General features: G+C 42.5%; 71 protein-coding genes, 1 rRNA gene and 2 other annotated features (1 of these 74 cut by a window edge). Of the genes, 70 read left to right on the top strand and 2 right to left on the bottom strand.

The window, feature by feature from the left end; genetic code table 11:
* The 68 genes from radA to salA form a co-directional block, all read left to right on the top strand.
* Positions 1-1,331: the 3' portion of a DNA repair protein RadA gene (radA, locus tag AC0DBE_RS20695; protein ID WP_014112330.1), read on the top strand. It extends 46 nt beyond the left edge of the window; the window shows 1,331 of its 1,377 coding nt (coding positions 47-1,377); its start codon lies off the left edge, out of view; it ends in the stop codon at positions 1,329-1,331.
* A 3-nt stretch (positions 1,332-1,334) separates the two neighbouring features.
* Entirely contained in the window at positions 1,335-2,417 is a 1,083-nt protein-coding gene (disA, locus tag AC0DBE_RS20690) for a DNA integrity scanning diadenylate cyclase DisA (protein ID WP_014112331.1), read from the top strand.
* Positions 2,418-2,531: 114 nt separating this feature from the next.
* Positions 2,532-3,632, top strand: a complete 1,101-nt coding sequence (locus tag AC0DBE_RS20685) for a PIN/TRAM domain-containing protein (RefSeq protein ID WP_014112332.1) — start codon at positions 2,532-2,534, stop codon at positions 3,630-3,632.
* A 13-nt stretch (positions 3,633-3,645) separates the two neighbouring features.
* Positions 3,646-4,344, top strand: a complete 699-nt coding sequence (gene ispD / locus AC0DBE_RS20680; protein ID WP_014112333.1) for a 2-C-methyl-D-erythritol 4-phosphate cytidylyltransferase — start codon at positions 3,646-3,648, stop codon at positions 4,342-4,344.
* Positions 4,337-4,813, top strand: a complete 477-nt coding sequence (gene ispF / locus AC0DBE_RS20675; RefSeq protein WP_072182890.1) for a 2-C-methyl-D-erythritol 2,4-cyclodiphosphate synthase — start codon at positions 4,337-4,339, stop codon at positions 4,811-4,813. The genes ispD and ispF overlap by 8 nt, the downstream gene beginning before the upstream one ends.
* Positions 4,814-4,903: 90 nt before the next feature.
* Complete coding sequence (gene gltX / locus AC0DBE_RS20670; RefSeq protein WP_061188090.1) at positions 4,904-6,355, top strand: glutamate--tRNA ligase; 1,452 nt, start codon at positions 4,904-4,906, stop codon at positions 6,353-6,355.
* Between the two features lie 2 nt (positions 6,356-6,357).
* Positions 6,358-6,588, top strand: a binding site (T-box leader).
* 70 nt (positions 6,589-6,658) lie between these two features.
* Complete coding sequence (cysE, locus tag AC0DBE_RS20665) at positions 6,659-7,312, top strand: serine O-acetyltransferase (RefSeq protein ID WP_014112338.1); 654 nt, start codon at positions 6,659-6,661, stop codon at positions 7,310-7,312.
* On the top strand, positions 7,309-8,709 hold the full coding sequence (cysS, locus tag AC0DBE_RS20660) for a cysteine--tRNA ligase (RefSeq protein ID WP_014112339.1): 1,401 nt from the start codon (positions 7,309-7,311) through the stop codon (positions 8,707-8,709). The genes cysE and cysS overlap by 4 nt, the downstream gene beginning before the upstream one ends.
* A 3-nt stretch (positions 8,710-8,712) precedes the next feature.
* Positions 8,713-9,144, top strand: a complete 432-nt coding sequence (locus tag AC0DBE_RS20655; RefSeq protein WP_003242030.1) for a mini-ribonuclease 3 — start codon at positions 8,713-8,715, stop codon at positions 9,142-9,144.
* A complete protein-coding gene (gene rlmB, locus AC0DBE_RS20650) occupies positions 9,128-9,877 on the top strand; it encodes a 23S rRNA (guanosine(2251)-2'-O)-methyltransferase RlmB (protein ID WP_003225755.1) in 750 nt (249 codons plus the stop codon). Before AC0DBE_RS20655 ends, rlmB begins: the two co-directional genes overlap by 17 nt.
* Positions 9,878-9,883: 6 nt before the next feature.
* Positions 9,884-10,396, top strand: coding sequence for a ribosome-dependent mRNA decay endonuclease Rae1/YacP (gene rae1 / locus AC0DBE_RS20645; protein ID WP_003225756.1), 513 nt, complete (start codon positions 9,884-9,886; stop codon positions 10,394-10,396).
* A 62-nt stretch (positions 10,397-10,458) separates the two neighbouring features.
* Positions 10,459-11,115, top strand: coding sequence for an RNA polymerase sporulation sigma factor SigH (sigH, locus tag AC0DBE_RS20640; RefSeq protein ID WP_003225758.1), 657 nt, complete (start codon positions 10,459-10,461; stop codon positions 11,113-11,115).
* Positions 11,116-11,207: 92 nt separating this feature from the next.
* The gene (gene rpmG, locus AC0DBE_RS20635; RefSeq protein ID WP_003156421.1) at positions 11,208-11,357 is read left to right on the top strand and encodes a 50S ribosomal protein L33; all 150 of its coding nucleotides are present in this window, start codon (positions 11,208-11,210) and stop codon (positions 11,355-11,357) included.
* 33 nt (positions 11,358-11,390) lie between these two features.
* Positions 11,391-11,570, top strand: a complete 180-nt coding sequence (secE, locus tag AC0DBE_RS20630) for a preprotein translocase subunit SecE (protein WP_072182892.1) — start codon at positions 11,391-11,393, stop codon at positions 11,568-11,570.
* A gap of 179 nt (positions 11,571-11,749) precedes the next feature.
* Positions 11,750-12,283 (top strand): transcription termination/antitermination protein NusG, encoded by a 534-nt coding sequence (gene nusG, locus AC0DBE_RS20625; protein WP_003225764.1) that lies wholly within the window; start codon positions 11,750-11,752, stop codon positions 12,281-12,283.
* Between the two features lie 167 nt (positions 12,284-12,450).
* A complete protein-coding gene (rplK, locus tag AC0DBE_RS20620) occupies positions 12,451-12,876 on the top strand; it encodes a 50S ribosomal protein L11 (protein ID WP_003156430.1) in 426 nt (141 codons plus the stop codon).
* Positions 12,877-12,970: 94 nt separating this feature from the next.
* Entirely contained in the window at positions 12,971-13,669 is a 699-nt protein-coding gene (rplA, locus tag AC0DBE_RS20615) for a 50S ribosomal protein L1 (protein WP_003235040.1), read from the top strand.
* A 45-nt stretch (positions 13,670-13,714) separates the two neighbouring features.
* Positions 13,715-13,855 (top strand) — a sequence feature (ribosomal protein L10 leader region).
* A 65-nt stretch (positions 13,856-13,920) separates the two neighbouring features.
* The gene (gene rplJ, locus AC0DBE_RS20610; protein ID WP_003242020.1) at positions 13,921-14,421 is read left to right on the top strand and encodes a 50S ribosomal protein L10; all 501 of its coding nucleotides are present in this window, start codon (positions 13,921-13,923) and stop codon (positions 14,419-14,421) included.
* Positions 14,422-14,466: 45 nt separating this feature from the next.
* Entirely contained in the window at positions 14,467-14,838 is a 372-nt protein-coding gene (rplL, locus tag AC0DBE_RS20605; protein WP_003156436.1) for a 50S ribosomal protein L7/L12, read from the top strand.
* A gap of 89 nt (positions 14,839-14,927) precedes the next feature.
* Positions 14,928-15,533: a class I SAM-dependent methyltransferase gene (locus AC0DBE_RS20600; RefSeq protein ID WP_472963593.1), complete on the top strand. Its 606-nt coding sequence runs from the start codon at positions 14,928-14,930 to the stop codon at positions 15,531-15,533.
* A 246-nt stretch (positions 15,534-15,779) separates the two neighbouring features.
* Complete coding sequence (rpoB, locus tag AC0DBE_RS20595) at positions 15,780-19,361, top strand: DNA-directed RNA polymerase subunit beta (protein ID WP_014112342.1); 3,582 nt, start codon at positions 15,780-15,782, stop codon at positions 19,359-19,361.
* A 62-nt stretch (positions 19,362-19,423) separates the two neighbouring features.
* Positions 19,424-23,023, top strand: a complete 3,600-nt coding sequence (rpoC, locus tag AC0DBE_RS20590; RefSeq protein WP_014112343.1) for a DNA-directed RNA polymerase subunit beta' — start codon at positions 19,424-19,426, stop codon at positions 23,021-23,023.
* A gap of 175 nt (positions 23,024-23,198) precedes the next feature.
* Positions 23,199-23,447: a 50S ribosomal protein L7ae-like protein gene (locus tag AC0DBE_RS20585; protein ID WP_472963590.1), complete on the top strand. Its 249-nt coding sequence runs from the start codon at positions 23,199-23,201 to the stop codon at positions 23,445-23,447.
* A gap of 113 nt (positions 23,448-23,560) precedes the next feature.
* Positions 23,561-23,977 (top strand): 30S ribosomal protein S12, encoded by a 417-nt coding sequence (gene rpsL, locus AC0DBE_RS20580; RefSeq protein WP_003225781.1) that lies wholly within the window; start codon positions 23,561-23,563, stop codon positions 23,975-23,977.
* A 41-nt stretch (positions 23,978-24,018) separates the two neighbouring features.
* Positions 24,019-24,489 (top strand): 30S ribosomal protein S7, encoded by a 471-nt coding sequence (rpsG, locus tag AC0DBE_RS20575; RefSeq protein ID WP_003225784.1) that lies wholly within the window; start codon positions 24,019-24,021, stop codon positions 24,487-24,489.
* A gap of 52 nt (positions 24,490-24,541) precedes the next feature.
* Positions 24,542-26,620, top strand: a complete 2,079-nt coding sequence (fusA, locus tag AC0DBE_RS20570; RefSeq protein WP_041520830.1) for an elongation factor G — start codon at positions 24,542-24,544, stop codon at positions 26,618-26,620.
* Between the two features lie 119 nt (positions 26,621-26,739).
* Complete coding sequence (tuf, locus tag AC0DBE_RS20565; RefSeq protein WP_003225787.1) at positions 26,740-27,930, top strand: elongation factor Tu; 1,191 nt, start codon at positions 26,740-26,742, stop codon at positions 27,928-27,930.
* Between the two features lie 100 nt (positions 27,931-28,030).
* Positions 28,031-28,987 (top strand): alpha/beta fold hydrolase, encoded by a 957-nt coding sequence (locus AC0DBE_RS20560; RefSeq protein ID WP_014112345.1) that lies wholly within the window; start codon positions 28,031-28,033, stop codon positions 28,985-28,987.
* A gap of 237 nt (positions 28,988-29,224) precedes the next feature.
* Positions 29,225-29,533, top strand: coding sequence for a 30S ribosomal protein S10 (gene rpsJ / locus AC0DBE_RS20555; protein ID WP_003156464.1), 309 nt, complete (start codon positions 29,225-29,227; stop codon positions 29,531-29,533).
* A 39-nt stretch (positions 29,534-29,572) separates the two neighbouring features.
* Positions 29,573-30,202, top strand: a complete 630-nt coding sequence (rplC, locus tag AC0DBE_RS20550; protein WP_003225791.1) for a 50S ribosomal protein L3 — start codon at positions 29,573-29,575, stop codon at positions 30,200-30,202.
* A gap of 27 nt (positions 30,203-30,229) precedes the next feature.
* Positions 30,230-30,853 (top strand): 50S ribosomal protein L4, encoded by a 624-nt coding sequence (gene rplD / locus AC0DBE_RS20545; RefSeq protein WP_003225792.1) that lies wholly within the window; start codon positions 30,230-30,232, stop codon positions 30,851-30,853.
* Positions 30,853-31,140: a 50S ribosomal protein L23 gene (gene rplW, locus AC0DBE_RS20540; protein WP_003225793.1), complete on the top strand. Its 288-nt coding sequence runs from the start codon at positions 30,853-30,855 to the stop codon at positions 31,138-31,140. The genes rplD and rplW overlap by 1 nt, the downstream gene beginning before the upstream one ends.
* A 31-nt stretch (positions 31,141-31,171) precedes the next feature.
* Positions 31,172-32,005, top strand: a complete 834-nt coding sequence (rplB, locus tag AC0DBE_RS20535) for a 50S ribosomal protein L2 (RefSeq protein WP_003225795.1) — start codon at positions 31,172-31,174, stop codon at positions 32,003-32,005.
* 57 nt (positions 32,006-32,062) lie between these two features.
* A complete protein-coding gene (gene rpsS / locus AC0DBE_RS20530; RefSeq protein ID WP_003156472.1) occupies positions 32,063-32,341 on the top strand; it encodes a 30S ribosomal protein S19 in 279 nt (92 codons plus the stop codon).
* Between the two features lie 16 nt (positions 32,342-32,357).
* Positions 32,358-32,699, top strand: a complete 342-nt coding sequence (rplV, locus tag AC0DBE_RS20525; RefSeq protein ID WP_003156475.1) for a 50S ribosomal protein L22 — start codon at positions 32,358-32,360, stop codon at positions 32,697-32,699.
* A 3-nt stretch (positions 32,700-32,702) separates the two neighbouring features.
* On the top strand, positions 32,703-33,359 hold the full coding sequence (gene rpsC / locus AC0DBE_RS20520) for a 30S ribosomal protein S3 (RefSeq protein ID WP_003242001.1): 657 nt from the start codon (positions 32,703-32,705) through the stop codon (positions 33,357-33,359).
* Position 33,360: 1 nt separating this feature from the next.
* Positions 33,361-33,795: a 50S ribosomal protein L16 gene (gene rplP / locus AC0DBE_RS20515; RefSeq protein WP_003225801.1), complete on the top strand. Its 435-nt coding sequence runs from the start codon at positions 33,361-33,363 to the stop codon at positions 33,793-33,795.
* Entirely contained in the window at positions 33,785-33,985 is a 201-nt protein-coding gene (gene rpmC / locus AC0DBE_RS20510; RefSeq protein ID WP_003156482.1) for a 50S ribosomal protein L29, read from the top strand. Before rplP ends, rpmC begins: the two co-directional genes overlap by 11 nt.
* 22 nt (positions 33,986-34,007) lie before the next feature.
* Positions 34,008-34,271, top strand: coding sequence for a 30S ribosomal protein S17 (rpsQ, locus tag AC0DBE_RS20505; RefSeq protein ID WP_003225804.1), 264 nt, complete (start codon positions 34,008-34,010; stop codon positions 34,269-34,271).
* A 40-nt stretch (positions 34,272-34,311) separates the two neighbouring features.
* Positions 34,312-34,680 carry a 50S ribosomal protein L14 gene (rplN, locus tag AC0DBE_RS20500; RefSeq protein ID WP_003225805.1) on the top strand — a complete coding sequence of 123 codons (369 nt, stop codon included), beginning with the start codon at positions 34,312-34,314 and terminating at the stop codon, positions 34,678-34,680.
* A gap of 36 nt (positions 34,681-34,716) precedes the next feature.
* Positions 34,717-35,028, top strand: a complete 312-nt coding sequence (gene rplX, locus AC0DBE_RS20495) for a 50S ribosomal protein L24 (RefSeq protein WP_003156486.1) — start codon at positions 34,717-34,719, stop codon at positions 35,026-35,028.
* Positions 35,029-35,054: 26 nt separating this feature from the next.
* Positions 35,055-35,594, top strand: a complete 540-nt coding sequence (gene rplE, locus AC0DBE_RS20490; RefSeq protein WP_003225809.1) for a 50S ribosomal protein L5 — start codon at positions 35,055-35,057, stop codon at positions 35,592-35,594.
* 22 nt (positions 35,595-35,616) lie between these two features.
* Positions 35,617-35,802: a 30S ribosomal protein S14 gene (rpsN, locus tag AC0DBE_RS20485; RefSeq protein WP_003156488.1), complete on the top strand. Its 186-nt coding sequence runs from the start codon at positions 35,617-35,619 to the stop codon at positions 35,800-35,802.
* A 31-nt stretch (positions 35,803-35,833) separates the two neighbouring features.
* A complete protein-coding gene (gene rpsH, locus AC0DBE_RS20480) occupies positions 35,834-36,232 on the top strand; it encodes a 30S ribosomal protein S8 (protein ID WP_003241998.1) in 399 nt (132 codons plus the stop codon).
* 29 nt (positions 36,233-36,261) lie between these two features.
* Positions 36,262-36,801, top strand: a complete 540-nt coding sequence (rplF, locus tag AC0DBE_RS20475; RefSeq protein WP_003225814.1) for a 50S ribosomal protein L6 — start codon at positions 36,262-36,264, stop codon at positions 36,799-36,801.
* A gap of 32 nt (positions 36,802-36,833) precedes the next feature.
* Positions 36,834-37,196 carry a 50S ribosomal protein L18 gene (rplR, locus tag AC0DBE_RS20470; protein ID WP_014112347.1) on the top strand — a complete coding sequence of 121 codons (363 nt, stop codon included), beginning with the start codon at positions 36,834-36,836 and terminating at the stop codon, positions 37,194-37,196.
* A gap of 24 nt (positions 37,197-37,220) precedes the next feature.
* A complete protein-coding gene (gene rpsE / locus AC0DBE_RS20465) occupies positions 37,221-37,721 on the top strand; it encodes a 30S ribosomal protein S5 (RefSeq protein WP_003156493.1) in 501 nt (166 codons plus the stop codon).
* 13 nt (positions 37,722-37,734) lie between these two features.
* The gene (gene rpmD / locus AC0DBE_RS20460) at positions 37,735-37,914 is read left to right on the top strand and encodes a 50S ribosomal protein L30 (RefSeq protein WP_003156497.1); all 180 of its coding nucleotides are present in this window, start codon (positions 37,735-37,737) and stop codon (positions 37,912-37,914) included.
* A 30-nt stretch (positions 37,915-37,944) separates the two neighbouring features.
* Positions 37,945-38,385 carry a 50S ribosomal protein L15 gene (gene rplO / locus AC0DBE_RS20455; protein WP_003225819.1) on the top strand — a complete coding sequence of 147 codons (441 nt, stop codon included), beginning with the start codon at positions 37,945-37,947 and terminating at the stop codon, positions 38,383-38,385.
* A gap of 1 nt (position 38,386) precedes the next feature.
* On the top strand, positions 38,387-39,682 hold the full coding sequence (gene secY / locus AC0DBE_RS20450) for a preprotein translocase subunit SecY (RefSeq protein WP_014112348.1): 1,296 nt from the start codon (positions 38,387-38,389) through the stop codon (positions 39,680-39,682).
* 54 nt (positions 39,683-39,736) lie between these two features.
* Positions 39,737-40,390 (top strand): adenylate kinase, encoded by a 654-nt coding sequence (locus tag AC0DBE_RS20445; protein ID WP_003225823.1) that lies wholly within the window; start codon positions 39,737-39,739, stop codon positions 40,388-40,390.
* Positions 40,387-41,133 carry a type I methionyl aminopeptidase gene (map, locus tag AC0DBE_RS20440; RefSeq protein ID WP_003225828.1) on the top strand — a complete coding sequence of 249 codons (747 nt, stop codon included), beginning with the start codon at positions 40,387-40,389 and terminating at the stop codon, positions 41,131-41,133. The genes AC0DBE_RS20445 and map overlap by 4 nt, the downstream gene beginning before the upstream one ends.
* Before the next feature lie 310 nt (positions 41,134-41,443).
* Positions 41,444-41,662: a translation initiation factor IF-1 gene (gene infA / locus AC0DBE_RS20435; RefSeq protein WP_003156508.1), complete on the top strand. Its 219-nt coding sequence runs from the start codon at positions 41,444-41,446 to the stop codon at positions 41,660-41,662.
* 33 nt (positions 41,663-41,695) lie between these two features.
* Positions 41,696-41,809 (top strand): 50S ribosomal protein L36, encoded by a 114-nt coding sequence (rpmJ, locus tag AC0DBE_RS20430; RefSeq protein WP_003156543.1) that lies wholly within the window; start codon positions 41,696-41,698, stop codon positions 41,807-41,809.
* 22 nt (positions 41,810-41,831) lie between these two features.
* Positions 41,832-42,197: a 30S ribosomal protein S13 gene (gene rpsM, locus AC0DBE_RS20425; protein WP_003235095.1), complete on the top strand. Its 366-nt coding sequence runs from the start codon at positions 41,832-41,834 to the stop codon at positions 42,195-42,197.
* Between the two features lie 20 nt (positions 42,198-42,217).
* Positions 42,218-42,613, top strand: coding sequence for a 30S ribosomal protein S11 (rpsK, locus tag AC0DBE_RS20420; protein ID WP_009966385.1), 396 nt, complete (start codon positions 42,218-42,220; stop codon positions 42,611-42,613).
* A gap of 176 nt (positions 42,614-42,789) precedes the next feature.
* On the top strand, positions 42,790-43,734 hold the full coding sequence (locus AC0DBE_RS20415; RefSeq protein ID WP_003225835.1) for a DNA-directed RNA polymerase subunit alpha: 945 nt from the start codon (positions 42,790-42,792) through the stop codon (positions 43,732-43,734).
* Between the two features lie 77 nt (positions 43,735-43,811).
* Entirely contained in the window at positions 43,812-44,174 is a 363-nt protein-coding gene (rplQ, locus tag AC0DBE_RS20410; RefSeq protein WP_003225836.1) for a 50S ribosomal protein L17, read from the top strand.
* A gap of 129 nt (positions 44,175-44,303) precedes the next feature.
* Positions 44,304-45,149 (top strand): energy-coupling factor ABC transporter ATP-binding protein, encoded by an 846-nt coding sequence (locus tag AC0DBE_RS20405; protein WP_014112350.1) that lies wholly within the window; start codon positions 44,304-44,306, stop codon positions 45,147-45,149.
* A complete protein-coding gene (locus AC0DBE_RS20400) occupies positions 45,125-45,994 on the top strand; it encodes an energy-coupling factor ABC transporter ATP-binding protein (protein ID WP_072182896.1) in 870 nt (289 codons plus the stop codon). The genes AC0DBE_RS20405 and AC0DBE_RS20400 overlap by 25 nt, the downstream gene beginning before the upstream one ends.
* Positions 45,991-46,788: an energy-coupling factor transporter transmembrane component T family protein gene (locus AC0DBE_RS20395; RefSeq protein ID WP_014112351.1), complete on the top strand. Its 798-nt coding sequence runs from the start codon at positions 45,991-45,993 to the stop codon at positions 46,786-46,788. The genes AC0DBE_RS20400 and AC0DBE_RS20395 overlap by 4 nt, the downstream gene beginning before the upstream one ends.
* A 9-nt stretch (positions 46,789-46,797) precedes the next feature.
* Positions 46,798-47,541 (top strand): tRNA pseudouridine(38-40) synthase TruA, encoded by a 744-nt coding sequence (gene truA, locus AC0DBE_RS20390; protein ID WP_061188096.1) that lies wholly within the window; start codon positions 46,798-46,800, stop codon positions 47,539-47,541.
* A 161-nt stretch (positions 47,542-47,702) separates the two neighbouring features.
* A complete protein-coding gene (gene rplM / locus AC0DBE_RS20385; protein ID WP_003241966.1) occupies positions 47,703-48,140 on the top strand; it encodes a 50S ribosomal protein L13 in 438 nt (145 codons plus the stop codon).
* A 20-nt stretch (positions 48,141-48,160) separates the two neighbouring features.
* Positions 48,161-48,553, top strand: coding sequence for a 30S ribosomal protein S9 (gene rpsI, locus AC0DBE_RS20380; RefSeq protein WP_004399691.1), 393 nt, complete (start codon positions 48,161-48,163; stop codon positions 48,551-48,553).
* Between the two features lie 475 nt (positions 48,554-49,028).
* The gene (locus AC0DBE_RS20375; protein WP_472963568.1) at positions 49,029-49,796 is read left to right on the top strand and encodes a class I SAM-dependent methyltransferase; all 768 of its coding nucleotides are present in this window, start codon (positions 49,029-49,031) and stop codon (positions 49,794-49,796) included.
* 195 nt (positions 49,797-49,991) lie between these two features.
* The gene (locus AC0DBE_RS20370; RefSeq protein WP_014112355.1) at positions 49,992-50,435 is read left to right on the top strand and encodes a YbaK family protein; all 444 of its coding nucleotides are present in this window, start codon (positions 49,992-49,994) and stop codon (positions 50,433-50,435) included.
* A 59-nt stretch (positions 50,436-50,494) separates the two neighbouring features.
* Complete coding sequence (cwlD, locus tag AC0DBE_RS20365) at positions 50,495-51,208, top strand: N-acetylmuramoyl-L-alanine amidase CwlD (protein WP_014112356.1); 714 nt, start codon at positions 50,495-50,497, stop codon at positions 51,206-51,208.
* Between the two features lie 95 nt (positions 51,209-51,303).
* The gene (gene salA, locus AC0DBE_RS20360; RefSeq protein WP_472963566.1) at positions 51,304-52,362 is read left to right on the top strand and encodes an iron-sulfur carrier protein/transcriptional regulator SalA; all 1,059 of its coding nucleotides are present in this window, start codon (positions 51,304-51,306) and stop codon (positions 52,360-52,362) included.
* Positions 52,363-52,399: 37 nt separating this feature from the next.
* Here the strand turns inward: salA and gerD are convergent, their stop codons facing one another.
* Positions 52,400-52,957, bottom strand: coding sequence for a spore germination lipoprotein GerD (gene gerD, locus AC0DBE_RS20355; protein ID WP_014112358.1), 558 nt, complete (start codon positions 52,955-52,957; stop codon positions 52,400-52,402).
* 109 nt (positions 52,958-53,066) lie between these two features.
* On the opposite strand from gerD, the gene kbaA reads away from it, so the two are divergent.
* Entirely contained in the window at positions 53,067-53,663 is a 597-nt protein-coding gene (kbaA, locus tag AC0DBE_RS20350; protein WP_003225859.1) for a KinB-signaling pathway activation protein, read from the top strand.
* Here the strand turns inward: kbaA and pdaB are convergent, their stop codons facing one another.
* Positions 53,664-54,428, bottom strand: coding sequence for a polysaccharide deacetylase family sporulation protein PdaB (gene pdaB / locus AC0DBE_RS20345; protein ID WP_472963564.1), 765 nt, complete (start codon positions 54,426-54,428; stop codon positions 53,664-53,666).
* A gap of 416 nt (positions 54,429-54,844) precedes the next feature.
* Between pdaB and AC0DBE_RS20340 the strand changes: the two genes are divergently transcribed.
* A 16S ribosomal RNA gene (locus AC0DBE_RS20340) occupies positions 54,845-54,937 on the top strand; the annotation flags it as partial.

The following is a 54,937-nucleotide window of genomic DNA, read 5'->3' as shown; positions in this document are numbered from 1 at the left end:
AGTCTCCAAAATGGATGGGGAAATGTCCGGGCTGCGGTGCTTGGAATACTATGGTGGAAGAAATGATAAAAAAAGCGCCGGCCAATCGGAGAGCGGCTTTTTCTCATTCAGTTCAAACTGTACAGAAACCTTCACCTATTACATCAATCGAAACATCAGAAGAACCCCGGGTTAAAACCCAGCTTGGCGAGTTTAACAGGGTGCTCGGCGGGGGCGTCGTCAAAGGCTCACTCGTTTTAATCGGCGGCGATCCTGGTATCGGAAAGTCAACGTTATTACTGCAGGTTTCCGCTCAATTATCAGATTCATCGAACAGTGTGCTGTACATTTCGGGAGAAGAATCGGTAAAGCAAACGAAACTGAGAGCAGATCGTCTTGGCATTAATAGTCCGTCACTGCATGTTTTATCTGAAACCGATATGGAGTATATTTCGTCTGCTATACAAGAGATGAATCCAGCGTTTGTCGTTGTAGACTCTATTCAAACGGTTTACCAAAGTGACATTACATCGGCTCCGGGCAGTGTGTCACAGGTCAGAGAATGTACCGCTGAGCTGATGAAAATTGCAAAAACAAAAGGCATTCCGATTTTTATCGTAGGGCACGTGACGAAAGAAGGGTCTATTGCAGGGCCGAGACTGTTGGAGCATATGGTTGACACTGTTTTATATTTTGAAGGGGAACGTCACCATACTTTCCGTATTTTGCGGGCTGTAAAAAACCGTTTTGGTTCTACAAATGAAATGGGCATTTTCGAAATGCGCGAAGAGGGGCTCACTGAAGTTTTGAACCCTTCAGAAATTTTCTTGGAAGAACGCTCAGCGGGATCCGCAGGCTCAAGCATAACTGCTTCTATGGAGGGCACAAGACCGATTCTCGTTGAAATCCAGGCGCTCATCTCGCCAACAAGCTTTGGCAATCCGCGGCGTATGGCAACAGGAATAGACCATAACAGGGTTTCTCTGTTAATGGCTGTGTTAGAAAAAAGAGTTGGGCTGCTGCTGCAAAATCAGGATGCTTATTTGAAAGTGGCCGGCGGCGTAAAGCTTGATGAACCTGCAATTGATCTTGCCATTGCGATCAGCATCGCGTCCAGCTTTAAAGATACACCTCCAAATCCTGCAGATTGTTTTATAGGAGAAGTGGGATTAACCGGAGAAGTTCGGCGGGTTTCAAGAATTGAACAGCGTGTGAAAGAAGCGGCTAAGCTCGGTTTTAAACGAATGATCATACCCGCGGCAAATCTGGATGGATGGACAAAACCAAAAGGGATTGAGGTTATCGGAGTAGCAAATGTTGCAGAGGCGCTTCGTACTTCATTAGGAGGATAATAGATGGAAAAAGAGAAAAAAGGGGCGAAACAAGAGTTAGACCTGTCATCTATATTGCAGTTTGTTGCTCCGGGTACACCGCTCAGAGCAGGGATGGAAAACGTCTTGAGAGCAAATACAGGCGGTCTGATTGTTGTTGGATATAATGATAAAGTAAAAGAAGTGGTGGACGGCGGCTTTCACATAAACACGGCTTTTTCTCCGGCTCATTTATATGAGCTGGCTAAAATGGATGGAGCAATCATTTTAAGTGATTCAGGTCAAAAGATCCTCTACGCCAATACTCAGCTGATGCCAGATGCCACAATTTCTTCGTCAGAAACAGGAATGCGGCACCGTACTGCCGAAAGAGTAGCTAAGCAAACTGGCTGCCTCGTGATCGCTATTTCTGAAAGAAGAAATGTTATAACGTTATATCAGGAAAACATGAAGTATACACTAAAAGACATAGGATTTATTTTAACCAAAGCGAACCAAGCTATACAAACACTTGAAAAATATAAGACAATCCTCGACAAAACGATTAACGCACTGAATGCATTAGAGTTTGAGGAGCTTGTTACCTTCAGTGATGTCTTGTCTGTCATGCATCGTTATGAAATGGTGCTGAGAATCAAAAACGAAATCAACATGTATATCAAAGAGCTGGGGACAGAAGGACATCTGATTAAGCTGCAAGTCATTGAATTGATTACGGATATGGAAGAAGAGGCTGCTTTATTTATTAAGGATTATGTGAAAGAAAAGATTAAAGATCCGTTTGTTCTCTTGAAAGAGCTGCAGGATATGTCTAGTTATGATCTGCTGGATGATTCCATTGTGTATAAGCTGCTCGGTTATCCGGCTTCTACAAATCTTGACGATTATGTATTGCCTAGAGGATACAGGCTGTTAAATAAGATACCGCGTCTTCCGATGCCGATTGTTGAAAATGTTGTAGAAGCATTTGGAGTCCTACCAAGGATTATTGAGGCGAGTGCAGAAGAATTAGATGAAGTTGAGGGAATCGGTGAAGTACGAGCCCAAAAAATCAAAAAAGGATTAAAACGCCTGCAAGAGAAGCATTATTTAGACAGACAGCTGTGATTTCGGTTAAAACCTTATGAATACGGGTATATTAATGTTGGTTTTTGTTTATTCTGATATTCGTAGGATGCATAAAACTTTGTAAAATAAAATGTTAAAAAAGGAGGTGGGGGTATGTTAAAACGAATAGTTCAGGCGTTCTTCATTATCTTTGGCGGCGTTGTTGGTATATTTTTAATACCTGAATTGTTTGTACTGTTAAGTATACAGGACATACCTTTAATAACAAACGCATATACGTCTGCGGCAATAGGAGCAATTATCTTTTTTCTCATCAGTATATGGGGTACAGAATACGTTGTGAACTGGGTGAAGTGGATAGAGGATTCATTGTTAAAAGCGCCGGTTCCAGATTTGTTATTTGGAAGTCTTGGCCTGGTTTTTGGACTTATAATCGCTTATCTTATCGTAAATGTTATTCCTTTAGACAATATACCTTACCGCATATTCAGCACAATCATCCCTGTGTTTTTAGCGTTCTTCCTTGGTTATCTCGGTTTCCAGGTGGGCTTTAAGAAAAAGGATGAATTGATCAGCCTGTTTTCTATTTCCGCCAGAATGCAAAAGAAAAAAGGAACAGCCGATGAAGAACATGAGGTTCAGGACAAGAAGCTGAAAATTTTGGACACAAGTGTTATTATTGATGGGAGAATAGCAGATATTTGTCAGACTGGGTTTTTAGAGGGAGTTATCGTGATTCCGCAGTTTGTCCTTGAGGAATTGCAGCATATTGCTGATTCTTCAGATGTTTTAAAACGAAACAGAGGACGACGCGGTCTCGATATCCTGAACCGCATTCAGAAAGAATTAGACATTGAAGTTGAAATTTATGAAGGCGACTTTGAAGATATTCAGGAGGTTGACAGCAAGCTCGTCAAACTCGCTAAGCTGACATCCGGGGTCGTCGTGACGAATGATTTTAATTTAAATAAAGTATGCGAGCTTCAGAAGGTAGCAGTACTAAACATTAATGACCTTGCCAATGCGGTCAAGCCTGTTGTGCTTCCTGGCGAGGAAATGAATGTTCAGGTCATTAAGGACGGGAAAGAGCATAATCAGGGAGTTGCCTACTTGGATGACGGTACGATGATTGTTGTTGAAGAAGGACGCAATTATATCGGCAAGCATATTGATGTACTCGTTACAAGTGTGCTGCAAACAGCAGCGGGACGAATGATTTTTGCTAAGCCCAAGCTGTTGGAGAAGGCGCTGTAAAGGGAGAAAAACAATGAGTTATGATGTGGTGATTCCTGCAGCCGGACAGGGAAAACGGATGAAGGCAGGGAGAAATAAACTGTTCATTGAGCTGAAAGGAGACCCGGTGATCATTCACACGTTAAGAGTGTTTGACAGCCACCGGCCGTGCGAAAAAATCATTTTGGTGATTAATGAGCGCGAGCGGGAGCACTTTCAGCAATTGCTGGCCGATTATCCGTTTCAAACCGCTATTGAGCTTGTGGCAGGCGGAGATGAGCGTCAGCACAGTGTTTATAAAGGGCTGAAAGCCGTGAAACAAGAAAAGATAGTCCTTGTTCACGACGGCGCCCGGCCTTTTATAAAGCATGAACAAATTGACGAACTGATCGCTGAAGCGGAACAGACAGGAGCGGCCATCCTCGCTGTCCCGGTAAAAGATACGATTAAACGCGTTCAAGATTTACAAGTCAGTGAGACGATTGAACGTTCAAGCTTGTGGGCTGTCCAAACGCCACAAGCTTTTCGTCTTTCTTTATTGATGAAGGCCCACGCTGAGGCGGAGTATAAGGGATTTTTAGGGACGGATGACGCCAGCCTCGTTGAAGAAATGGAAGGCGGTTCGGTCCGCGTTGTAGAAGGCAGCTATACAAATATTAAGCTGACGACGCCAGACGATTTAACGTCAGCTGAAGCTATCATGGAATCAGAAAGTAGGAATAATCATGTTTAGAATTGGACAAGGATTTGATGTACATCAATTAGTGGAGGGGCGCCCTCTTATTATTGGCGGAATTGAAATCCCGTATGAAAAAGGGCTGCTCGGCCATTCTGATGCAGACGTATTGCTGCATACAGTCGCTGACGCCTGCCTCGGAGCTGTTGGAGAAGGCGACATCGGCAAGCATTTTCCTGATACTGATCCCGAGTTCAAGGACGCAGATTCTTTCAAATTACTTCAGCATGTCTGGGGGATCGTGAAACAGAAGGGGTATGTTCTTGGAAACATTGACTGCACCATCATTGCACAGAAGCCAAAGATGCTGCCGTACATAGAAGATATGAGACAAAGAATCGCTGAAGGGCTTGAGGCGGACGTTTCTCAAGTAAATGTAAAAGCAACAACAACAGAAAAGCTTGGATTTACAGGCCGAGCGGAAGGAATAGCGGCTCAAGCGACAGTACTGATACAAAAAGGCTAACTTGCTTTGATGCTGGGTCTATTTGGTGGTAGAATAGATTCATACATTTTTGCCTGAGGCCATACATGACATGAAAGGAAGTATTTGAAAATGGGAAACGAAGTACGCGTCCGTTATGCACCGAGTCCAACCGGACATTTGCATATTGGAAATGCCAGAACGGCGCTTTTTAATTATTTATTTGCCCGCAATCAAGGTGGTAAGTTTATTATTCGTGTTGAGGACACTGATAAAAAGCGCAATATTGAGGGCGGAGAACAAAGCCAGCTGAATTATTTGAGATGGCTTGGTATTGACTGGGATGAGAGTGTGGATGTCGGCGGTGAGTACGGCCCATACCGTCAGTCAGAGCGTAACGATATCTATAAAGTGTACTATGAAGAGCTTCTTGAAAAAGGGCTTGCTTATAAATGTTACTGTACGGAAGAAGAGCTTGAAAAAGAGCGTGAAGAACAGATAGCCCGCGGAGAAATGCCGCGTTATTCCGGAAAACACAGAAATCTGTCTCAGGAAGAACAGGAAAAATTTATTGCTGAAGGCAGAAAGCCAAGTATTCGTTTCCGCGTGCCGGAAGGAAAAGTCATTGCCTTCAACGATATCGTAAAAGGCGAAATTTCTTTCGAATCAGATGGCATTGGCGACTTTGTTATTGTGAAAAAGGACGGAACGCCGACTTACAACTTCGCAGTAGCTATTGATGACTATTTAATGAAAATGACACACGTGCTGCGCGGTGAGGATCATATTTCTAACACACCGAAACAGATTATGATTTATCAAGCATTCGGATGGGATATTCCTCAGTTCGGACACATGACGCTGATCGTAAATGAAAGCCGTAAAAAGCTCAGCAAACGCGATGAGTCCATTATTCAATTCATCGAGCAGTATAAAGAGCTTGGCTACTTGCCGGAAGCGCTGTTCAACTTTATCGGCCTGCTTGGCTGGTCACCGGTTGGGGAAGAAGAGCTATTCACAAAAGAACAGTTTATTGACATTTTTGATGTAAACCGTTTATCTAAATCACCAGCTTTGTTTGATATGCATAAGCTAAAATGGGTTAACAATCAATACGTGAAGAAGCTGGATCTTGATCAGGTTATTGAACTGACGCTTCCGCATTTGCAAAAAGCCGGCAAAGTTGGCGCTGAGCTTTCTGCTGAAGAACAAGAATGGGTTCGTAAACTGATTTCCCTGTATCATGAGCAATTAAGCTACGGTGCGGAAATTGTTGAGTTGACTGATTTGTTCTTTACGGATGAGATCGAGTATAATCAAGAAGCAAAAGCTGTTCTGGAAGAGGAACAGGTTCCTGAAGTGCTCAGCACATTCGCTGCGAAGCTTGAAGAGCTTGAGGAGTTCACTCCGGATAACATCAAAGCATCAATCAAAGCAGTGCAGAAAGAAACTGGCCATAAAGGGAAAAAACTGTTTATGCCGATTCGTGTTGCCGTAACAGGGCAAACTCACGGTCCGGAACTGCCGCAATCAATTGAATTGATCGGTAAAGAAACTGCAATTCAGCGTTTAAAAAATATCTAAATAAATGATTGTTGACAGGGAAGAGTATAGAGCTTTAGGCCTTTACAGAAAGGATCTTCATTGGCTGAGAGAGATCCATGAGCCGGGTTTTAGAAGTGCGCCCTTAAGACCTTTGAAGAACATTTTTCGAAATCAGTATTCAAAGGCGGCCGCCGCCGTTACAGGCTGAAGTTGGGAGAGCAGAAGTCTGCTTTTCAAACAGAGTGGAACCGCGCGGTTAAAGCGTCTCTGTCATGTTTTCATGCAGAGGCGCTTTTTTTATTGGGTGAAGAGGAAATCAGATAGAGAAGTGGGGGGAAGCATGTGTTTTTTAGAATGCTCAAAGAAGACATTGATACAGTGTTCGATCAAGATCCTGCAGCAAGAAGCTATTTTGAAGTGATTTTAACTTATTCCGGTTTACATGCTATATGGGCGCATCGGATTGCACATGCTTTATATAAACGAAAATTTTATTTCCTTGCACGCCTTATATCTCAGGTAAGCCGATTTTTTACCGGGATCGAAATCCACCCCGGCGCTACTATCGGGAGAAGATTTTTCATAGACCACGGTATGGGGGTTGTCATTGGGGAGACATGTGAAATCGGCAATAACGTAACCGTTTTTCAGGGGGTTACCCTCGGGGGAACGGGGAAAGAAAAGGGAAAAAGGCACCCAACGATTAAAGATGACGCATTGATAGCCACAGGTGCTAAAGTGCTCGGTTCAATTACTGTCGGTGAAGGCTCAAAGATTGGAGCTGGTTCAGTCGTGCTGCACGATGTTCCTGATTTTTCAACAGTTGTCGGCATCCCTGGACGGGTCGTTGTACAAAATGGCAAGAAAGTAAGACGCGATTTAAACCATCAGGATTTGCCCGATCCGGTTGCTGATCGCTTTAAGTCTTTGGAACACCAGATTTTAGAGCTGAAGGCAGAACTTGAAGACAGAAAAGAAAGGATCAATCAAAAATGACAATCACTCTTTATAATACATTGACTAGACAGAAGGAAACATTCGTTCCTCTTGAAGAGGGAAAAGTGAAAATGTACGTGTGCGGACCGACGGTTTACAATTACATTCACATCGGAAACGCTCGTCCGGCTATCGTATACGATACGGTTCGAAACTATCTGGAGTATAAAGGCTATGATGTGCAGTATGTCTCTAACTTTACAGACGTAGACGATAAATTAATTAAAGCGGCAAATGAACTCGGTGAGGACGTACCTACCATTTCAGAGCGTTTTATTAAAGCATACTTTGAAGATGTAGGTGCGCTCGGCTGCCGAAAAGCCGACCTTCATCCGCGAGTGATGGAAAACATGGATGCGATTATCGAATTCGTAGATCAGCTCGTGAAAAAGGGATACGCTTATGAATCAGAAGGTGACGTTTATTTCAAAACAAGAGCATTTGAAGGATACGGAAAGCTTTCTCAGCAATCTATTGATGAACTGAGATCAGGTGCACGCATCCGGGTCGGCGAGAAAAAAGAAGATGCTCTTGATTTCGCGCTGTGGAAAGCGGCGAAAGAAGGAGAAATCTCTTGGGATAGCCCTTGGGGAAAAGGCCGTCCGGGCTGGCACATTGAATGCTCAGCGATGGTGAAAAAGTATCTGGGTGACCAGATTGATATCCATGCGGGCGGACAGGATTTAACATTCCCTCACCATGAAAACGAAATTGCGCAATCTGAGGCACTGACAGGAAAAACGTTTGCGAAGTACTGGCTCCATAATGGCTATATCAATATTGATAATGAAAAAATGTCAAAATCACTGGGCAACTTTGTGCTTGTGCATGACATCATTAAACAGCATGATCCGCAGCTTTTGAGATTCTTTATGCTATCTGTTCATTATCGCCACCCGATTAACTATTCAGAAGAGCTTCTGGAGAATACGAAAAGCGCATTTAATCGTTTGAAAACAGCGTACAGCAACCTTCAGCACCGTCTGAACAGCAGTACGAATTTAACGGAAGATGACGATCAATGGCTTGAGAAAGTTGAAGAACACCGCAAAGCATTCGAAGAGGCGATGGACGATGATTTTAATACGGCGAATGCCATCTCTGTCTTGTTCGACTTAGCGAAGCATGCCAATTATTATCTTCAGAAAGATCATACGGCTGATCATGTGATTACGGCGTTTATCGGCATGTTTGACCGCATTGTATCTGTCCTCGGTTTTTCATTGGGCGAGCAGGAACTTCTCGATCAAGAGATTGAAGACTTAATCGAAAAAAGAAATGAAGCGCGCCGAAATCGCGATTTTGCACTGTCAGATCAGATCCGCGACCAGCTGAAAAGCATGAATATCATTCTTGAAGATACGGCTCAAGGCACTCGCTGGAAACGGGGAGAATAACGGATGCTTGATTTTGAAACGATAAAAGATTCAAAGCAGCTTAACGGTCTTGCGCTTGCTTATATAGGTGATGCCATTTTTGAAGTGTATGTAAGGCATCACCTGCTTAAGCAGGGTTTTACCAAACCAAATGATCTTCATAAGAAATCAAGCCGGATCGTGTCGGCAAAGTCACAGGCTGAGATCCTATTCTTTCTGCAGGATCAATCATTTTTTACGGAAGAAGAGGAAGCGGTGCTGAAAAGAGGCAGAAATGCGAAGTCGGGAACGACACCTAAAAATACAGATGTTCAGACATACCGCTATAGTACAGCATTTGAAGCGCTGCTTGGCTATCTTTTTCTAGAGAAAAAAGAGGAAAGACTTAGTCAGCTCGTTGCCGAAGCTATACAATTCGGAACGTCAGGGAGGAAAACAAATGAGTCAGCAACATGATTACGTCATAGGGAAAAATGCAGTGATCGAGACGTTAAAATCAGATCGTAAGCTGTATAAGCTGTGGATGGCGGAAAACACCGTAAAGGGACAAGCACAGCAGGTGATTGAGCTTGCGAAAAAGCAGGGAATCACGATTCAATATGTCCCGAGAAAAAAACTCGATCAAATGGTGACAGGGCAGCATCAAGGCGTAGTGGCACAGGTTGCAGCGTATGAATATGCAGAACTGGACGATTTATATAAAGCAGCCGAAGAAAGAAATGAACAGCCTTTCTTCCTCATTCTGGACGAGCTTGAAGACCCTCATAATCTCGGTTCCATTATGAGAACGGCTGATGCGGTCGGCGCCCATGGCATCGTGATTCCAAAGCGGAGAGCTGTCGGGCTGACAACAACAGTGGCTAAAGCTTCAACAGGGGCAATTGAGCACATTCCTGTAGCAAGAGTCACCAATTTGGCGCGGACGTTAGAAGAAATGAAAGAGCGGGGTATCTGGGTTGTCGGAACGGATGCATCCGCGCGTGAGGATTACCGCAATATGGACGGCAATATGCCTTTGGCTTTAGTCATTGGAAGTGAAGGAAAAGGGATGGGCCGCCTCGTTAAAGAAAAGTGTGATTTTCTCATTAAACTCCCGATGGCCGGGAAGGTAACTTCACTGAATGCATCTGTCGCGGCTGGTCTTTTGATGTATGAAGTCTACCGGAAACGAAACCCTCTGGGAGAATAAAGACCCATGGATATCCTGTTAGTAGACGGATACAACATGATTGGAGCCTGGCCGCAGCTGAAGGATTTAAAAGCGAACAGTTTTGAAGAGGCGAGAGACGTACTGATTCAGAAAATGGCGGAATATCAATCGTATACAGGGAACAGGGTTATTGTTGTTTTTGACGCACATCTCGTAAAAGGGCTTGAGAAAAAACAGACCAATCACAGAGTTGAAGTGATTTTTACGAAAGAAAATGAGACGGCTGATGAGCGGATAGAAAAGCTTGCTCAGGCTTTAAATAATATTGCGACTCAAATTCATGTTGCAACCTCTGACTATACTGAGCAGTGGGCGATTTTCGGACAGGGGGCATTGCGGAAATCGGCCCGGGAGCTTTTGAGAGAGGTAGAAGCGATTGAAAGGCGAATAGAGAGACGGGTAAGAAAAATCACTTCCGAAAAGCCGGCGGGTAAAATTGCTTTATCGGAAGAGGTTTTGAAAACGTTTGAAAAGTGGAGGCGGGGAGACTTAGATTAAGTTGACGCTTTTTTGCCCAATACTGTATAATATTTCTATCTACGTGCGCCGGGGGGATCGGAGTGAATCTACAGAACAACAAGGGAAAATTCAACAAAGAGCAGTTTTGCCAGTTGGAGGACGAGCAGGTCATTGAAAAGGTTCATGTTGGGGACAGTGATGCGTTAGATTACTTGATTACGAAGTACCGAAACTTTGTTCGGGCAAAAGCAAGATCCTATTTTTTAATAGGAGCGGACAGAGAAGATATTGTTCAGGAAGGGATGATAGGCCTCTATAAGTCTATTCGTGACTTCAAAGAGGACAAGCTTACCTCTTTCAAAGCTTTCGCAGAATTATGTATTACCCGCCAAATTATTACCGCAATAAAGACAGCTACTCGCCAGAAACACATTCCTTTGAATTCCTACGTCTCATTAGATAAACCGATTTTTGATGAAGAATCAGACCGAACGCTGCTTGATGTCATTTCAGGAGCGAAAACCTTAAACCCTGAGGAAATGATCATCAATCAGGAAGAATTTGATGACATTGAAATGAAAATGGGAGAACTATTAAGTGATTTAGAGAGAAAAGTACTCGTCTTATATCTTGACGGAAGAAGTTACCAAGAGATTTCCGATGAACTGAACCGGCATGTGAAATCGATCGACAATGCCCTTCAGCGTGTAAAACGTAAGCTGGAGAAGTACTTGGAAATTCGCGAAATCAGTTTGTAATAGGGATTTATGTTATATTGACAGTATTTTTCTGACTGTGATATGTTACTAAAGATAAGAACTAATGTCTATTTAGAAAAAGGTGTAATGACATGAGAAAAAAGATTACGCTAGCATGCAAGACATGCGGAAACCGTAATTATACGACAATGAAGAGCTCTGCATCAGCGGCTGAGCGATTAGAAGTAAAGAAATACTGCAGTACTTGCAATTCACATACAGCTCATCTTGAAACAAAATAGTTTTTGCGCTTTTAAATTGTGGAGGTCTTTTACATGCGTATTATGAAATTCTTTAAAGATGTTGGGAAAGAAATGAAAAAGGTAAGCTGGCCTAAAGGAAAAGAGTTAACGCGTTATACCATTACGGTGATTTCAACAGTTATCTTTTTTATTATCTTTTTTGCCCTCCTTGACACAGGAATTTCTCAATTAATTCGTTTAATAGTTGAATAATGATCAGCAATACGTGCTATAATAGATCATAATATCACTTGCCAAAACCCGTTCAGCGGGTTTTTTATTGTGGCTTAAAATGAAAGTTATCATAGGTTTGCCGCCTATTTTTTGAAGCGTTATGGTCATTCACTAAAAACCAAATGCGGGGAGGGAAGGACTGGAGAGTCCTGAAGAGAATGGAAAAGAATTGGTATGTTGTTCACACGTACTCTGGTTATGAGAATAAAGTAAAAGCCAACTTGGAAAAACGTGTTGAATCAATGGGGATGCAGGATAAAATTTTCCGTGTAGTCGTACCTGAAGAAGAAGAAACGGATATCAAAAACGGCAAGAAAAAAGTCGTGAAAAAGAAAGTATTCCCTGGTTATGTGCTTGTTGAAATTGTAATGACAGACGACTCTTGGTATGTTGTCCGCAACACGCCAGGCGTTACTGGATTCGTAGGATCTGCCGGCTCTGGCTCAAAACCGACGCCGCTGCTTCCGGGCGAAGCGGAAACCATTCTGAAGAGAATGGGCATGGACGAACGCAAAACGGACATTGACTTTGAACTGAAAGAGACAGTGAAAGTGATAGACGGGCCTTTTGCCAACTTTACTGGATCAATTGAAGAGATTGATTATGATAAAAGCAAGGTCAAAGTTTTCGTTAATATGTTCGGCCGTGAAACGCCGGTTGAGCTGGAATTTACCCAAATCGATAAATTGTAATGTGAAAAAACTTGAAATTGCTATATATAAATGATAATATAGCAAAGGTACGTCTTGGACTTATCCAAGGCAACTAGCTTGATATTTCGTCATTCATATAAAGAATGAAACCTTGAGTGGGAGGGTTTACCCTATTACCACATCACGGACTTAAGGAGGTGTGTCTCGTGGCTAAAAAAGTAGTAAAAGTTGTAAAATTGCAAATTCCTGCTGGAAAAGCTAACCCAGCACCACCAGTTGGACCTGCACTTGGTCAAGCCGGTGTTAACATCATGGGATTCTGTAAGGAGTTTAACGCTCGTACAGCTGACCAAGCTGGTTTAATCATTCCTGTTGAAATTTCGGTTTACGAAGACCGTTCATTTACATTTATTACAAAAACTCCGCCTGCTGCAGTATTGCTTAAAAAAGCAGCTGGAATTGAGTCTGGTTCTGGTGAACCAAACCGTAATAAAGTGGCAACTGTTAAGCGCGATAAAGTACGCGAAATCGCTGAAACGAAAATGCCTGACTTAAACGCAGCAGACGTTGAAGCGGCAATGCGCATGGTTGAAGGTACTGCCCGCAGTATGGGTATTGTAATCGAGGATTAATTTGTTTCTTGTCGGGTTGCGAGTTTTAACAAGTTCGCAACCCTTATTCGTGGGAGGTTATTCCGCTATAACCACATAAGGAGGAAATTTTAAAATGGCTAAAAAAGGTAAAAAGTACGTTGAAGCTGCTAAGCTTGTAGATCGTTCAAAAGCTTACGACGTTTCTGAAGCAGTAGCTCTCGTTAAAAAAACAAACACAGCTAAATTCGACGCTACAGTTGAAGTGGCTTTCCGTCTAGGGGTTGACCCTCGTAAAAACGACCAGCAAATCCGTGGAGCAGTCGTGCTTCCAAACGGAACTGGTAAAACTCAGCGCGTTCTCGTTTTCGCAAAAGGCGAAAAAGCGAAAGAAGCTGAAGCTGCTGGTGCAGATTTCGTTGGCGATACTGACTACATCAACAAAATTCAACAAGGCTGGTTCGATTTCGATGTAATCGTAGCTACACCTGACATGATGGGTGAAGTTGGTAAAATCGGTCGTGTGCTTGGACCAAAAGGTTTAATGCCAAACCCTAAAACTGGTACAGTTACTTTCGAAGTTGAAAAAGCTATCGGCGAAATCAAAGCTGGTAAAGTTGAATACCGTGTTGATAAAGCTGGAAACATTCATGTTCCTATCGGTAAAGTTTCTTTCGAGGATGAAAAACTTGTTGAGAACTTCACAACAATGTACGATACAATCCTGAAAGCTAAACCTGCTGCAGCAAAAGGCGTTTACGTGAAAAACGTTGCTGTAACTTCTACTATGGGACCTGGTGTCAAAGTAGACTCTTCAACTTTTAACGTAAAATAATATTGACACGACATCAACATTCTGATATGATTCAAAATGTTGTAAAATAGAATATCATTTATACCGTAGACAGTAGGGGCCTAACCGCTTAATGATCCTACCGAGGTGTATATTATCACAGCTATTACGTTACGTATGCTTGTATATACAGCCTCCATGTCTCATGGAGGCTTTTTATATGGAATCCGTCGTCTCAGTCGTGATCACCTAACGGTATAAGTGTTACACAAGAATCTACAGGAGGTGTAACCATGAGCAGCGCAATTGAAACAAAAAAAGTTGTTGTTGAAGAAATTGCTTCTAAACTGAAAGAAAGTAAATCAACGATCATCGTTGACTATCGCGGACTTAACGTTTCTGAAGTAACAGAACTTCGTAAACAGCTTCGCGAAGCTAACGTTGAGTTCAAAGTTTACAAAAATACGATGACTCGCCGTGCGGTTGAACAAGCTGAGCTTAATGGTTTGAATGATTTCTTAACTGGACCGAACGCGATCGCATTCAGCACTGAAGATGTTGTCGCTCCGGCTAAAGTTCTTAATGAGTTCGCTAAAAACCACGAAGCTCTTGAAATCAAAGCTGGCGTTATCGAAGGTAAAGTTTCTACTGTTGAAGAAGTGAAAGCTCTTGCTGAACTTCCATCACGCGAAGGCTTGCTTTCTATGTTGCTTAGCGTACTTCAAGCTCCAGTTCGCAACTTTGCTCTTGCTGCAAAAGCTGTGGCAGAACAAAAGGAAGAACAAGGCGCTTAATCTAATCAGTTTTTCATAAATTAAAACAAAATGGAGGAATTACAAATGGCTTTAAATATCGAAGAAATCATTGCTTCCGTTAAAGAAGCAACTGTACTTGAATTGAACGACCTAGTAAAAGCAATCGAAGAAGAATTTGGCGTAACTGCTGCTGCTCCTGTAGCTGTAGCTGGCGGAGCTGCTGCAGGCGGAGCTGCTGAAGAGCAAAGCGAATTCGACCTTATCCTTGCTGGTGCAGGTTCTCAAAAAATCAAAGTTATCAAAGTTGTACGTGAAATCACTGGTCTTGGCTTGAAAGAAGCTAAAGAACTTGTTGACAACACTCCAAAACCACTTAAAGAAGGTATTGCTAAAGAAGAAGCTGAAGAGCTTAAAGCTAAACTTGAAGAAGTTGGCGCTTCTGTAGAAGTTAAGTAATCTTCACTTACCTGTAGGGGAAGCTCGCTTTTATGAGGCGAGCTTTTTCTTTGCCATTCTTTAAGACATGACAAAAGGAGGTTCTAATAATGAGTGAGCACTATTATTCAGTAAAACCTTCAGTAAAAAGCAACAAGCAAACCTGGTCTTTTAGGCTTCGTAATAAAGATTTCACGTTTACAAGCGACAGCGGGGTTTTTTCTAAAAAGGAAGTTGATTTCGGATCCCGTCTGCTGATTGATTCTTTTGAAGAGCCAGAAGTTGAGGGCAGCATTCTGGATGTAGGCTGCGGGTATGGCCCGATTGGTCTATCACTGGCCAGCGACTTTAAAGACCGGACCATCCACATGATTGACGTTAATGAGAGAGCTGTAGAGCTATCAAATGAAAATGCGGAACAAAACGGAATAACAAACGTTAAGATTTATCAGAGTGATATGTTTTCAAACGTTGATTCTGCCCAAACATTTGCTTCTATTCTTACAAATCCCCCAATCCGAGCCGGAAAAAAAGTTGTCCATGCTATCTTTGAGAAAAGCGCTGAACACTTAAAAGCTTCAGGTGAGTTGTGGATCGTCATACAGAAAAAGCAAGGCGCGCCTTCTGCCATTGAAAAGCTCGAGGAACTGTTCGATGAAGTTTCTGTCGTTCAAAAAAAGAAAGGCTATTATATCATAAAAGCAAAAAAAGTTTGACTCGGTATTTTAGCTATGTTAATATTATAAAATGCCAATGTATATATTTTGCTTGATATGATGAATTGTCAATATCTATGTATAAATTATACAAGTATGGAAATGCTAATAAAATCGGTATTTGTTTTTGGATGTGGTTTTCTTAATTAGAAACCCTTTTTTCTTTTGTCTTGTAAAAGTATTTTCTTTCTATGAAAAGAAATGCTTATTACACATATAATACGCATGATTTGAGGGGTGAATCAGTTGACAGGTCAACTAGTTCAGTATGGACGACACCGCCAGCGCAGAAGCTATGCTCGCATTAGCGAAGTGTTAGAATTACCAAATCTCATTGAAATTCAAACCTCTTCTTATCAGTGGTTTCTTGATGAGGGTCTTAGAGAGATGTTTCAAGACATATCGCCAATTGAGGATTTCACTGGTAACCTCTCTCTTGAGTTCATTGATTATAGTTTAGGTGATCCTAAATATCCTGTAGAGGAATCAAAAGAACGTGATGTGACTTACTCAGCTCCGCTAAGAGTGAAGGTTCGTTTAATTAACAAAGAAACTGGAGAGGTAAAAGACCAAGATGTCTTCATGGGTGATTTCCCGATTATGACAGATACAGGTACTTTTATCATTAACGGTGCGGAACGCGTTATCGTTTCCCAGCTTGTTCGGTCTCCAAGTGTATATTTCAGTGGTAAAGTAGACAAAAACGGTAAAAAAGGTTTTACCGCAACTGTCATTCCAAACCGTGGCGCATGGTTAGAATACGAAACTGATGCGAAAGATGTTGTTTATGTCCGCATTGATCGCACACGTAAGTTGCCGGTTACGGTTCTTTTGCGTGCTCTCGGCTTCGGTTCCGATCAAGAGATTCTTGATCTCGTAGGAGAGAACGAATACCTGCGAAATACGCTTGATAAAGATAACACGGAAAACAGCGACAAAGCGCTGCTTGAAATTTACGAACGTCTCCGTCCTGGAGAACCGCCTACAGTAGAAAATGCGAAAAGCTTGCTTGATTCTCGTTTCTTTGATCCGAAACGATACGATCTTGCCAATGTAGGACGCTATAAAATTAATAAAAAACTTCATATTAAGAATCGCCTCTTTAATCAGAGACTTGCTGAAACGCTTGTTGACCCTGAAACAGGAGAAATCCTGGCTGAAAAAGGTCAGATTCTTGATAGAAGAACACTAGATAAAGTACTGCCATACTTAGAAAACGGAATCGGTTTCAGAAAGCTGTATCCGAATGGCGGTGTTGTTGAAGATGAAGTAACTCTTCAATCGATTAAAATCTTTGCTCCGACTGATCAAGAAGGAGAACAGGTTATTAATGTAATCGGCAATGCTTACATTGAAGAAGAGATTAAAAACATTACGCCTGCTGATATTATTTCTTCCATCAGCTACTTCTTCAACTTGCTGCACGGAGTAGGCGACACAGATGATATCGATCATCTTGGAAACCGCCGTTTGCGTTCTGTAGGTGAGCTTCTCCAAAACCAATTCCGTATCGGTTTAAGCCGTATGGAGCGTGTGGTTCGTGAGAGAATGTCAATTCAAGATACGAATACAATTACACCTCAGCAGCTGATCAATATTCGTCCTGTTATTGCGTCCATTAAAGAGTTCTTTGGAAGCTCTCAGCTTTCTCAATTCATGGACCAGACGAACCCGCTTGCTGAATTAACGCATAAGCGCCGTCTGTCAGCATTAGGACCGGGCGGATTGACACGTGAGCGTGCCGGAATGGAAGTACGTGACGTTCACTACTCCCACTATGGCCGTATGTGTCCGATTGAGACACCTGAGGGTCCGAATATCGGTTTGATCAACTCACTTTCATCATATGCAAAAGTAAACCGTTTTGGCTTTATCGAAACGCCATATCGCCGCGTTGATCCTGAAACAGGGAAGGTAACGGGCAGAATCGATTACTTAACTGCTGATGAAGAGGATAACTATGTTGTCGCTCAAGCGAACGCTCGTCTTGATGACGAAGGCGCATTTATTGATGACAGCATCGTAGCCCGTTTCCGCGGGGAGAACACCGTTGTTTCCAGAAACCGTGTAGACTACATGGATGTATCGCCTAAGCAGGTTGTTTCTGCTGCGACAGCATGTATCCCGTTCCTAGAAAACGATGACTCCAACCGTGCCCTCATGGGAGCGAACATGCAGCGTCAGGCTGTGCCTTTGATGCAGCCGGAAGCGCCATTCGTTGGAACTGGTATGGAATACGTATCAGGTAAAGACTCTGGTGCCGCTGTTATTTGTAAACACCCTGGTATCGTTGAACGCGTAGAAGCGAAAAACGTATGGGTTCGCCGTTATGAAGAAGTCGACGGTCAAAAAGTAAAAGGAAACCTGGATAAATACAGCCTGCTGAAATTTGTCCGCTCTAACCAAGGTACGTGCTACAACCAGCGTCCGATCGTAAGTGTCGGCGATGAAGTGGTAAAAGGAGAAATCCTTGCTGACGGTCCTTCTATGGAGCTTGGTGAACTTGCACTTGGCCGTAACGTAATGGTCGGCTTCATGACATGGGATGGCTACAACTATGAGGATGCCATCATCATGAGTGAACGCCTTGTGAAGGATGATGTTTATACATCTATCCACATCGAAGAATATGAATCAGAAGCACGTGATACGAAACTTGGACCTGAAGAAATCACTCGCGATATTCCAAACGTCGGTGAAGATGCGCTTCGCAATCTTGATGACCGCGGAATCATCCGTATTGGGGCAGAAGTAAAAGACGGAGATCTTCTTGTTGGTAAAGTAACGCCTAAAGGCGTAACTGAACTGACTGCTGAAGAACGCCTGCTTCACGCCATCTTTGGTGAAAAAGCCCGCGAGGTTCGTGATACTTCACTTCGTGTGCCTCACGGCGGCGGTGGAATTATCCATGACGTTAAAGTCTTCAACCGTGAAGATGGAGACGAACTTCCTCCAGGTGTTAACCAGTTGGTACGCGTATATATCGTTCAGAAACGTAAGATTTCTGAAGGGGATAAAATGGCCGGTCGTCACGGTAACAAAGGTGTTATCTCTAAGATTCTTCCTGAAGAGGATATGCCTTACCTTCCTGACGGCACACCAATTGATATCATGCTTAACCCGCTGGGCGTACCATCACGTATGAACATCGGGCAGGTATTGGAGCTTCATATGGGTATGGCCGCTCGTTACCTCGGCATTCACATTGCATCTCCTGTATTTGATGGAGCGCGAGAAGAGGATGTTTGGGAAACGCTTGAAGAAGCCGGCATGTCTCGTGACGCCAAAACTGTGCTTTACGACGGACGTACTGGAGAGCCATTTGATAACCGCGTATCTGTCGGTATCATGTACATGATCAAACTGGCTCACATGGTTGACGATAAACTTCATGCACGTTCTACAGGTCCTTACTCACTTGTTACGCAGCAGCCTCTTGGCGGTAAAGCGCAATTTGGAGGGCAGCGTTTCGGTGAGATGGAGGTATGGGCACTTGAAGCTTACGGTGCGGCTTACACTCTTCAAGAAATTCTGACTGTGAAGTCTGATGACGTGGTTGGACGTGTGAAAACATACGAAGCCATCGTTAAAGGCGACAATGTTCCTGAACCGGGTGTTCCGGAATCATTCAAAGTATTAATCAAAGAACTTCAAAGCTTAGGTATGGATGTCAAAATCCTTTCTGGTGATGAAGAAGAAATAGAAATGAGAGATTTAGAAGACGAAGAAGATGCGAAACAAGCTGACGGCCTGGCATTATCAGGTGATGAAGAGCCGCAAGAAACAGCATCTGCAGACGTTGAACGAGATGTAGTAACGAAAGAATAATCTCTAGTTATAAAGGCAAGTGACATCGGTTTAATCCGAAGATAAAAAGGGAGGTAGGCCCCTTGCTAGATGTGAACAATTTTGAGTATATGAACATCGGTCTTGCTTCACCGGATAAAATCCGTTCATGGTCTTTTGGTGAAGTGAAAAAGCCTGAAACGATAAACTATCGTACGTTAAAACCTGAAAAGGACGGTCTATTCTGCGAACGCATTTTCGGACCGACTAAGGACTGGGAATGTCATTGCGGGAAGTACAAGCGAGTTCGTTATAAAGGCGTAGTTTGTGACCGCTGCGGAGTCGAAGTAACACGGGCAAAAGTCCGTCGTGAGAGAATGGGGCACATTGAACTGGCTGCCCCAGTTTCCCACATTTGGTATTTCAAAGGTATTCCAAGCCGTATGGGTCTTGTGCTGGATATGTCACCTCGTGCTTTAGAAGAAGTCATTTACTTTGCTTCTTACGTTGTAACTGATCCGGCAAACACACCGCTTGAAAAGAAACAGCTTCTGTCTGAAAAAGAATACCGTGCTTATCTTGATAAATACGGTAATAAGTTCCAAGCGTCTATGGGTGCAGAAGCGATTCATAAACTTCTTCAAGATATCGATCTTGTAAAAGAAGTTGATATGTTAAAAGAAGAGCTAAAAACTTCACAAGGACAGCGCCGTACTCGTGCGATCAAACGTCTTGAAGTTTTAGAAGCCTTCCGTAACTCAGGAAACAAGCCTTCTTGGATGATCCTTGATGTGCTTCCTGTTATTCCTCCTGAGCTTAGACCGATGGTTCAGCTAGATGGCGGACGTTTTGCGACTTCTGATTTGAATGATCTTTATCGTCGTGTCATCAACCGTAACAATCGTTTGAAACGCCTTTTGGACCTTGGTGCGCCTAGCATCATTGTTCAAAACGAAAAGCGTATGCTCCAAGAGGCTGTCGATGCTTTAATTGACAACGGCCGCCGCGGACGTCCTGTAACAGGTCCTGGTAACAGACCGTTAAAATCTCTTTCTCACATGTTGAAAGGGAAGCAAGGCCGTTTCCGTCAAAACCTTCTTGGTAAACGTGTCGATTACTCCGGACGTTCTGTAATCGTTGTTGGTCCTCATTTGAAAATGTACCAATGCGGATTACCGAAGGAAATGGCGCTTGAACTTTTCAAACCTTTCGTTATGAAGGAGCTTGTTGAAAAAGGTCTTGCTCACAACATTAAGAGTGCGAAACGTAAAATTGAGCGCGTACAGCCTGAAGTATGGGATGTACTGGAATCAGTTATTAAGGAGCATCCGGTACTTCTGAACCGTGCCCCTACACTTCACAGATTAGGTATCCAAGCGTTTGAACCAACACTTGTTGAAGGACGCGCAATCCGTCTTCACCCGCTCGTATGTACAGCTTACAACGCTGACTTTGACGGTGACCAAATGGCGGTTCACGTACCATTATCTGCTGAAGCTCAAGCTGAAGCACGCATCTTGATGCTTGCTGCTCAAAACATCTTGAACCCTAAAGATGGTAAACCGGTTGTAACACCGTCTCAGGATATGGTATTGGGTAACTATTACCTGACACTTGAGCGTGCCGGTGCTGTCGGTGAAGGTATGGTCTTCAAGAATACAGACGAAGCGCTTCTTGCTTATCAAAACGGATATGTGCATCTTCATACGAGAGTAGCTGTTGCAGCTAACTCCCTTAAGAATGTGACATTTACCGAAGAACAGCGCTCAAAATTGTTAATTACAACTGTTGGTAAGCTTGTCTTCAATGAAATTCTTCCGGAATCATTCCCTTACATGAATGAACCAACGAAGAGCAACATTGAAGAGAAAACACCTGACCGTTTCTTCTTAGAAAAAGGTGCCGATGTAAAAGCTGTCATTGAACAGCAGCCAATCAATGCACCGTTTAAAAAAGGTATTCTGGGTAAAATCATCGCGGAAATCTTTAAACGATTCCATATCACGGAAACGTCTAAAATGCTTGACCGCATGAAAAACCTAGGTTTCAAATATTCAACAAAAGCTGGTATTACAGTTGGGGTTTCTGACATCGTCGTACTCGATGATAAACAAGAAATTCTTGAGGAAGCGCAAAGCAAAGTTGATAACGTCATGAAGCAATTCCGACGTGGTCTAATCACTGAAGAAGAACGCTATGAGAGAGTTATCTCTATCTGGAGTGCTGCAAAAGACGTTATCCAAGGCAAACTGATGAAATCACTTGATGAGCTCAACCCGATCTACATGATGAGTGACTCCGGTGCCCGTGGTAACGCGTCTAACTTTACGCAGCTTGCCGGAATGCGCGGCCTGATGGCCAACCCGGCTGGACGTATCATTGAATTACCGATCAAATCAAGTTTCCGTGAAGGTCTGACAGTATTGGAGTACTTTATCTCCACTCACGGTGCGCGTAAAGGTCTTGCCGATACCGCCCTTAAAACTGCTGATTCAGGTTACCTTACACGCCGTCTCGTTGACGTTGCGCAGGATGTTATCATCCGTGAAACTGATTGCGGAACTGACCGAGGCATCCTTGCTAAGCCTCTTAAAGAAGGAACTGAAACAATTGAGCGCTTAGAAGAACGCTTAATCGGCCGTTTTGCACGAAAACAAGTGAAGCACCCTGAAACAGGTGAAGTGCTTGTAAATGAAAACGAACTGATCGATGAAGATAAAGCACTGGAGATTGTAGAAGCCGGTATTGAAGAAGTGTGGATCCGTTCTGCCTTCACATGTAATACGCCTCATGGTGTATGTAAACGATGCTATGGCCGAAATCTTGCAACTGGCTCCGATGTTGAAGTCGGTGAAGCAGTCGGTATCATTGCTGCCCAATCAATCGGTGAGCCTGGTACACAGTTAACAATGCGTACATTCCATACAGGCGGGGTTGCCGGAGACGATATCACACAGGGTCTTCCGCGTATCCAAGAGCTTTTCGAAGCGCGTAATCCAAAAGGTCAGGCAACAATTACAGAAATCGACGGTACAGTCGTTGAGATCAATGAAGTTCGTGATAAGCAACAGGAAATTGTGGTTCAAGGCGCAGTGGAAACACGTTCTTATACGGCACCTTATAACTCCCGCCTGAAAGTAGCGGAAGGAGATAAAATTACTCGAGGCCAAGTACTGACAGAAGGTTCAATCGATCCGAAAGAGCTTCTTAAAGTGACTGACCTGACTACTGTTCAAGAGTATCTTCTCCATGAGGTTCAAAAGGTTTACCGTATGCAGGGTGTTGAAATCGGTGATAAACACGTAGAAGTAATGGTTCGCCAGATGCTTCGCAAAGTCCGCGTAATTGACGCCGGTGACACTGATGTACTTCCAGGTACATTGCTTGATATTCACCAATTTACTGAAGCGAACAAAAAGGTATTGCTTGAAGGCAATCGTCCTGCTACAGGCCGTCCTGTCTTGCTCGGTATTACAAAAGCATCTCTTGAAACTGATTCATTCTTATCTGCTGCTTCCTTCCAGGAAACAACACGTGTCCTTACAGACGCAGCGATCAAAGGTAAGCGTGATGAGCTTCTTGGCTTGAAAGAGAATGTTATCATCGGTAAGCTTGTTCCAGCTGGTACAGGTATGATGCAATACCGTAAAGTAAAACCAGTTTCAAATGTTCAGCCGACTGAAGACATGGTTCCGGTTGAATAACTGATTTAATGTTGCTGAAAGACTGCCCAAACAGTCTTTCAGCAATATTTAATAAAAAATCACTCTATGAGAAGAACAAAACTAAAAAATGTCATACCTTGTTGACATTCGTCTCCTAGAATGATAATATAACCAAGGTGCTCGAAATAAACCTGTTACTTTGGAGGATATGTTTATGTCTTATGATAAAGTATCACAGGCCAAATCAATTATTATTGGTACGAAGCAAACAGTGAAAGCTCTAAAACGAGGTTCAGTAAAGGAAGTAGTCGTTGCAAAAGACGCAGATCCGATACTCACGTCAAGTGTTGTTTCACTTGCGAAAGATCAAGGTATCTCTGTCTCAATGGTTGAATCCATGAAAAAGCTCGGCAAAGCCTGCGGAATTGAGGTAGGAGCAGCCGCTGTTGCCATTATTTTATAACGTACTTTTGTTTTTGCGTAAGAATTATTCTTGTGTGAAGACATTGTTTTTTGCCTTTTGATGAACCACCTGGGTATGTGGGTTATAAAACGTAATGAAGGGAGGAAAAATTCATGCCTACAATTAATCAGCTAATTCGCAAAGGACGCGTGAGTAAAGTAGAAAACTCAAAGTCTCCTGCACTTAACAAAGGATACAACAGCTTTAAAAAAGAGCACACTAACGTATCTTCTCCACAAAAACGCGGGGTATGTACTCGTGTTGGTACAATGACACCGAAAAAACCGAACTCAGCACTTCGTAAATATGCTCGTGTTCGTTTAACTAACGGAATCGAGGTTACTGCTTACATTCCTGGTATCGGTCACAACCTGCAAGAGCACAGTGTTGTACTTATCCGTGGCGGACGTGTAAAAGACTTACCAGGGGTACGTTACCACATCGTTCGTGGTGCGCTTGACACTGCTGGAGTTGAAAACCGTGCACAAGGCCGTTCTAAATACGGTACGAAAAAGCCTAAAGCAAAATAATAAACGAAAATACGCATAATTGATGAAGGGAGGATATTCAGATGCCACGTAAAGGTCCTGTAGCAAAAAGAGACGTTTTACCTGATCCGATTTACAACTCTAAGCTTGTATCTCGTCTAATTAACAAAATGATGATCGATGGTAAAAAAGGTAAGTCTCAAACAATCCTATACAAGTCATTCGATATCATTAAAGAACGTACTGGCAATGATGCAATGGAGGTTTTCGAACAAGCATTGAAAAACATCATGCCTGTACTTGAAGTAAAAGCACGCCGTGTAGGTGGTGCGAACTACCAAGTTCCTGTAGAAGTTCGTCCTGAACGTCGTACGACTCTTGGGCTTCGCTGGTTAGTAAACTACGCTCGTCTTCGCGGAGAAAAAACGATGGAAGAGCGTTTAGCTAACGAAATCCTTGACGCAGCTAACAACACTGGTGCTGCTGTTAAGAAACGTGAAGATACTCATAAGATGGCTGAAGCAAACAAAGCATTTGCTCACTATCGTTGGTAGGATTTATATACTAAAAAACACAATTTCCCAATAAGGAAGGAGAAATTACCCAATGGCAAGAGAGTTCTCCTTAGACAAAACTCGTAATATCGGGATCATGGCTCACATTGATGCCGGTAAAACGACTACTACAGAACGTATCTTGTTCTATACTGGTCGTATCCACAAAATTGGTGAAACTCATGAAGGAGCTTCACAAATGGACTGGATGGAGCAGGAACAAGAACGTGGTATCACAATCACTTCCGCTGCGACAACTGCACAGTGGAAAGGATACCGCGTAAACATCATCGATACTCCAGGACACGTAGACTTCACAGTTGAAGTTGAACGTTCTCTTCGTGTACTTGATGGTGCTGTTGCTGTACTTGACGCGCAATCAGGCGTTGAGCCTCAAACAGAAACTGTTTGGCGTCAGGCAACAACTTACGGAGTACCGCGTATCGTTTTTGTTAACAAAATGGACAAAATCGGTGCAGACTTCCTTTACTCTGTAGGAACTTTAAGAGACCGTCTTCAAGCAAACGCTCATGCAATTCAATTGCCGATCGGTGCTGAAGACAACTTCGAAGGTATCATCGACCTTGTAGAAAACGTTGCGTATTTCTACGAAGATGACCTCGGAACTCGTTCTGATGCGAAAGAAATCCCTGAAGAGTACAAAGAGCAAGCTGAAGAGCTTCGCAACAGCCTCATTGAAGCTGTTTGTGAACTTGATGAAGAGCTTATGGATAAATACCTCGAGGGTGAAGAAATCACTATTGACGAGTTAAAAGCAGGTATCCGTAAAGGTACATTAAATGTTGAATTCTACCCTGTTCTTGTTGGTTCTGCCTTCAAAAACAAAGGTGTTCAACTAGTACTTGATGCTGTTCTTGACTACCTTCCTGCACCAACTGACGTTGCTGCAATCAAAGGTACACGTCCTGACACAAATGAAGAGATTGAGCGCCATTCTTCTGATGAAGAGCCATTCTCTGCATTAGCATTTAAAGTTATGACTGACCCTTACGTTGGTAAGTTGACGTTCTTCCGTGTGTACTCTGGAACTCTTGATTCCGGTTCATACGTGAAAAACTCTACTAAAGGCAAACGTGAGCGTGTTGGACGTATCCTTCAAATGCACGCTAACAGCCGTGAAGAAATCGCTACTGTATACGCAGGGGATATCGCAGCTGCTGTAGGTCTAAAAGATACAACAACTGGAGATACTCTTTGTGATGAGAAGGATCTTGTTATCCTTGAATCAATGGAATTCCCAGAACCAGTTATCGACGTTGCTATTGAGCCTAAATCAAAAGCTGACCAAGATAAAATGGGTATCGCTTTAGCGAAACTTGCTGAAGAAGATCCTACATTCCGTACTCAAACAAACCCAGAAACTGGCCAAACGATCATCTCTGGTATGGGTGAACTTCACCTTGATATCATTGTTGACCGTATGAAACGCGAATTTAAAGTAGAAGCCAATGTTGGTGCTCCTCAGGTTGCGTACCGTGAAACATTCCGTACCGGTGCAAAAGTTGAAGGTAAATTCGTACGTCAGTCTGGTGGACGCGGTCAGTTCGGACACGTTTGGATCGAATTTGAACCAAACGAAGAAGGCGCTGGCTTTGAATTTGAAAATGCGATTGTCGGTGGGGTAGTTCCACGTGAATACATCCCAGCTGTTCAAGCAGGTCTGGAAGATGCACTTGAAAATGGTGTACTAGCAGGCTTCCCGCTTATCGACATTAAAGCAAAACTTTTCGATGGTTCTTACCATGATGTTGACTCAAACGAAATGGCATTTAAAGTTGCTGCTTCTATGGCATTGAAAAATGCAGTCAGCAAATGTAACCCAGTTCTTCTTGAGCCTATCATGAAAGTAGAAGTGGTTATTCCAGAAGAATACATGGGAGATATCATGGGTGATATTACTTCACGTCGCGGACGCGTAGAAGGTATGGAAGCACGCGGTAACGCTCAAGTTGTTCGCGCTATGGTTCCTCTTGCTGAAATGTTCGGTTACGCTACTGCCCTTCGTTCTAATACGCAAGGTCGCGGTACGTTCACTATGTTCATGGATCACTACGAAGAAGTGCCGAAGAGCGTTTCTGAAGAAATTATCAAAAAAAATAAAGGCGAATAATTGATTTTGCCTCTTAACTCAAGTATAACTACTATTGTAAGATGAGGAAGTGAAAGCTTTCTTTCACTTCCTATCACTCTATACATTACTAATTAAAAGCTCTTAAGGAGGATTTTAGAATGGCTAAAGAAAAATTCGACCGTTCCAAATCACATGCCAATATTGGTACAATTGGACACGTTGACCATGGTAAAACAACTTTAACTGCTGCTATCACAACAGTACTTCATAAGAAATCTGGTAAAGGTACAGCTATGGCGTACGATCAAATTGATGGTGCACCAGAAGAACGCGAGCGCGGTATCACAATCTCTACTGCACACGTTGAGTACGAAACTGAAACTCGTCACTATGCACACGTTGACTGCCCAGGACACGCTGACTATGTTAAAAACATGATCACTGGTGCTGCGCAAATGGACGGAGCTATCCTTGTAGTTTCTGCTGCTGATGGCCCAATGCCACAAACTCGTGAGCACATCCTTCTTTCTAAAAACGTTGGTGTACCATACATCGTTGTATTCTTAAACAAATGCGACATGGTAGACGACGAAGAGCTTCTTGAACTAGTTGAAATGGAAGTTCGCGATCTTCTTAGCGAATACGATTTCCCTGGTGATGATGTACCAGTAATCAAAGGTTCTGCTCTTAAAGCTCTTGAAGGTGACGCTGATTACGAAGCAAAAATCTTCGAACTTATGGATGCGGTTGATGAGTACATCCCAACTCCAGAGCGTGACACTGAAAAACCATTCATGATGCCAGTTGAGGACGTATTCTCAATCACTGGTCGTGGTACAGTTGCAACTGGACGTGTAGAACGCGGACAAGTTAAAGTCGGTGACGAAGTTGAAATCATCGGTCTTCAAGAAGAAAACAAGAAAACAACTGTTACAGGTGTTGAAATGTTCCGTAAGCTTCTTGATTACGCTGAAGCTGGTGACAACATTGGTGCCCTTCTTCGTGGTGTATCTCGTGAAGAAATCCAACGTGGTCAAGTACTTGCTAAACCAGGTACAATCACTCCACACAGCAAATTCAAAGCTGAAGTTTACGTTCTTTCTAAAGAAGAGGGTGGACGTCATACTCCATTCTTCTCTAACTACCGTCCTCAGTTCTACTTCCGTACAACTGACGTAACTGGTATCATCCATCTTCCAGAAGGCGTAGAAATGGTTATGCCTGGAGATAACACTGAAATGAACGTAGAACTTATCTCTACAATCGCTATCGAAGAAGGAACTCGTTTCTCTATTCGTGAAGGCGGACGTACTGTTGGTTCAGGCGTTGTTTCTACAATCACTGAGTAATAGTATGATTATAAACGAGACCCACAGTGGGTCTCGTTTTTTGTTTGCATATCTTTTTCTTGTATAATAGGATGTATCATATTCGAGGGGCTAATTTTTTATGATTCCTGAAAAGAGATCAATCGCTATCATGAAAGAACTGAGCATTGAAAATACAAAGCAAATGCTAATGATTAATGGGTCTGATGTAAAAAATCCATTGCTGCTTTTTTTACATGGGGGGCCGGGGACGCCACAAATCGGATATGTTAGACATTATCAAAAAGACCTAGAGCAGCATTTCACGGTAGTACATTGGGATCAAAGGGGTTCCGGGCTTTCGTATTCAAAACGAATTCCTCATCACTCCATGACAATCAGTCATTTCATTAAAGACACAATTCAAGTCACTCAATGGCTCCTAGATCATTTTTCAAAAACAAAAGTATATCTTGCCGGTCATTCGTGGGGCTCACTGCTGGCACTTCAAGTACTGCAACAGCGTCCGGATTTGTTTTACGCGTATTTTGGAATCAGTCAGGTTGTTAACCCTAACTATGAAGAATCAGCTTCTTATCAATATATACGTAAAATCTCAGATGCAAAAAGAGCCGGTATAGTATTCCCTCTCATACGTTTCCTTGGCGCTCCGCCTTGGAAGAAGGATATCCAGCATTTTATCTATCGGTTCTGTGTCGAAATGAGCAGGGGAGGATTCACTCACCATCATCGTCAATCCTTTGCTGTATTATTTCAAATGCTTACCGGTAAGGAATATGGAATAAGAAATATGCACAGCTTCCTCAATGGTTTGCACTTCAGTAAAAAACATTTAACTGATGAGTTGTACCGTTTTAATGCATTTAGATCAGTTCCTTCTATTAAAGTACCGTGCTTTTTTATTTCGGGGAGACATGATTTAATTGTTCCTGCTGAAATATCGAAACAATATTATCATGAGCTTGTAGCACCTGAAAAGCGCTGGTTTCAATTTGAGAAATCCGCTCACACCCCGCATATCGAGGAGCCGTCATTATTCGCGGATACACTGAGCCGCCACGCGCTGTACCACTTATGATAGGTCCTTGATAAATGAGAAAAACACCTGTATAATAAAAAAAGTGTGCAAACCATGCATATTTTAAATAAGTCTTGCAACATGCGTCTATTTTCTGTATAATGGTGTATGTTGGTCTTTGACTGCGATGAAGTGAGAGGTTGCTGACACACCCGGCCGCTTTGCCATGGCAAAGGTGTTCAGGTTTTTCTCACGGAGAACTGTCTAACTTGATGTAGGCGAAAAGGAGGGAAAATAATGGCAAAACAAAAAATTCGTATTCGTTTGAAAGCATATGATCATAGAATCCTTGATCAATCTGCAGAGAAGATTGTTGAAACGGCAAAACGTTCTGGTGCTAGTGTATCTGGTCCGATTCCGTTACCAACTGAAAAATCAGTTTACACAATCCTTCGTGCGGTGCACAAATACAAAGATTCTCGTGAGCAATTTGAAATGCGTACACATAAACGTTTAATCGATATTGTGAACCCAACACCACAAACTGTTGATGCTCTCATGCGATTAGACTTACCATCTGGTGTCGATATCGAAATCAAACTTTAATTCTAAAATATAGAATGATCTTAATAGGAGGTGTGACGAATGACCAAAGGAATCTTAGGAAGAAAAATTGGTATGACGCAAGTATTCGCTGAAAATGGTGATCTTATTCCGGTAACTGTTATCGAGGCTGCTCCAAACGTTGTTCTTCAAAAGAAATCAACTGAAAACGACGGTTACGAAGCAATCCAGCTTGGTTTTGACGACAAGCGTGAAAAGCTTTCTAACAAACCTGAAAAAGGGCACGTTGCAAAAGCGGAAACTGCTCCTAAGCGCTTCGTTAAAGAATTACGCGGAGTGGAAATGGATGCGTATGAAGTTGGTCAGGAAGTCAAGGTTGAAATTTTCTCTGCTGGAGAAATCGTAGATGTAACAGGAGTATCTAAAGGTAAAGGTTTCCAAGGTGCAATCAAGCGCCACGGACAATCTCGCGGACCTATGTCTCACGGTTCACGCTACCACCGTCGTCCTGGTTCAATGGGACCTGTAGATCCTAACCGTGTATTCAAAGGTAAATTATTACCTGGACGTATGGGCGGAGAGCAAATCACTGTTCAAAACCTTGAAATCGTAAAAGTTGATGCAGAACGCAATCTTCTTTTGATCAAAGGTAACGTACCTGGTGCGAAGAAATCTTTAATCACTGTTAAAAGTGCTGTTAAATCTAAATAACTCTCTTAGGAAAGGAGGAAATTGATCATGCCAAAAGTAGCATTATACAACCAAAACGGTTCTACTGCTGGTGACATCGAATTAAACGCTTCTGTATTTGGTATCGAGCCAAATGAGAGTGTTGTATTCGACGCTATTCTTATGCAAAGAGCTTCCTTACGTCAAGGAACTCATAAAGTAAAAAATCGTTCTGAAGTACGCGGCGGAGGTCGTAAACCATGGCGTCAAAAAGGTACTGGACGTGCCCGTCAAGGTTCTATCCGTTCACCGCAATGGCGCGGAGGTGGTGTCGTATTCGGCCCAACACCACGCAGCTATTCTTATAAATTACCTAAAAAAGTTCGCCGCTTGGCAATCAAATCAGTATTGTCTTCTAAAGTAAACGACAACAACATCATCGTTCTTGAAGATCTTACTCTTGATACGGCTAAAACAAAAGAAATGGCAGCTATCCTTAAAGGATTATCTGTTGAGAAAAAAGCTTTAATCGTAACTGCGGATGCTAACGAAGCAGTGGCTTTATCTGCTCGCAACATTCCTGGAGTTACTGTAGTTGAAGCTAACGGAATCAACGTTTTAGACGTTGTCAACCACGAGAAGCTTCTGATTACAAAAGCAGCGGTTGAAAAAGTAGAGGAGGTGCTTGCATAATGAAAGATCCTCGTGATGTTCTAAAGCGCCCCGTCATTACTGAACGTTCTGCTGATTTAATGGCTGAAAAGAAATATACTTTTGAAGTTGATGTAAGAGCTAACAAAACAGAAGTGAAAGACGCGGTTGAAAGCATCTTTGGAGTGAAAGTTGACAAAGTCAACATCATGAACTACAAAGGTAAATCAAAACGTGTTGGACGCTACACTGGTATGACTAGCCGTCGCAGAAAAGCGATCGTAAAACTTACTGCAGACAGCAAAGAAATCGAAATTTTTGAAGCTTAATTATCTGTAAAAAGAAGGAGGGAAATTCAAAATGGCGATTAAAAAGTATAAACCGACCTCTAATGGACGTCGTGGTATGACAACTTCAGATTTTGCTGAAATCACGACTGACAAGCCGGAAAAATCCTTGCTTGCTCCCCTTCACAAAAAAGGCGGACGTAACAACCAAGGTAAACTGACTGTACGTCACCAAGGTGGCGGACATAAACGCCAATACCGTGTTATCGACTTCAAACGCGATAAAGATGGTATACCTGGACGCGTTGCTACAGTTGAATACGATCCAAACCGTTCAGCTAACATCGCTCTAATCAACTATGCAGACGGAGAAAAACGTTACATTCTTGCTCCTAAAGGAATTCAAGTGGGTACTGAAATTATGTCAGGTCCTGAAGCTGACATTAAAGTAGGTAATGCACTTCCACTTATCAACATCCCTGTTGGTACAGTTGTGCATAACATTGAATTAAAACCTGGTAAAGGCGGACAGCTTGTACGTTCAGCTGGTACATCTGCTCAGGTTCTTGGTAAAGAAGGTAAATACGTTCTTGTACGTCTTAATTCTGGAGAAGTTCGCATGATTCTTTCTGCTTGCCGTGCTTCTATCGGTCAAGTAGGTAACGAACAGCACGAACTTATCAACATCGGTAAAGCTGGACGTTCTCGCTGGAAAGGCATCCGTCCTACAGTTCGTGGTTCTGTAATGAACCCTAACGATCACCCACACGGTGGTGGTGAAGGACGTGCGCCAATCGGACGTAAATCACCAATGTCTCCATGGGGCAAACCGACTCTTGGATTCAAGACTCGTAAGAAAAAGAACAAATCCGATAAATTTATCGTACGTCGTCGTAAAAATAAATAACGGGGTTGTCTACGGTTCACTTCGGACCGTAGTGCAATCACGAAGGGAGGTTCCAAAATGGCTCGCAGCTTGAAAAAAGGACCATTTGTCGATGGACACTTGATGACAAAAATCGAGAAATTAAATGAAACAGACAAGAAACAAGTCGTAAAAACTTGGTCTCGTCGTTCTACTATTTTCCCACAGTTTATTGGTCACACAATCGCAGTCTATGACGGACGTAAACACGTGCCTGTATTCATCTCTGAAGATATGGTAGGGCATAAGTTGGGTGAATTCGCTCCAACTCGTACGTACAAAGGTCATGCTAGTGATGACAAAAAAACAAGACGCTAAGAGAGGAGGCTTTTAAATGCAAGCTAAAGCTGTTGCAAGAACAGTCCGTATTGCTCCTCGTAAAGCACGTCTAGTAATGGACCTGATTCGAGGCAAGCAAGTAGGTGAGGCAGTATCAATCTTGAACCTTACACCAAGAGCTGCTTCTCCAATTATCGAGAAAGTATTAAAATCCGCTATTGCAAATGCTGAGCATAACTATGAAATGGACGCTAACAACCTGGTTATTTCTCAAGCATTCGTTGACGAAGGCCCTACGTTAAAAAGATTCCGCCCACGTGCTATGGGACGTGCGAGCCAAATCAACAAACGTACGAGCCACATTACAATCGTTGTATCAGAAAAGAAGGAGGGATAAGTAGTGGGTCAAAAGGTAAATCCAGTCGGTCTTCGTATCGGAGTCATTCGTGATTGGGAATCTAAGTGGTACGCTGGTAAAGATTACGCTGACTTCCTGCACGAAGATTTAAAAATTCGTGAATACATTAGCAAACGCCTTTCTGACGCTTCTGTTTCTAAAGTGGAAATCGAGCGTGCAGCAAATCGCGTTAACATTACGATCCACACAGCTAAGCCTGGTATGGTTATTGGTAAAGGCGGTTCTGAAGTTGAAGCACTTCGTAAAGCCCTTAACAGCCTTACTGGCAAGCGTGTACACATTAACATTCTTGAAATCAAAAGAGCAGATCTTGATGCACAGCTAGTTGCTGACAACATCGCTCGTCAATTAGAAAACCGTGTTTCTTTCCGCCGTGCACAGAAACAACAAATCCAACGTACTATGCGCGCTGGAGCACAAGGTGTGAAAACAATGGTTTCTGGTCGTCTTGGCGGTGCAGATATCGCTCGTTCTGAATACTACAGTGAAGGAACTGTTCCATTGCACACATTACGTGCGGACATTGACTATGCAACATCTGAAGCTGACACTACTTACGGTAAGCTTGGTGTGAAAGTCTGGATCTATCGTGGAGAGGTTCTTCCTACTAAGAAGAAAACTGAGGAAGGAGGAAAATAATATGTTATTACCAAAACGCGTTAAATATCGCAGAGAGCATCGCGGAAAAATGCGTGGCCGTGCGAAAGGCGGTACTGAAGTACATTTCGGTGAATTCGGTATCCAAGCTCTTGAAGCTTCTTGGATCACTAACCGTCAAATCGAAGCTGCACGTATTGCGATGACTCGTTACATGAAACGTGGCGGTAAAGTTTGGATCAAAATTTTCCCTTCTAAACCTTACACTGCTAAACCACTTGAGGTACGTATGGGATCCGGTAAAGGGGCTCCAGAAGGTTGGGTAGCTGTTGTAAAACCGGGCAAAGTTTTATTTGAAATTTCTGGTGTATCTGAAGAGGTTGCTCGTGAAGCACTTCGTCTTGCATCTCACAAATTGCCAATTAAAACGAAGTTCGTAAAACGTGAAGAAATTGGTGGTGAATCAAATGAAAGCTAATGAAATTCGTGACCTTACCACTGCTGAAATTGAACAAAAAGTAAAGTCTCTTAAAGAAGAACTTTTCAATCTTCGCTTTCAATTAGCGACAGGACAACTTGAAAATACTGCTCGCATTCGTGAAGTGCGCAAAGCTATCGCGCGCATGAAAACTGTGATTCGTGAAAGAGAAATTGCTGCTAATAAATAATCACTGAGGGGAGGTCGTGAGCATGAGCGAACGTAACCAGCGCAAAGTTTACCAAGGCCGTGTTGTTTCTGACAAAATGGATAAAACCATCACTGTTGTTGTTGAAACATACAAAAAACATACACTTTACGGTAAACGCGTAAAATACTCAAAAAAATTCAAAGCACATGATGAAAATAATCAAGCTAAAATTGGCGACATCGTAAAGATCATGGAAACTCGTCCATTGTCTGCAACTAAGCGTTTCCGTCTAGTTGAAGTTGTCGAAGAAGCTGTTATTATCTAATAAAGTTCGGAATTCTTTTTCCGAAGGGAGGTAACAAATAATGATTCAACAAGAGACTCGTTTAAAAGTAGCTGACAACTCTGGCGCACGTGAAGTACTTACTATTAAAGTTCTTGGTGGTTCTGGACGTAAAACAGCTAACATTGGTGATGTAATTGTTTGCACGGTTAAACAAGCAACACCAGGAGGCGTTGTCAAAAAAGGTGAAGTCGTAAAAGCTGTTATCGTTCGCACTAAAAGCGGAGCACGCAGAAGTGACGGTTCATACATCAGCTTCGATGAGAATGCATGTGTTATCATCCGTGACGACAAGAGCCCACGCGGAACTCGTATCTTCGGACCAGTTGCTCGTGAATTGCGTGAAAACAACTTTATGAAAATTGTTTCTCTAGCTCCAGAAGTTATCTAATGAAATAAATGCCTTAGTCAAGGAGGTGCGATCAGGATGCATGTTAAAAAAGGCGATAAAGTAATGGTTATCTCTGGTAAAGATAAAGGCAAACAAGGAACAATCCTTGCTGCTTTCCCTAAAAAGGACCGCGTTTTAGTTGAAGGTGTGAACATGGTGAAGAAACACTCTAAACCAACTCAAGCTAACCCTCAAGGCGGTATTTCTAATCAAGAGGCGCCAATTCATGTATCAAACGTTATGCCGCTCGATCCTAAAACAGGTGAAGTGACTCGCGTAGGATACAAAGTGGAAGATGGCAAAAAAGTTCGTGTAGCAAAAAAATCTGGGCAAGTTCTAGATAAATAGTATTAAAAGGAAGGGAGGTCTATCTCATGAACCGCCTTAAAGAAAAGTACAATAAAGAAATTGCACCTGCTTTAATGACAAAGTTCAACTATGATTCTGTCATGCAAGTGCCTAAAATCGAAAAAATCGTAATCAACATGGGTGTTGGTGACGCTGTTCAAAACGCGAAAGCAATCGACAGTGCTGTTGAAGAATTAACGTTTATCGCAGGTCAAAAACCTGTCGTTACTCGTGCGAAGAAATCAATTGCTGGATTCCGTCTTCGTGAGGGAATGCCTATCGGTGCGAAAGTAACTCTTCGCGGAGAGCGCATGTATGATTTCCTTGATAAACTTATTTCTGTATCTTTACCGCGTGTACGTGACTTCCGCGGGGTTTCTAAAAAATCTTTCGACGGTCGCGGTAACTACACACTTGGTATCAAAGAACAGTTAATCTTCCCTGAAATTGACTACGATAAAGTAACAAAGGTTCGCGGAATGGACATCGTTATCGTAACAACTGCTAATACTGACGAAGAAGCTCGTGAGCTATTAACTCAAGTAGGTATGCCGTTCCAGAAATAATCAATGAAAGGGAGGCGAAATCGTGGCTAAAAAGTCTATGATTGCGAAACAACAACGTACACCAAAGTTTAAAGTACAAGAGTACACACGCTGTGAACGCTGCGGACGTCCGCATTCAGTCATTCGTAAATTTAAACTTTGCCGTATTTGTTTCCGTGAGCTTGCATATAAAGGACAAATTCCTGGCGTGAAAAAAGCCAGCTGGTAATCCCCAAGAAAGGGAAGGAGGTAATTATATAATGGTTATGACAGATCCAATTGCAGATATGCTAACTCGTATTCGCAATGCAAACATGGTACGTCATGAGAAGCTTGAAATTCCTGCTTCTAAATTGAAAAGAGAAATTGCTGAAATTTTAAAGCGTGAAGGTTTCATTCGTGACGTTGAGTTCGTAGAAGACAGCAAACAAGGTATCATCCGCGTTTTCTTGAAATACGGACAAAACAACGAGCGCGTTATCACTGGTCTTAAAAGAATCAGCAAACCTGGTTTGCGTGTTTATGCTAAATCTAATGAAGTACCTCGCGTACTTAACGGTCTTGGAATCGCGATTATTTCTACATCACAAGGTGTTTTAACGGACAAAGAAGCCCGTGCAAAACAAGCTGGTGGAGAAGTTCTAGCATACGTTTGGTAAGAAGTTTAACATGAATGGAGGTGTTTGGTATGTCTCGTGTAGGTAAGAAGTTACTTGAGATTCCTTCTGATGTTACAGTAACGTTAAATGATGACAACACTGTAGCTGTGAAAGGACCAAAAGGAGAATTAACTCGTACGTTTCACCCTGATATGGAGATTAAAGTAGAGGACAATGTGCTTACAGTCACTCGTCCTTCTGATCAAAAAGAGCACCGTGCCTTGCATGGTACGACTCGCAGTCTGCTTGGCAACATGGTTGAAGGTGTATCTAAAGGATTTGAAAGAGGTTTGGAATTAGTCGGTGTCGGTTACCGTGCGTCTAAATCCGGAAATAAACTTGTTTTAAATGTTGGATACTCTCACCCTGTTGAGATCGTTCCTGAAGAAGGCATCGAAATCGAAGTCCCTTCTCAAACTAAAGTAGTTGTAAAAGGTACAGACAAAGAACGTGTAGGAGCTATTGCTGCTAACATCCGCGCTGTCCGTTCTCCAGAGCCTTACAAAGGTAAAGGAATCCGCTATGAAGGTGAAGTTGTTCGCCGCAAAGAAGGTAAATCTGCTAAGTAAGATCGCTTAAAGTGAAGAAAGGAGTGACCTAGATGATTACGAAAACTAGCAAAAATGCTGCTCGTCTTAAAAGACACGCTCGTGTTCGCGCTAAACTTTCCGGTACTGCTGAAAGACCGCGCCTGAACGTTTTCCGTTCTAACAAGCACATTTACGCTCAAATCATCGATGATGTAAATGGTGTTACACTTGCTAGTGCATCTACTCTCGATAAAGACTTGAACGTTGAAAGCACTGGAGATTCTTCTGCTGCTACTAAAGTTGGAGAATTAGTTGCAAAACGCGCTGCTGAAAAAGGCATTTCTGACGTAGTATTTGACCGTGGCGGATACTTATACCATGGACGTGTAAAAGCTTTGGCTGATGCCGCTCGTGAAGCTGGACTTAAATTTTAATAAAAGAAGGAGGGACACATGATTATGCGTCGTATTGACCCAAGCAAATTAGAGTTAGAAGAACGCTTAGTTACGGTTAACCGCGTAGCGAAAGTTGTTAAAGGTGGTCGTCGTTTCCGCTTCGCAGCTCTAGTCGTTGTCGGTGACAAAAACGGACACGTAGGATTCGGTACTGGTAAAGCACAAGAAGTACCAGAAGCGATCCGCAAAGCTGTTGAAGATGCGAAAAAGAATTTGATTGAAGTACCAATGGTTGGAACTACAATTCCACACGAAATCATCGGACGTTTCGGTGCAGGTAACATCTTGTTAAAACCTGCTTCTGAAGGTACTGGAGTTATCGCTGGAGGCCCTGTACGTGCGGTACTTGAGCTTGCTGGTGTAGCTGATATCCTTTCTAAGTCTTTAGGTTCTAACACACCGATCAACATGATTCGTGCAACACTTCAAGGCTTAAGTGAACTTAAGCGTGCTGAAGAGGTTGCGAAGCTTCGTGGAAAATCTGTAGAAGAACTGTTAGGATAAGGAGGGAATATTAATGGCTAAATTAGAAATTACCCTCAAACGAAGTGTAATCGGTCGCCCGGAAGATCAACGCGTTACTGTCAGAACACTTGGTTTAAAGAAAACAAACCAAACTGTTGTTCATGAAGACAACGCTGCGATCCGTGGTATGATTAATAAAGTATCTCATTTAGTTTCTGTTAAAGAACAATAAAAATAATTGATCGGATAAGGAGGTGTCCTAATGAAACTTCATGAATTAAAACCTTCAGAAGGTTCACGCAAAACGCGTAATCGCGTAGGTCGTGGTATTGGTTCTGGCAACGGTAAAACAGCTGGTAAAGGTCACAAAGGTCAAAACGCTCGTTCTGGCGGCGGTGTACGCCCTGGATTCGAGGGGGGACAAATGCCTTTATTCCAACGTCTTCCTAAACGCGGTTTCACTAACATTAACCGCAAGGAATACGCTGTAGTCAACCTAGACAAATTGAACGGTTTTGCAGAAGGAACGGAAGTCACTCCTGAACTTCTTCTTGAGACTGGTGTTATTAGCAAACTTAATGCAGGAGTAAAGATTCTTGGCAACGGTAAATTAGAGAAAAAATTAACTGTAAAAGCCAATAAATTCTCTGCTTCTGCGAAAGAAGCTGTTGAAGCTGCTGGCGGTACAGCTGAGGTGATCTAACTTGTTTAAAACAATCTCCAACTTTATGCGTGTGAGTGATATCAGGAATAAAATCATATTCACTTTACTCATGCTTATCGTCTTTCGCATAGGTGCGTTTATTCCTGTGCCTTATGTTAACGCTGAAGTGTTACAGGCACAGTCTCAAATGGGTGTTTTTGATCTCCTTAATACATTTGGCGGCGGTGCGCTTTACCAATTTTCCATTTTCGCAATGGGAATTACTCCTTATATCACAGCTTCGATCATCATTCAGCTGCTTCAGATGGATGTTGTGCCGAAGTTTACCGAGTGGTCTAAGCAAGGTGAAGTTGGCCGCCGTAAATTAGCTCAGTTCACAAGGTACTTTACGATTGTGCTTGGTTTCATCCAGGCGTTAGGTATGTCTTACGGATTCAACAATCTGGCAAACGGTATGCTGATCGAAAAATCCGGTATATCGACATATCTTATCATTGCTTTAGTACTCACTGGCGGAACTGCCTTTTTAATGTGGCTTGGAGAACAAATTACGTCTCATGGAGTAGGCAACGGAATATCGATCATTATCTTCGCGGGGATTGTGGCTAGTATTCCAAAAACAATTGGACAAATATATGAGACTCAATTTGTCGGCAGCAACGATCAGTTGTTTATTCATATTGTGAAAGTCGGACTTCTTGTGATTGCGATTTTAGCAGTTATTGTTGGAGTTATTTTCATTCAGCAAGCCGTGCGGAAAATTGCGATTCAATATGCTAAAGGCACAGGTCGTTCACCTGCTGGCGGAGGTCAGTCTACACACCTTCCATTGAAAGTGAACCCTGCAGGGGTTATTCCGGTAATCTTTGCGGTTGCGTTTTTGATAACGCCGCGGACGATCGCGTCATTCTTTGGAACAAACGATGTGACAAAGTGGATTCAAAACTACTTTGATAATACGCATCCGGTGGGTATGGCGATATATGTTGCGTTGATTATTGCCTTTACGTACTTTTATGCTTTTGTACAGGTCAATCCTGAACAAATGGCTGATAACCTTAAAAAACAGGGTGGCTATATCCCGGGGGTTCGTCCAGGGAAAATGACTCAAGATAGAATTACGAGCATTTTGTATCGACTTACGTTTGTGGGTTCTATATTCTTAGCCGTGATTTCCATTCTTCCTATCTTTTTCATTCAATTCGCTGGATTGCCTCAAAGTGCACAAATTGGCGGAACATCTTTGTTAATTGTTGTCGGGGTAGCCTTGGAGACAATGAAACAACTAGAAAGCCAGTTGGTGAAACGAAACTACCGTGGATTTATGAAAAACTAGAGGAAATGGGTTTATCCATTCCCTCTTAATAAAGAGAGGACGGGGGAAATCCGAATGAACTTAGTCTTAATGGGGCTTCCTGGTGCCGGTAAAGGCACACAGGGCGAACGAATTGTTGAGGATTATGGGATTCCTCATATCTCAACAGGAGATATGTTCCGTGCTGCTATGAAAGAAGAAACACCACTCGGACTCGAAGCAAAATCTTATATTGATAAGGGAGAGCTCGTACCTGATGAAGTCACAATCGGAATTGTAAAAGAAAGACTTGGCAAAGACGATTGTGAAAGAGGTTTTCTTCTGGACGGATTTCCGCGAACAGTCGCTCAAGCCGAAGCTCTTGAAGAAATTCTTGAGGAATACGGCAAGCCGATTGATTATGTCATTAACATTGAAGTCGACAAAGATGTTCTGATGGAACGTCTGACTGGACGCAGAATTTGCAGTGTTTGCGGCACAACCTATCATTTAGTCTTTAATCCGCCGAAAACGCCGGGTGTTTGTGATAAAGACGGAGGCGAACTCTATCAACGGGCAGATGATAATGAGGAAACCGTCTCTAAACGGCTTGAGGTAAACATGAAGCAAACTCAGCCTTTACTCGATTTCTATTCTGAGAAAGGTTATCTTGCAAACGTGAATGGCCAACAGGACATTCAAGACGTTTATGCAGATGTGAAGGATCTTCTTGGAGGATTAAAAAAATGATTATCTGTAAAACCCCACGTGAACTTGGTATCATGCGGGAAGCAGGGCGAATCGTGGCTTTAACTCATGAAGAGTTAAAAAAGCACATTAAACCAGGAATCTCGACAAAAGAATTGGATCAAATTGCCGAACGTTTTATTAAGAAGCAGGGTGCAATCCCATCTTTTAAGGGGTATAATGGGTTTCGCGGGAGCATTTGCGTATCAGTTAATGAAGAACTCGTTCACGGCATACCTGGCAGCAGGGTGCTGAAGGACGGTGACATCATCAGTATTGATATCGGTGCTAAATTAAATGGTTATCATGGTGACTCTGCATGGACATATCCGGTAGGAAACATCAGCGATGATGACAAAAAACTTCTGGAAGTGACAGAGGAGTCTTTATATAAAGGCTTGCAGGAAGCAAAACCAGGTGAACGTTTGTCGAATATTTCCCACGCAATACAAACGTATGTCGAAAATGAGCAGTTTTCAGTTGTTAGGGAGTATGTCGGACATGGTGTTGGTCAAGACTTGCATGAGGACCCGCAAATTCCTCATTACGGTCCGCCCAACAAAGGACCACGGCTCAAACCTGGCATGGTTCTCGCTATTGAACCTATGGTGAACGCTGGCAGCCGCTACGTGAAAACATTGGCTGATAACTGGACGGTTGTAACGGTAGATGGGAAAAAGTGTGCTCATTTTGAACATACGATTGCGATTACGGAAACGGGTTTTGATATACTGACGAGAGTCTAGGTGATGAAATAATTCCGAAGACAGATGTTTTTCCGGCTTGATAGGGCAGAAAGTTAGGATGAACATTGGCAGGACCGAATTCATCTTGTCGTTGTCATTGGGGTTGTTGACCATCATCAATGTACTAACAGCAGACGGAGAAAAGCGTACATTACATTCTCCTAAGAAAAAGAATATCAATCATTTAACCCTTTATGATTGCGTATCTCCGGAAGTTCAGAACAGTATAAACGAAACAGGGCGTGTGACAAACTTCTTTTGAAATTTGTCAGAAAGCAAGTTACTGATTTGAAGAAGGGAGAACACTTGAATGGCGAAAGACGATGTAATTGAAGTGGAAGGTACTATAGTCGAAACACTGCCAAACGCGATGTTCAAAGTTGAACTTGAAAATGGCCACACTGTTTTGGCTCATGTATCTGGTAAAATCCGCATGCACTTCATTCGCATTTTACCTGGAGACAAAGTTACGGTAGAATTATCTCCATATGACTTAACTCGTGGCAGGATTACGTACCGTTACAAATAAAGCACTCCGGAAACTGAAGGAGGTTGGAAACACATGAAAGTGAGACCATCAGTTAAACCAATCTGCGAAAAATGTAAAGTTATTCGCAGAAAAGGAAAAGTAATGGTGATCTGTGAAAATCCAAAGCATAAACAAAAACAAGGATAATTTATAAGGAGGTGCCCAGAGAATGGCTCGTATTGCTGGTGTAGATATCCCACGTGACAAACGTGTTGTTATTTCTTTAACATACATCTTCGGAATTGGCCGCACAACGGCTCAGCAAGTTTTAAAAGAAGCTGGAGTTTCAGAAGATACTCGTGTGCGCGATCTTACTGAAGAAGAACTTGGTAAAATCCGTGATATTATTGACAAACTGAAAGTAGAAGGTGACCTTCGACGTGAAGTTTCTCTTAATATCAAACGTCTGATTGAAATCGGAAGCTACCGCGGAATCCGTCATCGCAGAGGATTACCTGTTCGCGGACAAAACTCTAAAAACAATGCGCGTACTCGTAAAGGTCCGCGTCGTACTGTAGCTAACAAGAAAAAATAAGTAAGGGAGGTTCTTAAACAATGGCTGCTGCTCGTAAATCTAACACGCGTAAACGTCGCGTGAAAAAGAATATTGAGTCTGGAATTGCTCATATTCGTTCAACTTTCAATAACACGATCGTTACGATCACTGACACTCATGGTAATGCTATTTCTTGGTCAAGTGCCGGAGCTTTAGGATTCAGAGGTTCTCGTAAATCTACTCCTTTTGCTGCGCAAATGGCTGCAGAAACAGCTGCTAAAGGTTCAATCGAACATGGTCTTAAAACTCTTGAGGTTACTGTTAAAGGCCCTGGTTCAGGTCGTGAAGCTGCAATCCGTGCGCTTCAAGCTGCTGGACTAGAAGTCACTGCTATCAGAGACGTAACTCCTGTTCCTCATAACGGATGCCGTCCACCAAAACGTCGCCGCGTGTAATTTGTTTGTATAGATTTTGTGTCCCTGTCAATAATGGGTTATGATACAGTTATTTATGAAACGAATGCACCGACTCGTTGCCTGAGCACATACGGGACTAAACAATGGGGAATTTCGGATGGAATCTCATATGATTCTATTCGAGGTTTCGACGTTTTGAAGGAGGGTTTTAAGTAATGATCGAGATTGAAAAACCAAAAATCGAAACGGTTGAAATCAGCGACGATGCCAAATTTGGTAAGTTTGTCGTAGAGCCACTTGAGCGTGGATATGGTACAACTCTGGGTAACTCCTTACGTCGTATCCTCTTATCCTCACTCCCTGGTGCCGCTGTAACATCAATCCAGATAGATGGTGTACTGCACGAATTCTCGACAATTGAAGGCGTTGTGGAAGATGTTACAACGATTATCTTACACATTAAAAAGCTTGCATTGAAAATTTACTCTGATGAAGAGAAGACGCTAGAAATTGATGTACAGGGTGAAGGAACTGTAACGGCAGCTGATATTACACACGATAGTGATGTAGAGATCTTAAATCCTGATCTTCATATCGCGACTCTTGGTGAGAATGCGAGTTTCCGAGTTCGCCTTACTGCTCAAAGAGGACGTGGGTATACGCCTGCTGACGCAAACAAGAGAGACGATCAGCCAATCGGCGTGATTCCGATCGATTCTATCTATACGCCAGTTTCTCGTGTATCTTATCAGGTAGAGAACACTCGTGTAGGCCAAGTTGCAAACTATGATAAACTTACACTTGATGTTTGGACTGATGGAAGCACTGGACCGAAAGAAGCCATTGCGCTTGGTTCAAAGATTTTAACTGAACACCTTAATATATTCGTTGGTTTAACTGACGAAGCTCAGCATGCTGAAATCATGGTTGAAAAAGAAGAAGATCAAAAAGAGAAAGTTCTTGAAATGACAATTGAAGAATTGGATCTTTCTGTTCGCTCTTACAACTGCTTAAAGCGTGCGGGTATTAACACGGTTCAAGAGCTTGCGAACAAGACGGAAGAAGATATGATGAAAGTTCGTAATCTAGGACGCAAATCACTTGAAGAAGTGAAAGCGAAACTAGAAGAACTTGGACTCGGACTTCGCAAAGACGATTGACTAGTTTCCCTTGTGAACTAGGATTTTCGTGTGTTTATTATTCAGAAACAGCATTTCAATAAAGGAGGGGACATCACATGTCATACAGAAAACTAGGACGTACGAGTGCACAGCGTAAAGCTATGCTTCGTGATCTTACAACTGATTTGATCATCAACGAAAGAATCGAAACAACTGAAACACGTGCGAAAGAACTTCGCTCTGTAGTTGAAAAAATGATCACGCTTGGCAAACGCGGTGATCTTCACGCTCGCCGTCAAGCTGCTGCATACATCCGCAACGAGGTTGCTAACGAAGAAAATAACCAAGATGCACTTCAAAAATTATTCTCTGACATTGCAACTCGTTACGAGGAGCGCCAAGGTGGATACACACGTATTATGAAGCTTGGTCCTCGCCGTGGTGACGGAGCACCAATGGCAATTATCGAATTGGTTTAATCACATATTTTTGTGTATCTAAAGAAGGGCGGGACAGTTTCTAACTGGATCTATGCCCTTTTTTTAGATACTGCAACTTTTTATATAGAGAGAAAAGCAGAGCATTAGCTGAGAGGAGGCCGGTTTTCCATGAATCAAAATCAGTTGATATCGGTAGAGGATATCGTTTTTCGATATCGGAAAGACGCAGAAAGACGAGCACTAGACGGCGTCTCCCTGCAGGTGTATGAGGGTGAATGGCTTGCAATTGTAGGTCATAACGGTTCAGGGAAATCAACACTGGCCCGGGCATTGAATGGTTTAATCCTTCCTGAATCAGGCGACATCGAGGTTGCCGGGATTCAATTGACAGAGGAATCGGTTTGGGAAGTGCGTAAAAAGATAGGTATGGTCTTTCAAAATCCGGATAACCAATTTGTCGGAACGACTGTTCGCGATGATGTGGCTTTTGGTTTAGAAAACAATGGTGTACCGCGGGAAGAAATGATTGAGAGAGTAGACTGGGCAGTAAAACAGGTGAACATGCAAGATTTTCTCGATCAAGAGCCGCACCATCTCTCCGGAGGCCAAAAGCAGAGAGTTGCGATTGCGGGTGTTATTGCCGCACGTCCTGATATTATTATCTTAGATGAAGCAACATCCATGCTTGACCCGATTGGGCGAGAAGAAGTGCTTGAAACGGTAAGACATTTAAAGGAGCAAGGCATGGCGACTGTCATTTCCATCACACATGATCTGAATGAGGCAGCAAAAGCAGACAGGATCATTGTGATGAATGGCGGTAAGAAATATGCCGAAGGGCTGCCTGAAGAGATTTTTAAATTGAATAAAGAACTTGTTCGAATTGGGCTTGATTTACCCTTCTCATTCCAGCTTAGCCAGCTTTTAAGAGAAAATGGACTGGCTTTGGAAGAAAATCATTTGACTCAGGAAGGGCTGGTGAAAGAGCTATGGACATTACAATCAAAGATGTAGAACATCGTTATCAGATGAAGACGCCGTTTGAGCGCCTTGCACTGTATGATATCAATGCATCGATTAAAGAAGGCAGCTACGTAGCCGTTATTGGGCATACAGGCTCTGGCAAGTCCACTCTTCTTCAGCACCTGAATGGTCTTCTGAAGCCGACGAAGGGACAGATATCACTAGGCAGCACAGTCATTCAGGCAGGGAAAAAGAATAAAGAGCTGAAAACCCTTCGTAAAAAAGTCGGAATCGTTTTCCAATTTCCTGAGCATCAATTATTCGAAGAGACAGTTCTCAAAGATATTTCATTCGGACCGATGAACTTTGGTGTGAAAAAAGAAGATGCTGAACAAAAAGCGAGAGAGATGCTGAAGCTTGTAGGTTTATCAGAAGAGCTTTTGGACAGATCGCCTTTTGAATTAAGCGGGGGGCAAATGCGCAGAGTTGCAATTGCCGGCGTACTTGCAATGGACCCTGAAGTGCTTGTTCTTGATGAACCGACTGCAGGATTGGACCCAAGAGGGCGAAAAGAGATTATGGACATGTTTTATGAGCTTCATCAACGGGGAAACCTGACGACGATCCTTGTGACACACAGCATGGAGGATGCGGCTGCATACGCTGATGAAATGATCGTTATGCATAAAGGAACGATACAAGCATCAGGCAGTCCGCGTGATTTGTTTTTAAAAGGTGAAGAGATGGCTGGATGGGGGCTGGATCTTCCGGAAACGATAAAATTTCAAAGACAGCTGGAAGCTGCACTTGGCGTCAGATTTAAAGAGCCTATGCTCACAATTGAAGATGCCGCTGCTGAAATCCGTGCTCTTTTTCAGGGGGAGAAGACCTTATGATGGACAGCATGATTATCGGCAAGTATGTACCAGGCTCTTCACTTGTACATCGGCTTGATCCCAGAACAAAACTCATTACGATCTTTTTATTTGTCTGCATCGTATTTCTAGCCAATAATGTACAGACATATGCGCTTCTTGGATTATTTACTGTAGGCGTCGTTTCTTTAACAAGAGTTCCTTTCTCTTTTTTAATGAAAGGGCTAAAGCCAATCATCTGGATTGTCCTCTTTACGTTCCTTCTTCACATTTTAATGACACATGAAGGACCGGTTATTTTTCAATTAGGTGTTTTCAAAGTCTATGAGGGCGGTTTGGTCCAAGGGATATTCATTTCTCTTAGATTCGTCTATTTGATTTTAATTACAACCTTATTAACGCTGACGACAACACCGATTGAGATTACCGATGGAATGGAGCAGCTGCTGAATCCATTGAAAAAAATAAAGCTTCCTGTTCACGAGCTTGCTCTTATGATGTCAATTTCTTTGCGGTTTATTCCGACCTTGATGGAGGAGACAGATAAGATCATGAAGGCTCAGATGGCGCGAGGCGTTGATTTTACAAGCGGACCTGTCAAAGACAGAGTGAAGGCTATTGTCCCGCTTCTTGTCCCTCTCTTCGTCAGTGCATTCAAACGCGCCGAAGAGCTTGCTGTGGCAATGGAAGCCAGGGGATATCAAGGCGGAGAGGGACGTACGAAATACAGAAAGCTTGTATGGACAGGAAAAGACACTTCTGTCATTGTGAGCTTGATGATTTTGGCTGCTTTGTTATTTTTCTTAAGGACATAGAGGTGCTGTATGAGACTGAAATGCACGATTTCTTATGACGGACATTTGTTTAATGGATATCAGGTACAGCCGGGAAAAAGAACGGTTCAGAATGAACTTGAGAAGGCTTTGGCTGTCCTGCATAAGTCGAAAGACAGAATTCCGGTCGTTTCGTCAGGAAGAACAGATAGCGGGGTTCACGCAGCCGGACAGGTGATTCATTTTGATACTCCGCTGTCTATCCCGGCGGAGAGATGGCCGTATGCTTTAAATGCACTGCTTCCGGACGATATCGCAGTCAAACAGGCGGAAATTGCGGATGATGGGTTCCATGCACGATTTAGCGCAGTCAAAAAAGAATATCGCTATTTTGTATACACGGAGAAACACCCGGACGTATTTAAACGGCATTACGCTTACCATTTTTCATATCACCTTAATGTGCAGAACATGAGAGAAGCGGCAAAGCATCTTATAGGGACACATGATTTTACGAGCTTTTGTGCGGTTAAAACAGAAGTGCAGGACAAGGTAAGAACGATTTACGAACTTGATTGGACTGAGACGGATGACGGCCTGCAAATGCGGATCACAGGCAGCGGTTTCTTATATAATATGGTCAGAATTATTGCGGGTACTTTGCTTGATGCAGGTATTGGAAAAATTTCTCCCGATGATGTGAAATCCATGCTGGCAGCGAAGGATCGCGAAGCGGCAGGGCGTACAGCACCGGGGCATGGGCTATATTTATGGAACGTTTACTATGACAACTAAACCAGGTGTATAATATTTTCTTGACAGAGTCTGCATAAAGTTATAAGATATCATATGGTATGTATTTCAACCCCACGATAAGCCCCGGAACTTATTGTGTTGTGAAATAGAACGTAATCGAAGTTTATTGAAAATGACAGATCATTTAGGAGGGAAATTCAATGCGTACAACACCTATGGCTAACGCAAGTACTATTGAACGCAAGTGGTTAGTTGTTGATGCTGCTGGTAAGACTTTAGGTCGTCTTTCTTCAGAAGTTGCAGCTATCCTTCGCGGAAAACACAAACCAACTTACACACCACACGTTGATACTGGAGATCATGTGATCATCATCAACGCTGAAAAAATCGAGTTAACTGGTAAAAAGTTAACTGACAAAATCTACTACCGTCACACTCAACATCCAGGCGGATTAAAATCAAGAACTGCTCTTGAAATGCGTACAAACTACCCTGAGAAAATGCTTGAGCTTGCTATCAAAGGCATGCTTCCAAAAGGTTCTCTAGGTCGTCAAATGTTCAAAAAATTGAACGTATACCGTGGTTCTGAGCATCCACACGAAGCACAAAAACCTGAAGTTTACGAACTTCGCGGTTAATTAAAAAGGAGGTTACCAATTTGGCACAGGTTCAATATTACGGTACTGGCCGTCGTAAAAGCTCTGTAGCGCGTGTGCGTTTAGTTCCAGGAGAAGGTCGTATCGTCGTTAATAATCGTGAAATCAGCGAACACATCCCATCTGCAGCTCTAATCGAAGATATCAAACAACCATTAACTTTGACTGAAACAGCTGGCACTTATGATGTTTTAGTAAACGTACATGGAGGCGGCTTATCTGGTCAAGCTGGAGCAATCCGTCACGGTATCGCTCGTGCTTTGCTTGAAGCAGATCCAGAATACCGTACAACTCTTAAACGTGCAGGTCTTCTGACTCGTGACGCTCGTATGAAAGAACGTAAAAAATACGGTCTTAAAGGCGCTCGTCGTGCACCTCAGTTCTCAAAACGTTAATTTTACGTTTTCAAAGCTCTCGACCTTGTGTTGGGAGCTTTTTTATATTAATAAAATGCTCATACCTCCGCATACAGTAAGATAACTAAATGAACGCTTGACGGACTAAGCAAAATGCTTGCTTATAAACGGTCTCACTGTAATAATCATGATAGCTTTCATGTCATTACTACGTTTGGAATCTGGTCAAAGTTCTTAATGGTTATGTCGTCAGTCCAGCTCATTCTAACCACTGGTCTCAACCTGTTAAATCTCCCTGCTGATTCTTCAACTGTATCATAGCCCGGAGGAACACTAGCTCTTTGCTAATGACACCATTTGACGAAATAAGTGTAAATCTGATGACGTAAATCACATATCTCCTTTGTGATTTTTTTGCGTTTTTATGAACTTTTTTCTAAATATACAAAGGGAAAGCGATAACAATCTAGAAATATTTGTTATACTCTATACATTAAAGTAAGGAGAACGATTCATGAATGCGTTAGTAGACCATAATAGCAAAGCCTGGGATCAAAAAGTAGAAACAGGCAATGAATGGACTGTTGCTGTTGAGCAGCATGTCATCGAACAAGCGAAAACAGGCAATTGGGATATAAGGGTAACACCAATGAAAGATGTACCGAGGGATTGGTTTCCCCCTGTCAACGGGCTGAAAGTACTCTGTTTAGCATCAGGTGGCGGCCAGCAAGGCCCGATTTTGGCAGCTGCAGGAGCGGATGTCACTGTATTAGATAACTCGGAAAAACAGCTGGATCAGGATAGAATGGTTGCTGAGCGCGATGATCTCAAGATACATACTGTCAAAGGAAGCATGGACGACCTCAGTCAATTTAAGGATGAATCATTTGATGTCATTGTACATCCTGTTGCCAATGTTTTTGTTGAGAACGTCCTCCCAGTCTGGAAGGAAGCGCACCGTGTGCTGAAAAGAAACGGTGTTCTAATCTCAGGCTTTGTAAATCCAGTCGTATTTCTGTTTGATGTAGAATTAGAACAGCAAGGGATTTTAAAAGTAAAACACTCCATTCCATATGCCGACTCAGTAGATCTTCCAAAGCATAAAGTGAAAAAACTGATTGAAAAAAATGAGGCTCTGGAATTCGGCCATTCCTTAGAAGACCAAATCAAGGGCCAGATTGATGCCGGTTTTATCATCACTGGATTTTACGAAGATAAAGGCGGGTTTGTATTGGACCAATATATTCATACATATTCTGCAACAAGAAGCGTGAAAGTATGAAAAGCAGCGACCTATTAAAGGGGCTGTTTTTTTAATAATCACTAACAGAACATTTGTTCCGACCTCGTGGAAAGTTGCTACATCCTCTTCTTTTTATCGATTCGGCACCTTCATTTGGGCGAATTTCCAATCGAATTCGGGCATTGTTTCACTATCCAATCCTCAAAATAACCGGTAAAAGGAGAGTGAATTTGTATGGCAGAAGTACTGTCTTTTATGGATGTGAAACGCCAAAAGGATTTTGAATTAGAAAAGAACTTGCTCAAAGAACTCTCTCTGAGACAAATTATCCAGTCTGTTAAGGACTGTTTGGAACCATTATTTCCATTTTTTCATGATGAAAGAGATATTATTACCGAAGGCTGTATTGATTTTGCGATAGAAGCTTATTTGTTAGGCGGGCGTTTTGGGATATTCGGCTATTACGGAGAATCCATGCAGAGCATCAGTGCTCGCTCTGCAAGAGAAGAAGAAGAGCTTCGTATGGAGTTTTTTGATTATCTCTATAATTGGACACACGAGCAATACACAACATTTGATAAAAATACGGTTTATGAAGCAGCACGCAAGTTCATTAAAGACTGGTGGACAGAGGGGTTTGTCCAAAGAGAAAAACAGTGTAAGCTTCGCATGCGTTAATCATATTTCCCGGCCCTGTCCCATAGTTATGTAGTAACGGACAAGCGGGAGGGGAAGGGATGAGGAAAAAGCTTAAATGGCTTGGTTTTTTGCTAGGCTTTATCGTATTACTATTTCTATTCAAGTATCAGTTCAGCAATAACGATTCTTGGAAGCCATGGAGTCTGCCCTTGAGCGGGAAAATTATTTATCTGGATCCAGGTCATGGCGGGCCTGACGGCGGAGCAGTCGGCGGAAAGCTGTTAGAGAAGGATGTAACCCTGGAAGTGGCCTTTAGAGTCAGGGATTACCTTCAGGAACAAGGAGCGCTTGTCATCATGACCAGAGAAAGTGATACCGATCTCGCTCCAGAAGGAACGAAGGGCTACAGCAGACGAAAAGCAGAAGACTTAAGGCAGCGAGTTAAATTAATAAACCATTCAGAGGCTGAACTCTATATCAGCATTCATCTCAATGCGATTCCGTCACAAAAATGGAGCGGAGCCCAAAGCTTTTATTTCGGAAAATATGCGGAAAATGAGAAAGTCGCGAAATACATTCAGGATGAGTTGAGAAGAAACTTGGAAAACACAACCCGGAAAGCAAAGCGGATTCATGGTATCTACTTAATGCAAAACGTCACCAAACCGGGGGCGCTTGTAGAAGTTGGATTTCTATCCAATCCAAATGAAGCAAGGCTGCTCGGGAAGTCGAAATATCAGGACAAGGTGGCATCTTCCATATATAAAGGCATTTTGAGATATTTCACAGAAAAAGGAGACCCTCCGGAGTAAAGGAGGGTTTTCTTATGGTTCTAAGCATAAGACACCCGCCATTTATGTATGATATAATAATGCTTGTAAACGAATACACAAAAGGGTGAGGTTCGATGATAAGAGAAGATGAAGTAAGAAAACTAGTCGGTGAAATGCGCGAACCTTTTCTTCAAAGACCTCTGGGAGAATTGGATGCCGTTAAGGAAATTAAAATAAAGCCTGAAAAACAGCATGTCAGTGTAAAAGTCGCTCTTGCCAAAACCGGAACTGCAGAACAAATGCAGATTCAGCAAGAGATCGTAAACGTCTTAAAAGGGGGAGGCGCTGAGACGGTCGGCCTTCGATTTGAAGAGCTGCCTGAAGAAACGGTTGCAAAATTCCGGGCGCCGTCAGCTGAGAAAAAAACATTGTTAAATATGGATAACCCACCAGTCTTTCTTGCTGTAGCAAGCGGAAAAGGCGGCGTAGGCAAATCAACTGTGTCAGTAAACCTTGCTATTTCTCTGGCTCGTCTTGGGAAAAAGGTCGGTTTAATTGATGCGGATATTTATGGCTTCAGTGTGCCGGATATGATGGGTATCACTGTGCGTCCTACTGTTGAAGGAGAGAAACTGCTTCCTGTTGAACGCTTTGGGGTAAAGGTGATGTCAATGGGCTTCTTCGTAGAAGAAAATGCTCCGGTCGTATGGAGGGGGCCAATGCTTGGCAAAATGCTAAACAACTTTTTCCACGAAGTAGAGTGGGGAGAAGTAGACTATATCGTTCTTGATCTTCCGCCTGGGACGGGGGACGTTGCTCTCGATGTACATACTATGCTTCCGAGCTGTAAAGAAATCATAGTATCGACACCGCATCCAACAGCTGCTTTTGTCGCAGCGAGAGCGGGTTCTATGGCAATTAAAACCGATCATGAGGTCGTTGGTGTCATAGAAAACATGGCTTATTATGAAAGTGCAAAGACAGGGGAAAGAGAATATGTCTTTGGAAAAGGCGGGGGAGATAAACTAGCTGAGGAACTAAACGTGCCTTTGCTCGGCAGAATCCCGTTGAAACAGCCTGATTGGGATCAGGACCAATTTGCGCCGTCTGTTTATGATGAAAATCATCCTATTGGAGAAATTTATCAGGACATTGCAAAAAAAATAGTTGCAAAAATGTCAGTGCAAGTATAAAAAAGGTGAACCGGGATTCTAGATCCCGGCTTTCCCTTTATTCACTTTCTTTGGCAGTATCTTTTGCTGCTTTTTTTAGCTCATCTTCGAACTGTTTTTTGTAAAGCGGACTAGAAAGTGTTTCGTTAATAACCTCTTCTAAATAACTGCGGAATTCTTGGCTTTTTGCCAGTTCGCTGTACTTTTTATTCATACCCGGATCCTGCATAACGCCCATCAGCATCTTCTGGTAATCCGGATCCTTCATCAGTTTTTTAATCACTTTTTCATGCTCTGTCTGAAGAGTTTTGGCAAAGCCTTGAGCAAAATCAGTGTCTTCAAAAATGTTTTTCCAGAATTCTTCACCTTTTTTAGAGGTAAGTGTTTTTTCTATTGTTCCTTTAATCGCATCTTGGTCAATCACCAGCGCTTCATTCATCGCATCATCGTTTAATAATTCCTTAATTGCTTTCTTTCCATCATCAGTTTTTAATATATCAACAACCATTTTTTTGGTCTGATCATAGTCCATATCCGCTGCTTGGTCTTTTGGAGCGCAAGCTGTTACAGATAATAACAAAAAACAGCTCATCAATAGCATTTTGGCTTTTGACATGCTTAAGCTCCTTTCACATACTTGTCTTACTTTTAATATGATTCATCTGTTTGGAATTATACATAACAAAATATCGCGGTTTGCGATTTTTGAGGGGATGAATAAAGAAATGAAAAGCCGTGGTTTGGTTCGTTTTTTCTTTTCTATTTTAGCTGTCGGAGCGGTTATCACGAGTATTGTGGGTTTTGCTTTAAAATGGGGAGAATATAGGGGACTGTTTCTTGCTTTTGAAGCGGGACAGATTTTCTCTGTTTTATTTTGGTTTATCGGTGTAGGCATGATTTTCAGTGTGATCAGCCAAATGGGTTTTTTCGTGTTTTTAACAGTTCACCGGTTTGCGCTTGAGATATTAAGGTCCTCGTCTTTGTGGAATTTGCTTCAGCTGTTTTTCATCCTGTTTGTTGCTTTTGATTTAATGTACGTGCGTTTTTTATTTTTTGGAGAGAGCGGAGAGTCGCTGGCTGGCTATGCGTGGTTACCGGTGTTTTTATTGATATTTGGAGTGATTACAGCTTATATAAAGCAAAAGCAGTCCTCTAAGAAAACGTTTGTGTCATCGTTGTTTTTAATGGTTGTGATTACCGCATTAGAATGGTTCCCTGCGCTAAGAGTAAATGATGAGGACTGGCTTTATTTAATGCTTTTCCCGTTAATGGCGTGTAATGCTTTCCAATTGCTGATGCTGCCGAAGTTTGCAGCAAAGTAATTACTTTACCTCTGCGGATTTGGCATCTGAATTTGCGATGAGATCACCTACGGTTACATTTTTTAATCCTTTTTCTTTAAGATGTTGGATGATATCGGGCAACGCTTCTTCTGTTTGTTTTGCCGAGTCGGAGGCGTGTAAAAGAATAATGTCTCCTCCGGAAACTTGCTTGCTCACATTGTCGATGATTTTATCAACCCCGGGATTTGTCCAATCTTGAGAGTTCACACTGTAATGAACAACTGTATAATTGTATTGCTTTGCGACCGTTAGAACATTCTTATTGAATTGTCCGGTAGGGGGTCTTAATAGCTGTATGTCTTTGATCCCTAACTTTTCAAAGGCAGTTTGTGCACGGTTAATGTCTTTTTTTATTTCGCTGCTTTCTAAATTGGCATAGTTTTTATAGGCGTACCCCATGCTCCCAATTTGATGGCCATCCTTCACTATACGTGCCACTGTGTCAGGGTGGCGTTCGGCCCAAGAAGCGGAAAGGAAAAATGTCGCATTTTTAATCCCGTTCGCTTTCAAGGTGTCAAGAATGGGTTCTGCTTTCTCATCCCCCCAGCTGATATCAAACGTAAGTGCGATGTCTTTTGAATCTGTTTCTCCTTTATAAATGGCTTTAGGTCCGGTGTCAGTTGAAAACACGGGAAGCGGGACAGCTCTTTGAATGTAAAAAAAGCTGGCTGCTGCAAATGCGGCGATAAGTATAATAATAAATTGTTTCACTCGTTTAATGTGCCACACATAGAAGTGATTCACTGATGAGTCCTCCTTATCTTGTCCATCATTCTTGTTTTACATTTTATGAGCATGGCCAATTGAATATAACCGATAAAATGTCGCTTAACATTCAGCTTAAATTAGGTGTTGACCTATTGATAATATCCGTGATATATTATTATTCGTCGCTGATAAACAGCCGACGTCAACTAAAAGCTTCATTAAATAGTTTGAAAAAAGTTGTTGACTTAAAAGAAGCTAAATGTTATAGTAATAAAGCTGCTTCGTTAAGCGGTAGTAATGATCTTTGAAAACTAAACAAGACAAAACGTACCTGTTAATTCATGTTTTATAAAATCGCACAGCGATGTGCGTAGTCAGTCAAACTAAGGCCTGCACGACGCAGGTCACACAGGTGTCACCGCAGGATGCGGTGAACTTAACCTGTGATCCATTTATCGGAGAGTTTGATCCTGGCTCAGGACGAACGCTGGCGGCGTGCCTAATACATGCAAGTCGAGCGGACAGATGGGAGCTTGCTCCCTGAT

It is taken from the genome of Bacillus sp. VA15, assembly GCF_055721145.1.
The sequence above is the reverse complement of the archived record's forward strand: the minus strand, read 5'-3'. Positions and strand labels throughout refer to the sequence as shown.

What these genes read in the sequence shown, in the direction of transcription:
- disA (WP_014112331.1), top strand. Translation starts at nt 1,335, where the DNA reads ATGGAAAAAGAGAAAAAAGGGGCGAAACAAGAGTTAGACCTGTCATCT.
- AC0DBE_RS20685 (WP_014112332.1), top strand. Translation starts at nt 2,532, where the DNA reads ATGTTAAAACGAATAGTTCAGGCGTTCTTCATTATCTTTGGCGGCGTT.
- ispD (WP_014112333.1), top strand. Translation starts at nt 3,646, where the DNA reads ATGAGTTATGATGTGGTGATTCCTGCAGCCGGACAGGGAAAACGGATG.
- ispF (WP_072182890.1), top strand. Translation starts at nt 4,337, where the DNA reads ATGTTTAGAATTGGACAAGGATTTGATGTACATCAATTAGTGGAGGGG.
- gltX (WP_061188090.1), top strand. Translation starts at nt 4,904, where the DNA reads ATGGGAAACGAAGTACGCGTCCGTTATGCACCGAGTCCAACCGGACAT.
- cysS (WP_014112339.1), top strand. Translation starts at nt 7,309, where the DNA reads ATGACAATCACTCTTTATAATACATTGACTAGACAGAAGGAAACATTC.
- AC0DBE_RS20655 (WP_003242030.1), top strand. Translation starts at nt 8,713, where the DNA reads ATGCTTGATTTTGAAACGATAAAAGATTCAAAGCAGCTTAACGGTCTT.
- rlmB (WP_003225755.1), top strand. Translation starts at nt 9,128, where the DNA reads ATGAGTCAGCAACATGATTACGTCATAGGGAAAAATGCAGTGATCGAG.
- rae1 (WP_003225756.1), top strand. Translation starts at nt 9,884, where the DNA reads ATGGATATCCTGTTAGTAGACGGATACAACATGATTGGAGCCTGGCCG.
- rpmG (WP_003156421.1), top strand. Translation starts at nt 11,208, where the DNA reads ATGAGAAAAAAGATTACGCTAGCATGCAAGACATGCGGAAACCGTAAT.
- secE (WP_072182892.1), top strand. Translation starts at nt 11,391, where the DNA reads ATGCGTATTATGAAATTCTTTAAAGATGTTGGGAAAGAAATGAAAAAG.
- nusG (WP_003225764.1), top strand. Translation starts at nt 11,750, where the DNA reads ATGGAAAAGAATTGGTATGTTGTTCACACGTACTCTGGTTATGAGAAT.
- rplA (WP_003235040.1), top strand. Translation starts at nt 12,971, where the DNA reads ATGGCTAAAAAAGGTAAAAAGTACGTTGAAGCTGCTAAGCTTGTAGAT.
- rplJ (WP_003242020.1), top strand. Translation starts at nt 13,921, where the DNA reads ATGAGCAGCGCAATTGAAACAAAAAAAGTTGTTGTTGAAGAAATTGCT.
- rplL (WP_003156436.1), top strand. Translation starts at nt 14,467, where the DNA reads ATGGCTTTAAATATCGAAGAAATCATTGCTTCCGTTAAAGAAGCAACT.
- AC0DBE_RS20600 (WP_472963593.1), top strand. Translation starts at nt 14,928, where the DNA reads ATGAGTGAGCACTATTATTCAGTAAAACCTTCAGTAAAAAGCAACAAG.
- AC0DBE_RS20585 (WP_472963590.1), top strand. Translation starts at nt 23,199, where the DNA reads ATGTCTTATGATAAAGTATCACAGGCCAAATCAATTATTATTGGTACG.
- rpsL (WP_003225781.1), top strand. Translation starts at nt 23,561, where the DNA reads ATGCCTACAATTAATCAGCTAATTCGCAAAGGACGCGTGAGTAAAGTA.
- rpsG (WP_003225784.1), top strand. Translation starts at nt 24,019, where the DNA reads ATGCCACGTAAAGGTCCTGTAGCAAAAAGAGACGTTTTACCTGATCCG.
- fusA (WP_041520830.1), top strand. Translation starts at nt 24,542, where the DNA reads ATGGCAAGAGAGTTCTCCTTAGACAAAACTCGTAATATCGGGATCATG.
- tuf (WP_003225787.1), top strand. Translation starts at nt 26,740, where the DNA reads ATGGCTAAAGAAAAATTCGACCGTTCCAAATCACATGCCAATATTGGT.
- AC0DBE_RS20560 (WP_014112345.1), top strand. Translation starts at nt 28,031, where the DNA reads ATGATTCCTGAAAAGAGATCAATCGCTATCATGAAAGAACTGAGCATT.
- rpsJ (WP_003156464.1), top strand. Translation starts at nt 29,225, where the DNA reads ATGGCAAAACAAAAAATTCGTATTCGTTTGAAAGCATATGATCATAGA.
- rplC (WP_003225791.1), top strand. Translation starts at nt 29,573, where the DNA reads ATGACCAAAGGAATCTTAGGAAGAAAAATTGGTATGACGCAAGTATTC.
- rplD (WP_003225792.1), top strand. Translation starts at nt 30,230, where the DNA reads ATGCCAAAAGTAGCATTATACAACCAAAACGGTTCTACTGCTGGTGAC.
- rplW (WP_003225793.1), top strand. Translation starts at nt 30,853, where the DNA reads ATGAAAGATCCTCGTGATGTTCTAAAGCGCCCCGTCATTACTGAACGT.
- rplB (WP_003225795.1), top strand. Translation starts at nt 31,172, where the DNA reads ATGGCGATTAAAAAGTATAAACCGACCTCTAATGGACGTCGTGGTATG.
- rpsS (WP_003156472.1), top strand. Translation starts at nt 32,063, where the DNA reads ATGGCTCGCAGCTTGAAAAAAGGACCATTTGTCGATGGACACTTGATG.
- rplV (WP_003156475.1), top strand. Translation starts at nt 32,358, where the DNA reads ATGCAAGCTAAAGCTGTTGCAAGAACAGTCCGTATTGCTCCTCGTAAA.
- rplP (WP_003225801.1), top strand. Translation starts at nt 33,361, where the DNA reads ATGTTATTACCAAAACGCGTTAAATATCGCAGAGAGCATCGCGGAAAA.
- rpmC (WP_003156482.1), top strand. Translation starts at nt 33,785, where the DNA reads ATGAAAGCTAATGAAATTCGTGACCTTACCACTGCTGAAATTGAACAA.
- rpsQ (WP_003225804.1), top strand. Translation starts at nt 34,008, where the DNA reads ATGAGCGAACGTAACCAGCGCAAAGTTTACCAAGGCCGTGTTGTTTCT.
- rplN (WP_003225805.1), top strand. Translation starts at nt 34,312, where the DNA reads ATGATTCAACAAGAGACTCGTTTAAAAGTAGCTGACAACTCTGGCGCA.
- rplX (WP_003156486.1), top strand. Translation starts at nt 34,717, where the DNA reads ATGCATGTTAAAAAAGGCGATAAAGTAATGGTTATCTCTGGTAAAGAT.
- rplE (WP_003225809.1), top strand. Translation starts at nt 35,055, where the DNA reads ATGAACCGCCTTAAAGAAAAGTACAATAAAGAAATTGCACCTGCTTTA.
- rpsH (WP_003241998.1), top strand. Translation starts at nt 35,834, where the DNA reads ATGGTTATGACAGATCCAATTGCAGATATGCTAACTCGTATTCGCAAT.
- rplF (WP_003225814.1), top strand. Translation starts at nt 36,262, where the DNA reads ATGTCTCGTGTAGGTAAGAAGTTACTTGAGATTCCTTCTGATGTTACA.
- rplR (WP_014112347.1), top strand. Translation starts at nt 36,834, where the DNA reads ATGATTACGAAAACTAGCAAAAATGCTGCTCGTCTTAAAAGACACGCT.
- rpsE (WP_003156493.1), top strand. Translation starts at nt 37,221, where the DNA reads ATGCGTCGTATTGACCCAAGCAAATTAGAGTTAGAAGAACGCTTAGTT.
- rpmD (WP_003156497.1), top strand. Translation starts at nt 37,735, where the DNA reads ATGGCTAAATTAGAAATTACCCTCAAACGAAGTGTAATCGGTCGCCCG.
- rplO (WP_003225819.1), top strand. Translation starts at nt 37,945, where the DNA reads ATGAAACTTCATGAATTAAAACCTTCAGAAGGTTCACGCAAAACGCGT.
- AC0DBE_RS20445 (WP_003225823.1), top strand. Translation starts at nt 39,737, where the DNA reads ATGAACTTAGTCTTAATGGGGCTTCCTGGTGCCGGTAAAGGCACACAG.
- map (WP_003225828.1), top strand. Translation starts at nt 40,387, where the DNA reads ATGATTATCTGTAAAACCCCACGTGAACTTGGTATCATGCGGGAAGCA.
- infA (WP_003156508.1), top strand. Translation starts at nt 41,444, where the DNA reads ATGGCGAAAGACGATGTAATTGAAGTGGAAGGTACTATAGTCGAAACA.
- rpmJ (WP_003156543.1), top strand. Translation starts at nt 41,696, where the DNA reads ATGAAAGTGAGACCATCAGTTAAACCAATCTGCGAAAAATGTAAAGTT.
- rpsM (WP_003235095.1), top strand. Translation starts at nt 41,832, where the DNA reads ATGGCTCGTATTGCTGGTGTAGATATCCCACGTGACAAACGTGTTGTT.
- rpsK (WP_009966385.1), top strand. Translation starts at nt 42,218, where the DNA reads ATGGCTGCTGCTCGTAAATCTAACACGCGTAAACGTCGCGTGAAAAAG.
- AC0DBE_RS20415 (WP_003225835.1), top strand. Translation starts at nt 42,790, where the DNA reads ATGATCGAGATTGAAAAACCAAAAATCGAAACGGTTGAAATCAGCGAC.
- rplQ (WP_003225836.1), top strand. Translation starts at nt 43,812, where the DNA reads ATGTCATACAGAAAACTAGGACGTACGAGTGCACAGCGTAAAGCTATG.
- AC0DBE_RS20405 (WP_014112350.1), top strand. Translation starts at nt 44,304, where the DNA reads ATGAATCAAAATCAGTTGATATCGGTAGAGGATATCGTTTTTCGATAT.
- AC0DBE_RS20400 (WP_072182896.1), top strand. Translation starts at nt 45,125, where the DNA reads ATGGACATTACAATCAAAGATGTAGAACATCGTTATCAGATGAAGACG.
- AC0DBE_RS20395 (WP_014112351.1), top strand. Translation starts at nt 45,991, where the DNA reads ATGATGGACAGCATGATTATCGGCAAGTATGTACCAGGCTCTTCACTT.
- truA (WP_061188096.1), top strand. Translation starts at nt 46,798, where the DNA reads ATGAGACTGAAATGCACGATTTCTTATGACGGACATTTGTTTAATGGA.
- rplM (WP_003241966.1), top strand. Translation starts at nt 47,703, where the DNA reads ATGCGTACAACACCTATGGCTAACGCAAGTACTATTGAACGCAAGTGG.
- AC0DBE_RS20375 (WP_472963568.1), top strand. Translation starts at nt 49,029, where the DNA reads ATGAATGCGTTAGTAGACCATAATAGCAAAGCCTGGGATCAAAAAGTA.
- AC0DBE_RS20370 (WP_014112355.1), top strand. Translation starts at nt 49,992, where the DNA reads ATGGCAGAAGTACTGTCTTTTATGGATGTGAAACGCCAAAAGGATTTT.
- cwlD (WP_014112356.1), top strand. Translation starts at nt 50,495, where the DNA reads ATGAGGAAAAAGCTTAAATGGCTTGGTTTTTTGCTAGGCTTTATCGTA.
- salA (WP_472963566.1), top strand. Translation starts at nt 51,304, where the DNA reads ATGATAAGAGAAGATGAAGTAAGAAAACTAGTCGGTGAAATGCGCGAA.
- gerD (WP_014112358.1), bottom strand. Translation starts at nt 52,957, where the DNA reads ATGTCAAAAGCCAAAATGCTATTGATGAGCTGTTTTTTGTTATTATCT.
- kbaA (WP_003225859.1), top strand. Translation starts at nt 53,067, where the DNA reads ATGAAAAGCCGTGGTTTGGTTCGTTTTTTCTTTTCTATTTTAGCTGTC.